Origin of the sequence: Dyadobacter psychrotolerans (assembly GCF_004349265.1) — a bacterium.
In the GTDB taxonomy this organism is placed as follows: Bacteria; Bacteroidota; Bacteroidia; order Cytophagales; family Spirosomataceae; genus Dyadobacter; species Dyadobacter psychrotolerans.
Genome location: NZ_SMFL01000005.1, coordinates 576,716 through 634,386 on the forward strand (window position 1 = coordinate 576,716; position 57,671 = coordinate 634,386).

At 43.7% G+C, this 57,671-nt stretch carries 44 protein-coding genes (1 of these 44 cut by a window edge); 18 read left to right on the forward strand and 26 right to left on the reverse strand.

Going from position 1 to position 57,671, the window contains the following annotated elements; genetic code table 11:
• Positions 1-52: 52 nt before the first annotated feature.
• Complete coding sequence (locus E0F88_RS16715) at positions 53-592, reverse strand: 2'-5' RNA ligase family protein (protein ID WP_131959407.1); 540 nt, start codon at positions 590-592, stop codon at positions 53-55.
• 404 nt (positions 593-996) lie between these two features.
• Here E0F88_RS16715 and E0F88_RS16720 point away from each other — a divergent pair, with 404 nt between their 5' ends.
• On the forward strand, positions 997-1,437 hold the full coding sequence (locus tag E0F88_RS16720) for a hypothetical protein (protein WP_131959408.1): 441 nt from the start codon (positions 997-999) through the stop codon (positions 1,435-1,437).
• Positions 1,438-1,819: 382 nt separating this feature from the next.
• Here E0F88_RS16720 and E0F88_RS16725 read toward each other — a convergent pair whose 3' ends face one another.
• Positions 1,820-2,578 carry a hypothetical protein gene (locus E0F88_RS16725; protein ID WP_131959409.1) on the reverse strand — a complete coding sequence of 253 codons (759 nt, stop codon included), beginning with the start codon at positions 2,576-2,578 and terminating at the stop codon, positions 1,820-1,822.
• A gap of 91 nt (positions 2,579-2,669) precedes the next feature.
• Positions 2,670-6,596: a caspase family protein gene (locus tag E0F88_RS16730; RefSeq protein ID WP_131959410.1), complete on the reverse strand. Its 3,927-nt coding sequence runs from the start codon at positions 6,594-6,596 to the stop codon at positions 2,670-2,672.
• A 410-nt stretch (positions 6,597-7,006) separates the two neighbouring features.
• On the opposite strand from E0F88_RS16730, the gene E0F88_RS16735 reads away from it, so the two are divergent.
• The 4 genes from E0F88_RS16735 to E0F88_RS16750 all read left to right on the forward strand — a co-directional run bounded on the left by E0F88_RS16735 (position 7,007) and on the right by E0F88_RS16750 (position 11,218).
• Positions 7,007-7,957 carry a hypothetical protein gene (locus E0F88_RS16735; protein ID WP_131959411.1) on the forward strand — a complete coding sequence of 317 codons (951 nt, stop codon included), beginning with the start codon at positions 7,007-7,009 and terminating at the stop codon, positions 7,955-7,957.
• Between the two features lie 11 nt (positions 7,958-7,968).
• A complete protein-coding gene (locus tag E0F88_RS16740) occupies positions 7,969-8,649 on the forward strand; it encodes a hypothetical protein (protein ID WP_131959412.1) in 681 nt (226 codons plus the stop codon).
• A gap of 597 nt (positions 8,650-9,246) precedes the next feature.
• The gene (dgoD, locus tag E0F88_RS16745) at positions 9,247-10,395 is read left to right on the forward strand and encodes a galactonate dehydratase (protein ID WP_131959413.1); all 1,149 of its coding nucleotides are present in this window, start codon (positions 9,247-9,249) and stop codon (positions 10,393-10,395) included.
• A gap of 196 nt (positions 10,396-10,591) precedes the next feature.
• Positions 10,592-11,218, forward strand: a complete 627-nt coding sequence (locus tag E0F88_RS16750) for a dioxygenase family protein (protein ID WP_131959414.1) — start codon at positions 10,592-10,594, stop codon at positions 11,216-11,218.
• A 30-nt stretch (positions 11,219-11,248) separates the two neighbouring features.
• On the opposite strand, the gene E0F88_RS16755 is transcribed toward E0F88_RS16750, so the two are convergent.
• Together E0F88_RS16755 and E0F88_RS16760 are read right to left on the reverse strand one after the other, a co-directional pair.
• Entirely contained in the window at positions 11,249-13,090 is a 1,842-nt protein-coding gene (locus E0F88_RS16755) for a glycoside hydrolase family 97 protein (protein WP_131959415.1), read from the reverse strand.
• A 101-nt stretch (positions 13,091-13,191) separates the two neighbouring features.
• Entirely contained in the window at positions 13,192-13,701 is a 510-nt protein-coding gene (locus E0F88_RS16760) for an ankyrin repeat domain-containing protein (protein WP_131959416.1), read from the reverse strand.
• Between the two features lie 161 nt (positions 13,702-13,862).
• Between E0F88_RS16760 and E0F88_RS16765 the strand changes: the two genes are divergently transcribed.
• Positions 13,863-16,124 carry an ATP-binding cassette domain-containing protein gene (locus tag E0F88_RS16765; RefSeq protein WP_131959417.1) on the forward strand — a complete coding sequence of 754 codons (2,262 nt, stop codon included), beginning with the start codon at positions 13,863-13,865 and terminating at the stop codon, positions 16,122-16,124.
• 81 nt (positions 16,125-16,205) lie between these two features.
• Here E0F88_RS16765 and E0F88_RS16770 read toward each other — a convergent pair whose 3' ends face one another.
• The 3 genes from E0F88_RS16770 to E0F88_RS16780 form a co-directional block, all read right to left on the reverse strand.
• Positions 16,206-17,948 (reverse strand): DUF885 family protein, encoded by a 1,743-nt coding sequence (locus tag E0F88_RS16770; protein WP_229213791.1) that lies wholly within the window; start codon positions 17,946-17,948, stop codon positions 16,206-16,208.
• 61 nt (positions 17,949-18,009) lie between these two features.
• Positions 18,010-19,434 (reverse strand): SusD/RagB family nutrient-binding outer membrane lipoprotein, encoded by a 1,425-nt coding sequence (locus tag E0F88_RS16775; protein WP_131959418.1) that lies wholly within the window; start codon positions 19,432-19,434, stop codon positions 18,010-18,012.
• 11 nt (positions 19,435-19,445) lie between these two features.
• Positions 19,446-22,628, reverse strand: a complete 3,183-nt coding sequence (locus tag E0F88_RS16780) for a SusC/RagA family TonB-linked outer membrane protein (protein WP_131959419.1) — start codon at positions 22,626-22,628, stop codon at positions 19,446-19,448.
• A 1,082-nt stretch (positions 22,629-23,710) separates the two neighbouring features.
• Here E0F88_RS16780 and E0F88_RS16785 point away from each other — a divergent pair.
• The 4 genes from E0F88_RS16785 (at position 23,711) to E0F88_RS16800 (ending at position 26,785) form a co-directional block, all read left to right on the forward strand.
• A complete protein-coding gene (locus E0F88_RS16785; protein ID WP_131959420.1) occupies positions 23,711-23,929 on the forward strand; it encodes a hypothetical protein in 219 nt (72 codons plus the stop codon).
• A gap of 201 nt (positions 23,930-24,130) precedes the next feature.
• Positions 24,131-25,219 (forward strand): hypothetical protein, encoded by a 1,089-nt coding sequence (locus E0F88_RS16790; RefSeq protein WP_131959421.1) that lies wholly within the window; start codon positions 24,131-24,133, stop codon positions 25,217-25,219.
• 86 nt (positions 25,220-25,305) lie between these two features.
• The gene (locus E0F88_RS16795; protein ID WP_131959422.1) at positions 25,306-26,214 is read left to right on the forward strand and encodes a cation diffusion facilitator family transporter; all 909 of its coding nucleotides are present in this window, start codon (positions 25,306-25,308) and stop codon (positions 26,212-26,214) included.
• 85 nt (positions 26,215-26,299) lie between these two features.
• Positions 26,300-26,785, forward strand: a complete 486-nt coding sequence (locus E0F88_RS16800; protein WP_131959423.1) for a cytidine deaminase — start codon at positions 26,300-26,302, stop codon at positions 26,783-26,785.
• Here E0F88_RS16800 and E0F88_RS16805 read toward each other — a convergent pair whose 3' ends face one another.
• Positions 26,786-28,696 carry a tetratricopeptide repeat-containing sensor histidine kinase gene (locus tag E0F88_RS16805; RefSeq protein WP_131959424.1) on the reverse strand — a complete coding sequence of 637 codons (1,911 nt, stop codon included), beginning with the start codon at positions 28,694-28,696 and terminating at the stop codon, positions 26,786-26,788.
• Between the two features lie 1,164 nt (positions 28,697-29,860).
• Between E0F88_RS16805 and E0F88_RS16810 the strand changes: the two genes are divergently transcribed.
• The 5 genes from E0F88_RS16810 (at position 29,861) to E0F88_RS16830 (ending at position 33,864) form a co-directional block, all read left to right on the forward strand.
• Positions 29,861-30,676 carry a methyltransferase, TIGR04325 family gene (locus E0F88_RS16810; RefSeq protein ID WP_229213792.1) on the forward strand — a complete coding sequence of 272 codons (816 nt, stop codon included), beginning with the start codon at positions 29,861-29,863 and terminating at the stop codon, positions 30,674-30,676.
• A complete protein-coding gene (locus E0F88_RS16815) occupies positions 30,673-31,695 on the forward strand; it encodes a glycosyl transferase (protein WP_131959425.1) in 1,023 nt (340 codons plus the stop codon). Before E0F88_RS16810 ends, E0F88_RS16815 begins: the two co-directional genes overlap by 4 nt.
• The gene (locus E0F88_RS16820) at positions 31,673-32,092 is read left to right on the forward strand and encodes a sugar 3,4-ketoisomerase (RefSeq protein ID WP_131959426.1); all 420 of its coding nucleotides are present in this window, start codon (positions 31,673-31,675) and stop codon (positions 32,090-32,092) included. Before E0F88_RS16815 ends, E0F88_RS16820 begins: the two co-directional genes overlap by 23 nt.
• 3 nt (positions 32,093-32,095) lie before the next feature.
• Positions 32,096-32,875 carry a glycosyltransferase family 2 protein gene (locus tag E0F88_RS16825; RefSeq protein ID WP_131959427.1) on the forward strand — a complete coding sequence of 260 codons (780 nt, stop codon included), beginning with the start codon at positions 32,096-32,098 and terminating at the stop codon, positions 32,873-32,875.
• A 74-nt stretch (positions 32,876-32,949) separates the two neighbouring features.
• A complete protein-coding gene (locus E0F88_RS16830) occupies positions 32,950-33,864 on the forward strand; it encodes a glycosyltransferase (protein ID WP_131959428.1) in 915 nt (304 codons plus the stop codon).
• A 413-nt stretch (positions 33,865-34,277) separates the two neighbouring features.
• On the opposite strand, the gene E0F88_RS16835 is transcribed toward E0F88_RS16830, so the two are convergent.
• From E0F88_RS16835 to E0F88_RS16870, 8 genes are all read right to left on the reverse strand, one after another.
• On the reverse strand, positions 34,278-34,652 hold the full coding sequence (locus tag E0F88_RS16835) for a GreA/GreB family elongation factor (RefSeq protein WP_131959429.1): 375 nt from the start codon (positions 34,650-34,652) through the stop codon (positions 34,278-34,280).
• Positions 34,653-34,914: 262 nt separating this feature from the next.
• Positions 34,915-35,295 carry a GreA/GreB family elongation factor gene (locus E0F88_RS16840; protein ID WP_131959430.1) on the reverse strand — a complete coding sequence of 127 codons (381 nt, stop codon included), beginning with the start codon at positions 35,293-35,295 and terminating at the stop codon, positions 34,915-34,917.
• Positions 35,296-35,319: 24 nt separating this feature from the next.
• Complete coding sequence (locus E0F88_RS16845) at positions 35,320-35,667, reverse strand: hypothetical protein (RefSeq protein WP_131959431.1); 348 nt, start codon at positions 35,665-35,667, stop codon at positions 35,320-35,322.
• Between the two features lie 62 nt (positions 35,668-35,729).
• Positions 35,730-36,701, reverse strand: coding sequence for a hypothetical protein (locus tag E0F88_RS16850; protein ID WP_131959432.1), 972 nt, complete (start codon positions 36,699-36,701; stop codon positions 35,730-35,732).
• A 423-nt stretch (positions 36,702-37,124) separates the two neighbouring features.
• Positions 37,125-37,547, reverse strand: a complete 423-nt coding sequence (locus E0F88_RS16855; RefSeq protein WP_131959433.1) for a hypothetical protein — start codon at positions 37,545-37,547, stop codon at positions 37,125-37,127.
• A gap of 184 nt (positions 37,548-37,731) precedes the next feature.
• On the reverse strand, positions 37,732-38,445 hold the full coding sequence (locus tag E0F88_RS16860) for an alpha/beta hydrolase family protein (protein ID WP_131959434.1): 714 nt from the start codon (positions 38,443-38,445) through the stop codon (positions 37,732-37,734).
• The gene (locus E0F88_RS16865) at positions 38,446-38,880 is read right to left on the reverse strand and encodes an alpha/beta hydrolase family protein (RefSeq protein ID WP_131959435.1); all 435 of its coding nucleotides are present in this window, start codon (positions 38,878-38,880) and stop codon (positions 38,446-38,448) included.
• Positions 38,881-39,206: 326 nt separating this feature from the next.
• On the reverse strand, positions 39,207-39,968 hold the full coding sequence (locus tag E0F88_RS16870) for an NmrA family NAD(P)-binding protein (RefSeq protein WP_131959436.1): 762 nt from the start codon (positions 39,966-39,968) through the stop codon (positions 39,207-39,209).
• 289 nt (positions 39,969-40,257) lie between these two features.
• Between E0F88_RS16870 and E0F88_RS16875 the strand changes: the two genes are divergently transcribed.
• Positions 40,258-41,091 (forward strand): alkaline phosphatase family protein, encoded by an 834-nt coding sequence (locus E0F88_RS16875; protein WP_220466309.1) that lies wholly within the window; start codon positions 40,258-40,260, stop codon positions 41,089-41,091.
• Between the two features lie 246 nt (positions 41,092-41,337).
• Positions 41,338-42,282 (forward strand): NAD(P)-dependent alcohol dehydrogenase, encoded by a 945-nt coding sequence (locus E0F88_RS16880; RefSeq protein WP_131959437.1) that lies wholly within the window; start codon positions 41,338-41,340, stop codon positions 42,280-42,282.
• A gap of 6 nt (positions 42,283-42,288) precedes the next feature.
• Here the strand turns inward: E0F88_RS16880 and E0F88_RS16885 are convergent, their stop codons facing one another.
• The 9 genes from E0F88_RS16885 to E0F88_RS16925 form a co-directional block, all read right to left on the reverse strand.
• The gene (locus E0F88_RS16885) at positions 42,289-44,211 is read right to left on the reverse strand and encodes a heparinase II/III family protein (protein WP_131959438.1); all 1,923 of its coding nucleotides are present in this window, start codon (positions 44,209-44,211) and stop codon (positions 42,289-42,291) included.
• Between the two features lie 53 nt (positions 44,212-44,264).
• Positions 44,265-45,473 carry an alginate lyase family protein gene (locus E0F88_RS16890; protein ID WP_131959439.1) on the reverse strand — a complete coding sequence of 403 codons (1,209 nt, stop codon included), beginning with the start codon at positions 45,471-45,473 and terminating at the stop codon, positions 44,265-44,267.
• An 8-nt stretch (positions 45,474-45,481) separates the two neighbouring features.
• The gene (locus E0F88_RS16895) at positions 45,482-46,768 is read right to left on the reverse strand and encodes a polysaccharide pyruvyl transferase family protein (RefSeq protein WP_131959440.1); all 1,287 of its coding nucleotides are present in this window, start codon (positions 46,766-46,768) and stop codon (positions 45,482-45,484) included.
• Between the two features lie 59 nt (positions 46,769-46,827).
• Positions 46,828-48,111, reverse strand: a complete 1,284-nt coding sequence (locus E0F88_RS16900) for a polysaccharide pyruvyl transferase family protein (RefSeq protein WP_131959441.1) — start codon at positions 48,109-48,111, stop codon at positions 46,828-46,830.
• An 86-nt stretch (positions 48,112-48,197) separates the two neighbouring features.
• The gene (locus E0F88_RS16905; RefSeq protein WP_131959442.1) at positions 48,198-50,099 is read right to left on the reverse strand and encodes a heparinase II/III family protein; all 1,902 of its coding nucleotides are present in this window, start codon (positions 50,097-50,099) and stop codon (positions 48,198-48,200) included.
• Positions 50,100-50,134: 35 nt separating this feature from the next.
• On the reverse strand, positions 50,135-51,811 hold the full coding sequence (locus tag E0F88_RS16910) for a RagB/SusD family nutrient uptake outer membrane protein (RefSeq protein WP_131959443.1): 1,677 nt from the start codon (positions 51,809-51,811) through the stop codon (positions 50,135-50,137).
• 14 nt (positions 51,812-51,825) lie between these two features.
• Positions 51,826-55,329, reverse strand: coding sequence for a SusC/RagA family TonB-linked outer membrane protein (locus tag E0F88_RS16915; RefSeq protein WP_131959444.1), 3,504 nt, complete (start codon positions 55,327-55,329; stop codon positions 51,826-51,828).
• Positions 55,330-55,645: 316 nt separating this feature from the next.
• Positions 55,646-56,239, reverse strand: a complete 594-nt coding sequence (locus tag E0F88_RS16920) for an RNA polymerase sigma factor (protein WP_131959445.1) — start codon at positions 56,237-56,239, stop codon at positions 55,646-55,648.
• Between the two features lie 86 nt (positions 56,240-56,325).
• Complete coding sequence (locus tag E0F88_RS16925) at positions 56,326-57,324, reverse strand: FecR family protein (RefSeq protein ID WP_131959446.1); 999 nt, start codon at positions 57,322-57,324, stop codon at positions 56,326-56,328.
• A gap of 220 nt (positions 57,325-57,544) precedes the next feature.
• On the opposite strand from E0F88_RS16925, the gene E0F88_RS16930 reads away from it, so the two are divergent.
• Positions 57,545-57,671, forward strand: the start of a protein-coding gene (locus tag E0F88_RS16930) for an SGNH/GDSL hydrolase family protein (RefSeq protein WP_165940093.1). Its footprint extends 1,238 nt past the window's final position; only the first 127 of its 1,365 coding nucleotides appear in the window; it begins with the start codon at positions 57,545-57,547; its stop codon lies beyond the right edge, outside the window.

Consider the following 57,671-nt stretch of genomic DNA (forward strand, 5'->3'; position numbering starts at 1 on the left):
GGCATATCAAATTTTACCCAACTAAGATGAACTGTGTCTGGCTTCTTAGCTTTTACGCATCTGTTTTGAAATCTATTGTGCTGATATATTCCCACGGACCATCCAGATATCGCCAAAGCTGAATTCCGTAAACAGTAAAATCAAAAGGCTCGAAACCGGATGTCAAGTCTGCCTGCAGCTTTTTAGCAACCTGAGATGCCACTTTATTTTGTATTGTAATATGAAAATTTCTTTTCTGACGGTCCTGATTTGTCAAAAGGTCATACCATTTTCGTTGAAGTTTTTGATGCAATAACGACAGCTCAGGTGACTTAATCTTAAAAGCAGTACCATAGCCGAGCGATACAATAGCCTGGGCAGTGGCGTCAAAGGGTTGGCAGTCTCCGGCAATCTCTTCCAAATCCTGAATAATAAAAGGTTTATCGGGCAGGGCATGAAATAGAGTAAGATGTGCATCGATGTAATTGCGCTCAGCAGGAAAATGCTTCTGACGCAGCTGGTTGAAATAGCTTTGCGTAGCGGGTGTAATTGAGAAGGTAGCAATTAATGGTTTATCTTTTGATTTTTCGGCTGACAAATGTATTTGATCCATTACAAGGTTGGTTAGATTTCAAATTAAATGGCAGCGCAGCGTACGCGAAAGGGGCTTTTTAGCCTTTTTTGATTTTACAGAAAATGACCAGTTTAGAGTCTGTAATTTAACCCAAAAACGATCATGCCAGGCAGTAAGTCTTCGTCGGCAATTCATTACGGTTAAATAAGTATGTGCGTTTAAATTTGATTGGAGTTCGCGTAGGTCCGAACTAAGAGAAAATTAACAGCCGGAAGTTCAGCCGATTCCGGGTCATTCACAATTGATGTCCCGCCAGGCTTTACGGCAAATGCTTATGCCGCTACGGGCGACGACCTTATCCGAAAGCAAAAAAGTGCGGGAATGCGCGGAGTAGATGAAAATAAAGATGCTCTGGTGAATAATATCATCCCCCCGCAAGCAATTTGGGGCGACACTGTACTGAGGCGGCTTTCTCTGCTGAACTTGCAACTGGGTCTGACAATGCAGTTCAGGTTCTTGGACTGCGGGCTGTTGAGGGGCAGCCTCTTGTTTTACCAGAAGGCCAATCTCTAATTATACGACCCAAAAATGCCGGCAAATCTCTGGACGGGAACATTGAGGAAGTTGTAATACCTTCCTGCTTTGATGAGGCTTCCCGGGTGGCAGGCGCGAGAGCCGGAGCTGAGCTGGCCAAACTCGGAAGTGCTGTCTTTGGATTAATTACCCACGCAATCAATGTGACGGGTACGATTAAACTCGTCATAACCGGATTGTCGTTTTTGCTGAAAGCACTCAAATCCGATCCCGGCAGAACCTTGAAAATACCAGCCCCAACTCATTTTATATCAAAAGCCTGGGTCGTTCAAAACAAGCACCTGGCGTGAATACCATGTCATTATCCCAGATACCAGTCTGATCGAAAGAACCTATGAAGGTGATGATATGTTCCTGCAAAAGCAAAAAAAAGCCTTGGCAGAAAAGTTGTTATTCCTGGTCTTAACCTTGGTATTTTCCACGGATAACCGAATGATATTGCGTAACCATTCACAGTGCAACTTTCATCTCCGATTACAATCATGTCAACACAAAAATTGTCGCCAGTAATCACCTGACATATTTTCGAAAGGAGCTGGCACAAAATGAATTGATGAGATTTTTGAAATCGGAAAACGTCTGAGATTCAGCTCATGATTTGGTTAACCGTTAGAAACAATTGATATGAAAACCAGCGGTCTTTACTGAGGAACATAAACAAGATCCCTCTCATCAAATCTCCACCTCCGCTATAAACTCCGTTACCTTCCCACCCAACTTCTCTACAACCGATTCGCGAATTGTTGCGTAGATTTGTTCGTTCAATGTGCCGGTTCGTGAGCAATAATCCAGGCTGGTTTTGTCTTTGGTAGTTTTGAAAAACAGGATTCTTTTAATCTCATTGGAAGAGGTGATCAGAAAGGTTCCGATCTGTAATGATACCGCTTCGTTTTCTACTTTGGCCAGGCCGATCTGGAATGCGCCTTTTGAAAGGGAATGCGTGTTTTTCTCAAAGACGGTTATTTTGCCGTTGCTGTCAGCCAGGCCTTTGATGGCATCCAATGTTTTGGTAATGACCTTGATGAATGTACCTCCGAAAGCCGTCAGCAGGATGTCGATAATCACGTTCTGTATGTCGAATACATGCTCCCTTGATTCGAAATGGGTGAATTCAGCTGCCTGGATATTCCAGCCAATATTGTTCAATACATTAACGAATTCTTTATACCATTCCAGACTCTGGTCGTCGCCGGGAAATAGTTTGTTAGCGGCAAGCTGCGCTAGTAAAACGGAATTGAGCACATCATCCCGCCGCTGCCCATCTATTTCGGATACAAAGGAGACAATGCTTTTGGCATTCATGAATGACTGCTCTATTCCTTCGGTAGTCGGTAAGTCTTTGGTTTCTAGGTCTCTGGATATAGGGAAGGTGTTGCTGAGATCGCTGATTTTTAGTTCTTTAAGATATTTTACAGGGTCAATGTTTTGCATGATATGTGTTGGTTATGATTTGTAAGTTTTAATATTTACTGAACCGCAGCATTTGCTTATGAAATGCTGCGGCTGCTTTAAACGATATACTTCAGGCATACACTCTGTTTTCAATATCGCTGATTGCCGCAATAAACTTAGCTGCAACGAGCTCGAAACCTTCATCCACAGGATGTATCTCGTCAAACCATTTATCCCGCTTCACCAGGTTGCGTGTATCAATGAGCGTTACGTTATTTTTGAATTTCCCAGCTAAAGCCTTCATCCTTTCCGCAAACTTATCCAGAATGTAAACGATCAGATTTTCCCGTTCAAGCTGAGGTTTAATTCCTTTGCTAATCATGTATTTACCGCTCCAACTTGACTTTTTCCTATTTTCAGGCAAGGTTGTGTCCACAGGTAGTACGTAGTCATAACAGTGTACCAGAATTTGCAGATCAGGGTATTTGGCGATTAACTCTTCAAACATTTCCGTATATAGCTCATCCAAAGTATTGAGCTGGTTGAAGAAATTCTGATTCAGGTAACGTTTTGAAGTCGTATCACCTGGATCCGGAGGGTCTCTCAAAAAGGTTTGAAATTCTTCACCCAATACATCGTTCCCACCTCCGCTTACCAGGAAGTACCGAGCACCTTCTGCGCCGATGACATTGAGGTATTCCTTTTTCCTGAGATAATTAGACAGCGTATCTCCTGCTTCGGCAAAGCTTTTGATTGCATACCTTTTGTATAGCTGATCGAGAGTATCCTGTAACAGTATCGGGTATTGAAACCACGAGTCACCTTCCGCTACTATACGCAGTCGGGTCGGATCTTTTTTCAGGTTATTGTAACGCTTGTTGCGCTGCGCCGTTTCGATCTTGTTGCCAAGAAATAGTTTTATATCAGCAAAAAGACCTCTTTCATCCTCCGGTACGAGAATTCCTTTCTTCAATTTCCATATCGTCGGCTGCCCGAATTGATCTGTTTCGATATCACAATACAGACCTGATGCGAAGAAGGCTGTTTCTTCCCATACCAATAGTTTTTTTAAAGTATTTGCAGGGATTTCGTTAAAAACCGGATTTATGAAAACAAGATTTAAGGTTTGGGTAATCCAACCTGAGAATTGAACTGACTTTTTCGTTACAAGCCCTTTCAGAAGGCCTCTTTCTTTGTTCGTTGTCAAAGGCGCTGGCAGCTCTTCAAGCGTAAGTGCTTCTGCTACAAAATCTGTTGTGCTGACGATGAATTTGATCGCTTCGAACGTTTTCTCCCAGTTATATTCCCGCTCCACATCTCCAAGCTCAAGATGAATTTGATCTGTTCCGTTAGGGCCCAAAAATACCGACTTCCCCGGCTCTAACAATTGCACTCTCTGCGGCAGGAATTCCAGAAAACAGTCAAATGATTTGCCTAAGTATGCAGCGCATACATACAATTTCTGATCAGCTGTATTTGTAATTGACAACTGTATTTTTCCCTGCCAGTTTCCCTGTATTTTTTCGTATTCCAATGTGGCCGTGCCGCTTGAAATATCGATCGTTTTGATTGTGCCGTCCGCCGTGATTTGGGTTAACTCTATTTTTATTGGTTTGGCAGGAAAACCCTCAGGTATTTTTTGATTTTGCAAATTTTTGATGAAGTGCCACCTTGAAATATGCTGGATCGATTCGATTATGGTTCTGACGTTTTGCTCGCCAACAAATGGAATTGGTTGTATTAAAGGGCGGAACGGATCGTGCGGCAGAGTAATGTAAGCTTCTCCGCTGTTCAGGTGAAAAGTGTAGTCCGCATTTTCGGCTTCACCACTGTCTTTTTCCGACTGTTTGGCACCTGCTTCTCCTCCGAAAGTAAAACCGCCGCTGGCTTTTTGCATTAAAGCTCCGATCAATTCATTTGCTTCTTCCGGTGTTGCGTCGCGGTTTTCAAGTTCGAGTTTTAATTCCTGCGTCAACAATCCTGCTACTTCCGCTTTGTAAATCGTGTTGTTGTCAAGACCTTCCGCGGAGATTTGTGTATAGTCTATAAAAACACCGTTTTTTTTGACTTTCACTTCGATAACAGTTTCTGGTTGCCTGGGATTGCTCAGTTTTATTTTTGAGTCAGTTTTCACTCCGTGAAGCGCGCCCACATTTAATTGCCAGCCGCTTTCATTATTAAAAGTCGCTTCGCAAATCGTTTTTTGCGGATCAATAGGTCGATTGAGAAAACCAATTCCCAACAACTTATCTGCAATAAAAGGTGCGTAGACGCGGGGCGTCTGTTCATAACTTGCCCGCATATACTGGCGTACGCGGCTTCTCAGATTGTTATAGGAAATATTGCTTCCGCAGTCAGTAAGCGTTTTAAGTAGAGTTTTGGTAAAAACGCCTGCCCCTGCAATCTCCAGAGCCGTCTGATCTGACTCACAAGCTGCCATCTGGATATGTGTTCCCTGAGGTAGAAATTCTTCTATTTTTTTTCCATTAATAGCACCCTCTTTAATTGTATCACTAAAAAGGAATTCACTCCATTTTCTTTTTGGGAAAAACTGAGAACCTCTTTCTTCATCTGTTACCCGCCTTTCATTTGTTTCATTACCTTCGCTACCTGCCATCATCAACGCTCCGTTTCTTGTATTATCTCCGGAATGACAGCAGTCGAAAATGGTGACTATATGGGCCTTTGTCTTTTGGGATAATTGATGAATCAGAAAGCGCATCTCTTTGTCTGTGAGAAGAAATTGCGAATGTTTTGTAGTACCGCCATCATAGCAAACCAGGCATTCAAGTCCACCATCTGTTTCGTCCCAAATTTCATCAGCTTCTTCCTGTGTACCGTGTCCCGAATAATAAAAGACAACCGTATCACCCTCTTTTGCCTTGTTAAGATGATCTTTAAAACCGTCTTCAACGCCCTTACGTGTTGCAGCCGAATCAGTTAACGTTTTGATGTTAAACTTAAAATCCGTTCCTGTCTGAAGGTAGTTCTTAACTGCATTGACATCATTGACACATCCTCTCAGCTTTCGTATTCGGTCATATTCATTAATTCCCACCAGCAAGGCATAAAGCTCTGGCTTTTTTACGGAAGCTTCTGCAGTCAATGATTTTTCCTCATAATCGTTAGGATTATAACCTTCGTTGTCAGTCGCTTCCTCTTCCTCCATATCCGTTATGTCTCTGTTTTGCGGATAAAGTGAATCGACCTCTTCTTCGTTTTCAATAACACTTTCTAAATTCCGTGTAGCAGGTGCAGTTGAAACATAATTTGGAGCTTTTACGCCATCGATGACCATTTTCCAGTCGAAAGCCGGACCAACATCCCACTTTCCGCTTGAACGGTAGTTGACATGAGATACAATCCCTTTAAAATTAACAAGCTCGTTGAAGGTTGAATATCGTCTGTCTTCCGGTAAAAAGTCCCTTGGAATACTATACTTCGCAGTAAGAAATCTGAGCAGGATGATCAGGCTGTTAAATTGCTCTGGGGTATAGGTAGGATAATACGACTGATCACGAAACGGATGGTCGATTTTGGTGAAAGCCTGTTTGGTAGATAAAGAACAATATGGATCCGGAGCGCTGATTTTGTCTGTGTTTGGGTCCTTGATACGGGAATAAATTGTTTCGAGATTTCCGTCCTTTGGCACAAGAAACCCGTAATTGGATAGCTCGATACCGATTGTAGCTTTATCCTGTGGATTACCCGTACCCTTTTTATTACCGACTCCTTCACCCAAATGTCCCGACCAGAATTTTGATGGAAACAATTGATAGATCGTTCCGTCGCGGGCAATAACAAAAGGGACAGAAACATGCCGGCTTTGGGTAGTGAGACTCTGCATGTCAGATCTTAGATTTCCGGCAGTGAAATGCAATACGATGCGTTGCTTGGGATGCTCCGTGCCGTAATAGTAATCGGTGGTTTTCGGAGTGTAAACCATTCCGTTTAATGATAAATTCTCGTTGGGAACCGGTAGAGAAAAAGCTCTTAATGCTGCGGCGTTGTCGGTACGAAAGCGTTCCTCTATCTGTGGAAGTGTGTCGAATCTCATTGTTATTTTGGTGAAAGAGATAGGATAAAACAAGTAAATAACAGACTCCAATTTATAGAAAAAAATCTTTAAAGATTCCGTAACTTATTTAACGGTAGCACTTTAAGATTTTCACCGCTGATCAGACTTGGTATATGACTTTAGCTTAGCTATCCAAGCAATCTCGTTGCGAAGCTGCCCTGCATCAAACGGTTCGTAAATTCCGAATCCTTAGTCGTGATTGCAGCAAATTCACTGAAACTCTACCTTACATCAAAACAATAGCGTAGAAGTATTGTCATTGCTGACCGTTAAGTAAATTAGTGCTGCCGGCCATATTTGATAAACCAAAAAGTTCTAAATTGAAGAATAATCAGCCACCATCTCGGTGCAGTTAGACATGGTTCTGCCACACTCCAATTCTTGTATAAATGAACACGCCTGTTGTTTTGTCATATTTTTCCCAAAGTCATGATCCGCATGATCCCTATCTGGAATTTTTGGAGGATGAATACAGGTGCATTGCAGATTGTTGGGAGAAATTTCAGCAAACCGGCTCAGAAAGGAATATCAACGTTGTTTTTCCTGCGAGAGGCAGTGCGGATGCTGGACGTATCGACGATGACATCCGTGCGTTTAAACACCGGGTCATTATCTTTCATTTTAGCGGCCATGCAGGCGCAGAGCAGTTAATTTTCAGTGACAAATCCGCCCGGGCGAAAGGGCTTGCAGGGCTTTTGGGAGAGGCTCCAAACCTGAAAATCGTGTTTCTAAACGGTTGTGCTACACATGATCAGGTAAACCTGCTTTTCAGCCAAAACGTAAAGGCTGTTATTGCTACCAAAGGTAGGGTTAATGACGGGCTGGCAAAGGAATTTTCGTCCAATTTTTATGCTGCGGTTTCTACGACGGATTATACCATTAAGGAGGCATTCAAACATGCAATTAATACACTCATCAAGGATGGACTGATTCCGGAAGATACTTCCACTAACCTGTCGCCATGGAGGGGACTGGTAACCGACTCAGCGGAGGAAAAAGACAGATGGGATTTGTACGTAAAAGAGGGTTTTTCGGCAGAACTGGAAAATAAAAACTGGTGGAAAATTGGTGTTATAAATCCATCAAAAAAGGAAGTACTGACTGGCGGAAATTTCTGGGATCGTATCCATGTTGTTTTGTTTTCTGCGCTTTTTCTGTTAGGAATCGCTATAATCGCTTTCGGTATTTTTTTTAAGGATGATTTTAAGATTGCCGTTATGGGATTGGCGTCAATTTGTATTTCAGCCTTTGGCATGATCAACCAGCGTAGATATGTCACCGCTGAATTTAACGAAGAACTTGTGGATGAGTCAATAATTAAAAAGTTAAGACTTTTTTGATACAACTTGATATGATTGCAAAACAGGAACCCGACAGTACCCGGGAAGATTTTATTGCTCAAATTACGGCTTTGAAAAAGCAAAGTGTCTTTGCTCTTTTGCTGGCACTCGTACTGATCATTACCACTGTATATCTCCTTATCCTGCTGGACCAGAGGAAGACGGAGCTGGCTGCTTCTGAAACAACTTTGATTGCAAAAAATGCGGAACTGAGCACAATGAGTGATAGTGTTCAGAAGATGAACAAGCAAATGGAAACGTGGAGACAGTTGCAGATGCAAACTGAAAAAAACGAAAGAGTCAGAACTGCTTCGCCGATCAGAACAGCTGATGGTTTTATTGTCGCAGCACATATTGATGCCAAAGTAGTACGGGCAAAAAGGTTTTTCGGTTACATTATTTATATCCAGGATCGCAGAAAAAGCGCGATATCAGATACGCTACGAAGCATCTTGACTCTCGAGGGCGCAATTACACCCGCTATTCAACATATAGGATCAGCTATGAAATTTAAAAATTCGGTAAAGTATTTTCATGATAGCGATAAAGGTGCTGCTGAGGATATTCTTTCGCTGCTTCTCAATTTAATAAAAGAAAGAAATTTATCATTAGCCGAAAAGAACCTGCCTGTGATTATCCGGGCAAAAGGAAAAGTACCTGTGGGGCAATTTGAAATTTGGATTGATAATTAGTTTTCGAAGTTGTACAGGATTCTATAAATATTTTAAGCCACATACCGCATCGGTCTATTCCCAGACTGCGTTATTAGTTTGTATCTATCTAGCCTCGCTGGTTAAGTGAAATAGGCCGCAACAAGTCTTTTCGGTTCGCTAAATGACTGTCAAAATCTTCAGCAAAATGTCTATCCTTCACTTTAATATTTCTTCTGCCATTTGGCATAATTTGGTGAGGTAGCGTAGATTATTCATCCGGTACAGTCAAAAACGAAAAGGAATTGGCGTGTCCCTTAAATCGTTTAATCTTTGGAAATCCGCATTTGGAGAAATTGGCGTTAGCTTAAAAAAATCAAAACAATTGGATGAAAATGAAATCAGGCGGATTAAGTGTTTAGGTACATACTCTCGAAGAGATTTATTAAAAAGTTTAAGTCTTAGTTAAAGTGTTATTTGCTAGACAGATAGGAGGAATTCCGAAATGTTTCGAAAAAAATATGGTGTGACGTATCGAAATTAGCCTGTCCTGGCGCATATAATATTGTTTATTGCCACTTTTGTGTAAAGCGAATAGATATCACAGCTTTGCCTATAACATTGCATAAAAATAGTAACATGAAAATAAAAAGTTTTGAGTTGTTTCAGGTTCCGCCGCGGTGGCTGTTTTTAAAAATTGAAACCGATGAAGGTATTGTTGGATGGGGTGAACCCGTCATTGAAGGAAAAGCTGCGACGGTAAGAGCAGCCGTTATTGAACTGATGGAATCGTTGATCGGCAAAGATCCGATGGATATTGAAGGACATTGGAATACGATGTACCGTGGCGGTTTTTACCGAGGCGGGCCGATTCTGATGAGCGCGATCGCCGGTATCGATCAGGCGCTTTGGGATATTAAGGGTAAATTTTATAATGCCCCCGTGTACCAGCTGCTTGGAGGAAAATGCCGTGATAAAATAAAAGTCTATTCATGGATTGGTGGCGACCGCCCGGCCGATGTGGCTAATACAGCGAAAAAATCACTGGAAAGTGGGTTCAAGGCCATTAAAATGAATGCGACCGATGAGATGCAGTATGTAGATTCCTACCAGAAGATCGATCTGGTGTTGCAGCGCGTTGCTTCCATACGTGAGGCGGTTGGTTATGCGCTGGATATCGGGGTCGATTTTCACGGGCGTCTGCACAAACCCATGGCGAAGGTACTGGCAAAAGAGTTAGAGCAGTTCAGGCCGATGTTTATCGAAGAACCTGTTTTGCCCGAAAACAATGAAGCCCTTCGGGAAATCGCCAATCATACCTGCATTCCGATTGCAACCGGGGAGCGTATGTTTAGCCGCTGGCAATTCAAGGATTTATTGACAAAAGGTTATGCAGATATCATCCAGCCGGACTTGTCACACGCTGGCGGCATAACTGAATGCAAAAAAATACTTTCCATGGCAGAAGCTTTTGATGTTGCTGCCGCGCCGCATTGTCCTTTGGGACCAATTGCCCTGGCGGCTTGTCTGCAGGTGGATGCGACCTGCCACAACGCCTTTATTCAGGAGCAAAGTCTTGGTATTCACTACAACCAGGGTAATGATTTAATGGATTATTTATCGGACAAATCTGTCTTTAGTTATCAGGACGGTTTTGTAAATATTCCTTCCGGGCCTGGTCTGGGTATTGAAATTGACGAAGAACAGGTGCGCAGAATGGCGCAGGTGGGTCACAACTGGAAGAACCCATTATGGAAACATGAAGACGGAAGTGCGGCCGAATGGTAGTTGTGCTGGCATGCGGTAAATGCTTAAAGTTTATCGCATGCTACTTACCACAAACAGCATTGACAGCAAAACGGGGTTGAAAAGTTATTGTTTGCCAGCTTTTGAAAACAAGCCAAATTGCATCTTGATAAGTCGTTGTTATATGCAGAAATAAAAGATCTGCGTTATCTGTTTCACAACTTAAACTTGTAAATCAATGAAAAATTTGATTTTTATCCTGACGATTATTTGCTGGAATACGACGGTTTTTGCACAAACAAAAAAGGTTGGCGGACCCTGTGAGGGTTGCGAAGCGATTTACGAAAACACAATTCCTTTTGAGAAACTGGAATCTGTTGTAAAGCTGCCCGGCGCAAGTTGGGACGGACAAAAACCACTCGGCATTAATGGTACTGTCTACCATGCAGATGGCAGCCCGGCTGCCGGCGTGGTGCTTTATCTTTATCATACCGACCAGAAGGGAATTTATCCAAAAAAAGGAAATGAAAAAGGGTGGGGCAAACGCCATGGATATTTAAGAGGATGGTTAAAAACCGACGGAAAAGGATTTTATAAATTTGTTACACTTCGCCCGGCTGCTTACCCCGACAGAAGTGAGCCCGCACATATTCATATTACAGTCAAAGAGCCTGGGATCAATGAATATTATATCGATGAGTTTGTTTTTTTAGATGACTCTTTGCTGACCACCGAAAAGCGGGTAAAACTGGAAAACCGCGGTGGCAGTGGCATTGTAAAGCTTATTGATGTAGGCAATATGTACAAAGGTGAACGGAATATTTACCTGGGTAAAAATATCCCGGATTACCCTGTTAAAAAATAAAACCGGAATACTGACCTGCTAAGGTTTCAATTATTGTTTTTCCAAAATGACTGCCTGCCCGCTTTTTGGAGCTAAACGGATTGGAAGCAGAAAATCCTTTTCAATCACCTGCTGAGATTTAATAATTTCCTGACCTTCGTCGCTGTAAACGGTCATTTTATATTTTTGACCTGACGATAAAAAATCAAGACGAATGTCGGCTTCCCAGCGGTCTTCCGCACAGGCGCTTCCGATGTACCAGTTATCGTTTTTTCTTCTCGCAACGGAAACAAACTTGCCGGGTTCTCCTTTTAAATACTGCGTCTGATTCCAGGTTGTGGGAACAAGTTTAAAAAACTCAGTTTCAATTTCGTTTTTGTAATCGTTTGGATTTCCATACCAAAGTATAGCCTGGATCGGGCTGAAATAAATCACGCTAAGCGCAAGCTGCTGGCCCTTGCTGACCTGTAATTTCGTTTTGAGCAAATTGTCGCTGAAATTACGGTTTGAATTCGGATAACAAAAAGTATAATCAGCAGCTCCGGCCAGGAAACGCGTGAAGGGCAGCATCATATTGTGGTAGGCATCAGGATTGTTTTCATTGCCGCGTATGCCTTCCTGCGTGAGCAAATTCGGGTAGGTTCTGCTTAGCCCGGTGGGTTTGTAGTTGTCATGAATGTTGAGCATCAAACCGTGCTGGTAGACTTTTTCAATGGCTGAAACAAGCCATTTTATCCCGCTTTGGGATAAACCATCTATAAAGCCAAATTTCAATCCGGCCACACCCCAGCTTTTATAAAGCGGAAGCACCTGATCTATCTGGGTTTGCAGCGCTACCCGGTTGACATAAAGGATTACTCCGATTCCTTTGCTTTTGCCATATTCTATTACCTTTTTCATGTCAATGGCTGCGATTACCTTCGTAGCGTCTGATTCTTTCTTGAATTCCGGACCATACCAGCCTGCATCAAACATGATGTATTGAAAATTGTGACTGGCCGCAAAATCAATACAGTCAAGGCCTGCCTGCGTGCTCAGGGAAGATCTGATCAGCTTACCGGGTTTGATCCAGTTTGTTGCGCCGGCAGGTTTTGCGTCAACCAAGCGGAGCGGCAGATCGCTGAACTGATGTAATCCGATGGCATCACGGGAAAAACTGATCGTTCGCCAGGGTGTTTGAAACGAAGGTGTTGTATGAACGCTGTCCTTTAAAAAGCCAATTTTCAAAGTATTTTGACCTTCCGCTTTTTTTAGTATTGCTTTCGTATAGCTACTATTGTCTGCTTCTCCGATCGAAATATAAATGCCTTCACCGACAAGTGTGCTGGGCAGGTCACTCGTTTTTGTCATTTCCGAAATGGCTGTCTCAGTGAACACCGACTCCTGATTGTATTGGTATACTTTGAATTGTCCTGGCAAATTAAATGAGGTGGCTTCGTCAACAATTGTTGCGGGAGTCGTCGATTTTTTTTGCACAAGAGCATACCGAAAAGCCACCGAGCCGTCAAAGATTCTGGCTATGATAGTATATTTAACATCTGTCGCGCGGCAATCCAAAGTGATTTCATTGTGATGGTTGATGATACTGTCGCGCTCGCCATATGGCCAGGCAAATCTTTCATCCACTTCTCGGGCACGTGTCTTCAGGATTTTGGTCTGTTTACTCAGCAGCTTTTGGCCCGGCACGAGTCCCATGGCAGACCAGTCGATAATAATCTTTCCGCTACTGAGAATCCGGTAGACCAGGTTTTTATTTTCATCTACTTTTATCTCAAAACTTGTTTTTTGATCGGGAGAATAAGCGGCAAAGGAATTATTTTGATAACAGTAAGCAGGCTTCGCGCACAAGGCAAAGAAAAGACCTAAACTCAGATAAAAAAAGATTTTACGCATGGCTAAATGTAGTCGGGTATTTATTTATTTATCTGAAGTGGCAAAGCTCCCTTGCAGAGAAGATGCCAACTTCGCTATTATTGATCAGATCACTTTTTTGGCTATTTTTCCATTTTACTCTGAATCAAGGCTACAATTTCCTTTCTGTTTTTTGATTTGGCTAGTTCCAGAGCCGATTTGTGGTCATTTGAAAGCAGCTTTAAATCAGCATTAGCATCTAGTAAAGTCTTAACCACTTCGACGTTATTTTGCCAGATCGCATCGTGTAATGCAGTGTAACCATTGTAAGGGCCCTGTTTGTTGATATCGATATGATATGCGATCAGCAGTTTGGCAGCTTCGTTTCGGCCTGCATAAGCTGCGGCATGAAGCGCCGTTGCTTTCATGCCCGGATCAACAGCGGTCACATCGGCGCCCGCATCCAGAAGCGATTTGACGATCTGGTCATACCCCTTGTAGGCAGCAATCACCAGGGGAGCATCCTGATTTGAATCCAGCTCGTTGACATCTGCGCCATTTTCAATCAGCTGCCCGACGAGCGTGGCGTTGTTTTTATTGATTGCGTTCATTAATGCTGTCATGTCAATCAGTTTTAAAAGTAAATGAACCATCGGTGGTCAGCTATTAAAAGACAAAAGCGGATAAAATCACTCTATCTATGGTGGATAATTTAATGGAATTGTAAGTTTTTGTCCGGTTTACTTTAATTTTATTGTCTTTCTTTATAAAGTTCGTAGTTCGATTGTAAACCGTAAAATAATATCCGGGCAGTATGTTTCAGGAATATATCCAAATCCGCGGTGCGCGAGAGAACAATCTTAAAAATGTTTCTTTGAGCATTCCCAAACGCAAAATAACAATTTTTACCGGCGTGTCCGGCTCTGGCAAATCCTCGATTGTTTTTGACACGATCGCCACGGAAGCCCAGCGTCAGCTCAATGAGAATTTCAGTATGTTTGTCCGCAACTTTCTGCCCAGATATACCCAGCCCAATGCTGACGCAATCGAAAATCTGAGTATGGCCATTGTTGTAGACCAGAAAAGACTCGGAGGGAATTCTCATTCTACAATGGGGACCATCACTGATATTTCACCCGTGCTGCGGTTGCTGTATTCGCGCATCGGTGAGCCGCATGTCGGAAACTCAAATGTTTTTTCCTTTAATGATCCTTTGGGAATGTGTCCTGATTGCAACGGACTTGGCCGCAAGATGGGCGTTGTTGCAGATTCGTTTCTGGATAAAAGTAAATCGCTCAATGAAGGGGCTGTTCAGGTTCCTGTTTTTGCCACCTGGGAAAAAAGTGCTTACGCCAGCTCGGGATTCTTTGACAATGACAAAAAGCTTTCCGATTATTCAGACGAGGAAATGGATCTTTTGCTTTACGGTAAAAACCTTAAATTCAAATTGCAGATTGGCGGCGGCGAGATGAACGCGACGTACCTGGGCATCATCGAAAAATTTGAAAGATCTTATATAAAAAGAGACCTTAAGACCTTATCGGAACGTACCCAAAAAATGGTGGCTCCATACATCGCTTTTGGCCCTTGCTCTTCCTGTAAAGGTACGCGCCTGAGCCAGCTGGCACTGAGTTGCAAAATCAAAAGCATGAACATTGCAGAAATGTCGGCCATGGAGATCTCAGAGCTTTTGGCTTTGATCAGCGAAATTAATGACCCCGTCTCAGAATCGATGGTTGGTACGCTATCAGAAAGATTGCAGCACTTAGTCGATATCGGCCTTGAATATCTGACTTTGGACAGGGAAACGACTACTTTGTCCGGAGGCGAGTCCCAGCGGGTTAAAATGGTAAAGCACCTGAGTAGCAGTCTGATCGATGTGATGTACATCTTCGATGAGCCCAGCGTGGGTTTGCACCCGCGGGATGTACACCGACTCAATGAGCTGCTTGGAAAACTTCGTGACAAAGGGAATACGGTCATTGTCGTAGAACACGATCCGGATGTGATCAAGGTAGCCGATCATATCGTGGATGTCGGTCCGTACGCAGGAAGCAGCGGTGGCCAAATTGTCTTTGAAGGGAAATATGAGGAGTTAACCCAGGCAGACACGCTCACGGGGCGATCTATCCGGAAAACCTTGCCGATTAAGGAAAATACGCGTGAGCCAGCTGGCAAGCTTGCCATAACTCATGCAAATGCAAATAATCTGCATGATGTCAGTGTGGACATCCCTACGGGTGTACTTACAGTAATTACCGGTGTTGCGGGTTCCGGGAAAAGCTCGCTGATCAATCAGGAATTTTTAAAGCAGCATCCAAAGGCCATTGTGATCGACCAGTCGGCAGTAGGAACTTCCACGCGCTCGAACCCGGCAACATACACCGGTGTGATGGACGATGTACGAAAGGTTTTTGCAAAAGCCAATGGCGTGAGCGCTTCCTTGTTTAGTTTTAATTCACAGGGCGCATGCGAGAACTGTCAGGGTACGGGCGTGATTTACACCGATCTGGCTTTTCTTGATGGCATTAAAACACCCTGCGAAATATGTGAGGGAAAACGTTTTAAGGAGCAGGTGCTGACCTATAAACTGGATGGAAAATCAATTTCGGATGTACTTTCATTAACGGTGCGCCAATCGCTGGATTATTTCAGTCAAAAGGAAATCCTGCACAAACTGCGGGCGATGAGCGATGTTGGCCTGGATTATCTTTCGCTGGGCCAGCCTTTGAGCACACTATCAGGCGGTGAATGCCAGCGGATCAAACTGGCCAGCGAGCTGCACAAAAAAGGCAGCATTTATGTACTTGATGAGCCCACGACGGGTCTTCATATGTCAGATATCAGTCATTTGTTGTCCATTATCAATCGTCTGGTGGATGCCGGCAACACCGTCATTGTCATCGAACATAATCTGGATGTGATCAGAAACGCTGACTGGATTATCGATATGGGGCCCGACGGGGGTACCAGGGGTGGAAAGGTAGTCTTTGAAGGTACGCCGCTGCAACTGCTCGGCGCAGAAGGATCGATCACGAGCCGTTATCTTAAAAAAACTTGTCTAAGCTCTGATTGAAATAAATGTTTAAAGTATAAAAGCAAAGCGCTGAAACCGTTTTAGTGATTTCAGCGCTATACTTCGAATATTTACAGTTGACTATTTCCAGAAAGGGGCCTTATCGTAAAAGCGCCAGCTGGTTTTGAAATCCTTGGTGAGCGGCTGATTGGTCAAGATGGCTCTTAACATTTCAACCGGCATTCCGTTTAGTTTTAAAATGGTATCGTTAAATTCCTTGATTGTCATTTTTTTGCTGTCAACAAGCTCCTTTTTCAAGCCTGAAAACTGAATGCCGCCCATCAGGTAAGCCAGCTGGTATAGCGGGCTTATTCTTACAGCAAAAGATCTTCTTACTTCCGCTTCGGCATTGGCGCGCTCAAAGACAACCCGGTCTACCAGAAAGTCGATACATTGTTGCGGTGTCCATTTTCCCAAATGATAATTCATTGAGAAAATCACGCGGGCACTGCGGTGCATTCTCCAGAAGAGCATACCCATTCGGTCCTCAGGTGACTGCGGGAAATTCATATCATAAAGCAAAAATTCCCAGAAAAGCGCATTTCCTTCCGTCCAGAACGGCGTACCAAAAGAGCGGTAGGTTCTAAAACGGTTGTTCTGCATTCTTTGGTAATGGTGGCCTGCAATTGATTCGTGATGCACGGTTGCACGCGAGAAATGCGGATTATTTCCTTTCATGCTCATCAGCCGGTCGTCTATTTCCATTGTGTTGGTAGGGTAGGAAATACTGATCGAAGTTCCGCCGGTAAAAAACGGGTTAACCAGCTGTCTTTCCGGAGACATCATTCTCAAACCCCAGACTTCTTCTGCTAAAGGATCAATGGTAACCAAATCGTGTTTCTTTAAAAAATCTAATGATTCATTAAACAATCTGCGGATCAGCATCGGTTTTTCTCCGGCTTCTACATAGGTTTCTTTTACTTTTTCCTGAGCTGCTTTCCAGTTGGTTCCAAATCCCATTTCCTTCGAGGCTTTGAGTGCTTCGCGGTCGCACCATTCAAACTCCTTATTTGCAATGTCAATAAGTTCTTCCGGCGTATAGTTGATATAATTGTATTTCAATAACTTAATCAGCTCATCACGACCTACCGGTTTTCCTACAATACCGGTTTTATCCATTTGCAGTTTTCCGTTTTCAAGTTTTGTCTGAAAGTCTTTTTCATAACCTGAAAGTTCTTTGGTTAATTTCTCGTACGGTAATGGTATCCACCAGGTATACAACGGATCATAACCATTGTAGAATTCAAACGAGCTGCGCATTGCTGTTTTAATGCCGGTGATGATATTCGTCGCGGTGTAGATATTAAGCACACCAAGATTATCTTCTTTTTTCAATTTTTCTCTTAAAGAAACCACCTGCTTGGTAATTCCCGTGTAGAGTAGTGCCAGTCTTTTAGAATCAGGGACCTTACCTCCATAGCGGCGAAACTTTTCTGCTGCGTAAAGCGAATCAGCGAAAGGAAACCAGCTGGCGACTTTGGCTGCTTCTTCACCTTCCGCTTTTGAAAGCCTTAAATTTTCATCTCTGTCACGTTTGAACATGATATAATCTGCCTTGCATTCCTGCGACAGCCCGTTGAAATTGATCTTTTCAAGTTTGGCTAAGTAATCCTGGTCCAGTTTGGCAAACCTGTTTCTTTTTTCAGGGGAATATTCAACCACATAAGCGATCTGCAAAGAGGCATAGTCGGCATTGTATTTGGTTATGATCGAAGGCATTTCCTGGCAGGGGACAAACTCTGCCGTACTTTGGGAAAATGACTTGCTTGCTGCCAGCAGGGCAATGACCAGCAGCCAGAGTGTTTTCATTTTTGTTCTTTTCATGATTGTTATTTAGATGTTTTCGTTTTTAAAAAGGGATAGGCTGGGGGAGATTTTAAAGAGTTTATTGCACATCCCAGAATAAACGGGTGGCGTAAAGATCGCCTCCTATCTCCTTGGCAGCAGCATCATAGCTGCCGCCGTTGACGGTTTGTTCGCTGATCGGATAAATAAAACGGACAGGTACTTTCGCTGCCATGGCAGCCGCTGGCGCTTTTAGAACCGGGAAGTCCAAACGTCTGTATTCAGTCCATGCTTCAAATCCCTGCTCAAAAAGCGCAATCCATTTCTGGGTTCCGATCTTTTGTTTCCAGCTTCCCGCTGCCGTTGTGTACTTCACTGCCGGCTGGGCAAGGTAAGCAGCTATACCGCTAACGCCATAGTATTGAAAAGAAGCCGTGATGGCTGCATTGTAATGACTTTCCGCATTGGTGACATTCGCGATACCCCGCTCAGCTGCTTCGGCCAGAAGAAATTCCACCGAGGCGTAATCCAGCATGATATTAGGCAGTGTCGGTACTAAAAAGCGGCTGCCCAGTGCCGAGAAGCTTTCATAGCGGCTGACCGCACCAGATTCTGCTCCCAGATACTGACCGTTGACCGGTGCGAAAAAAGCTGTCCGCCGCGGATCGGAAACTGCGTTCATAGTATTAACAAACACATCTGTTCCTACGTAGTATTTGAGGTTTTGTCTGACCAGAAAAGACCACCATGGATTTGAATTTGGAAATTCAGGCAAATAAGTAACCAGCGCATTGGCTGCATTACTGGTAAAAACACCGCTTGTTACCGCCGCACTTACAGCAGCCGCAGCCTCGGCAGGTGCTGCGTCGATGATGCGCATGCCGAGTTTTAATTTTAAGGAGTTGCCCATTTTAATCCACTTCGAGACATTGCCGGCGTAAATCAGATCGGCACTTCCAAAGCTTGTTCCGGCTGCATCCAGTCTGGCAGTGGCTGCGCTCAGACGGCTAATCAAATCCAGGTAGACCGTTTTTGCATCATCGTATTTTGGAAGCACATTGTTAAAATCAAGCGCCTGTGAATATGGGATGTTACCATAAGAATCAACAAGTATCGAATAGGTGTACACCGACATGATTTCGATGATAGCAAGCTGATTTTTTTTCTTGATTTCCTCAGCAGCAGTGAGCGGCGTAGTGGCCGAAATGACTTTTGCACTTTCACTGAAATCTTTGAGTACGTCGCGGTACAGGGCATCCCAGGAAAAGTTTTGAACATAGGTAACCCCTTCCAGATAGGTAACCGATGTGATCTGCTGCACGAAGAGCCTTCCCGAAGCAGGCCCGTTGGCCAGGTAGGTCGAGGAGTGCAGGTGATCCGATAAGTCGCGCTGGGCATTGGCGAAAAAAGTCTCCCCGCTGGCCACCGTAGCATTTTTTACATCGACGTTCAGCAGTGTCAGATCCTCACAGGAAGAGCACAGCAGCAACGAGGCAATCGATAGGGATTTTATTATAGTCTTCATTGTGAGTTGATTTAGAAGGTAAGTTTAAGATTGGCGCCAAAATTGCGGGTTGTAGGAAACACCCCGGTTTGGAACCCCTGAAGATTGCCGGATCCCAAACCTGCCTCAGGATCAGCATTTGGTAGGTTTTTGTGAATGATCCACAGATTCGAACCCACCAAAGAGAACTGCGCTGCAAACAGCCCCAAACGTTTTACGAACGCGGTGGGAACAGAATAGCTCAGCGACACTTCTCTTAATTTTACATAAGACGCATCATATAAATACATCGCACTCGGAGCTGTCGGTATTCCAAGAGCGTGATTGCGGTCAACCATTTCTGTGCGCACCGTGTTGACAGCCCCATCAGGGGTTACCCCGTTGAGTATAATGCCGCCGCCCTGCGCGATTGGGTTTCTCACCGGATTGCCCAAATCATTGATCCCGACTGTGTTCTCATACAAACCGTTTCTTGAACCCACCGCCATGTCTTCAGAGAAGATGTCTCCGCCTTGCTGCATGTCCACTAAAAATTTCAGGCTCAATCCTTTATAGGAAACCGTATTGGTGACTCCGCCGATCCAGTCCGGATTCATATTACCCAGAATGTTTTTCGATGAGGTCGTCTTTTTATATTTTCCCGTGGTTTGGTCTACAACAGGCTTGCCGTCGATGTATTCATAATCAGATCCAAACCAGGTTCCATAAGGCTGACCGATGGTTGCATTCAAAGACATGTCTGTGCTAAATGAGCCCAGCGACAGATTGGTTACGCCATCGTATAGTGAAAGAACCTTGCTTCTGTTGGCAGACCAGTTTACATTCACATCCCACTTTACAGCGGTTTTTGCCAATATCTTTCCGGTAAGCGTAATTTCAAGTCCCTTGTTTTGCAGTGCGCCCGCATTGACATATTTGTTGGTATATCCCGTCGCTGCGGTTACTGCCACGGGCATGATCTGATTGATCGTGTTGGTGCGGTAAACCGAAAGGTTCAGACCAAGCCGGCTCATTAAAAATGACGTTTCAATACCTGCTTCAAAGCTTTCGGTATTTTCAGGTTTTAATGTGGGATTGTTTTTTGTGCTGTTAACCGAGTAAAGCTGCGTGGTTCCGAAAGCAACCGGTTTGGTCAGTACGTCGACAAGACTGAGCGGCTGAGCACTATTACCAACTTCTGCATAGTTGATGCGGATTTTTCCAAAAGATAGAAAATCTGTTTTCCAATATTCAGAAAAAACAAAGCTACCCGCTATCGAAGGATAAAAGAAGGCATTCGAACCGCTTGGCAGTGTCGAAGACTGATCCACCCGTGATGTAATGTCGAGGTAAAATGCATGTTTGTATCCCAGTGAGACGGTAGCGAAATAACCATTAACACCGGTTTGTCTGAAAGATTCGACTGCCGGAGGCGGCGTGCCGACTGAGTTGGATATCGAATAAAGTTTACTGACGATCAGTCCGCCGTTGGTCGCGTTGTAGATCGATTGCAGTTTGTTGCGACGGATGTTGGTTCCGACCACACCGCTCATGTTGAGGTTTTTGGCTATGTCAAAATTGTAATTGGCCATCAGATCATAATTAATCTCCTGAAAGTTGTTGTTACGGACGGTATATCTTGCCGGAACACGGTTGAGTGTATTTTGTCTTTCCTCCATCAGATACGAGTAGCTGTCCGCAGAGATCCTGCCCAGAACATCGAGCCACTTGGTCACTTTGTAATTAAGAGAGGCATTGCCCACAAAACGGGTTCTGTCATCAGACTGCTGGTTTTCGTTAATCAGATAATAAGGATTATCGATGGTTCCACCGGGGAACTGCGTTAGGTTTTTTCCTGTCGTTTCATAGAGCGATCTCACTTTTCCCATGTCTACATTAGGCTGCCAGTATTGTCGCATGTTGACCATGAAATTGCTAAATGAGGAGCCTGAGCCTCTTTCACTTCTGCCCCTTGTTTTACTAATTGTGTAAGTGGCCAGCGCGCTGGCGGTCAGTTTCTCAGAAAGTTTAAATGAGCTGTTCAACGAAAAACTATGACGCTTTAAACTACTGGATGGTACTGTGCCGTTTTCCAGATAATTCGAGTAGGACAGACGGTAGGATGACTGTTTGTTGTTGCCAGCCAGTGCAATGTTGTTCGTGGAAGTGAATCCTTTTTTAAACAATGTGATCGGACCGTTGTCTGTCGGCACCCAGGGAGAGGCTTTTTTGTAATTTGGGGACTCGGGGTAAAAAGAGTCAAATTGATAAACCATCAGGTTGGGATCATATGCTGCACCAAAGCCGGCATACTGCATGTAAGGAGACACCAAATCGATCACCCCGTCGCCATTGACATCTTCCGAATTAAAAAAACTCTTTTTATCCGCTCCGTTCAAAGCGCCATAACCCGCGCCATAACTCTGCTGATATTTTGGGAACGTATTTTTATCAACAATACCAATCGTGACGCCCGAGCTGACCGAAAGGCCAAGTCCTACTTTTTTAGAGCCTTTTTTGGTGGTTACAATGATAGCGCCGTTTGCTGCTCTTGAACCGTAAAGCGCGGTAGCAGCAGCGCCTTTAAGAATATTAAGCGATTCAATGTCGTCCGGATTCAAATCCGAGGCCAAATTGCCATAGTCATAACTGTTGTTGGAAGTGGATGCATTGGAATTGTCCACCGGCACACCGTCAATCACATACAAAGCCTGATTGTCTCCGGTCAGGGATTTGTTACCGCGTATGACGATATTGGCAGAGCCGCCAATGCCTGTATTAGTCCTGATCTGCACACCGGAAACCTTGCCTGATAAAGCGCTGGTCACATTGCCTGTCGATGCTGTGGTTAGGTTGTCTCCATCGAGTTGCTGAGAGGAGTAGCCCAGTGAGCGTTTTTCGCGGGAAATTCCCAGCGCAGTAACAACAACCTCGCTTAATGTTGTAGAGCTGACCTGCATTTGAATTTCATACTGCGATCTTGAATCAAGCTGAATGCGCTGGGTCTCATAACCGATAAAGGAAGCGACGATTACACCATTTTCAGGAACCTGGATTTGAAAAATTCCCTGAATATCTGTCTGTGTTCCGGTGTTGGTTCCTTCCACCTTAATGGTTACGCCGGGAATGCCTGTCTCATTGCCTTTTTCAAGAACCTTTCCCGAAATTGTTTTGGTTTGGGCCAGTACATTTTGCATGAGCAGTAAGCTCAGTATTAATAGAAAATGTTTTTTCATTGCTTGGATTTGGGTTAAGGAAATTTAAAATAAAGCCACATCAATTGACTAGCTTATTCAATTGGTGTCAGTTAAAAATCAGGCACAGTTGATCTGATAGTTACATTGAATGAATGTAATTTGATATGCAATAAAAATTGAGAGTCAGCCACGAAAAGTAGCTGCCTATTTTAATTAGTAATGAAAAATAGTTTTTGGTTTATTTTTATAATTAACTGTATTTTAATTAATTGAATTTCTGTTAAGGTAAATAAAACGTGTCAGGTCTAAATTGTAGCATTTAGAGCTGAGTAATTGGACCGATAAATCGCAGACATTATTTGTATCTATACTCTATTAGCAAATAAAATATAAAATACATTAAATTAACGCTTAGCTATATACTTTATAGCATGCCTGATTAAAATCCTGCCTGTTTAGTTCAGAATTTTTGAATTAATAAAAATGAAAATGTGTCAGATCGAAATGCACGAAGCAAAAAAATAGCTGATGTTTCTTTGCTGTGCACGGCGCGTAATTAACAATACAATATTAAGCTAATACCAACTTGAATTGTTAACCAATTTTATCCTAAGATTGGGCTATATTAACTTCTATTGTATAATGTTTCGTCAAATTGCTTTTTTGTTTTTAATAAATATTATTAATGACTCGTTTTTTGCAATAATATTTGGAAAAAAATAGAAATTCAGTTATTTGTGATGGGCTGCCTGTCAGGGTAGGCGAAGAACCATCGAAGAGAAGCAGGAGAGATAAACTGAGTGGATCGACAAGTGTTTAGTAATTCCTGTTCCCACAAGAAATTATTGATACACTGATTTAAGTGGTTGATTAAATATACCCTCAGGTAGGTATTGTAATAGTACAGTTAACCAGTTAATCTTTGTTGTAAATTATTCAAAAGCTTTACAAACCCCTTCTCAAATCTCAATCTTATGAAAAACTATTTTGGAATCACCGCCAATAGAAATTTTATTGCATTTATTTTGTTATTAATTGTATCGATTTGGGTTCCTGCTAACGCTCAAGTAAGCATGAAGAAATAATAAGAACTCAAAAATGATAAAAAACTGCAAAATGATGTGCTCGCTATACCAGCAATTATTCAGAAAAAATTTAAGAAGTCTGCTATCGCGCCGGCAACACCAGTAGATCTGATTACACCCGGGGCGTTTAACAGACTCGTAAAACGGGACATGGAATTTGTATTGATAGGCGAGCAATCTCCGGTGTCAAGTGTAAGTCTTGATGTCAACGATGAAACAAGTCTTAAGTTGACGGGCAGGATACCCACAAAATGAGGTATCCAGACATTTGAATTTGGTGCAGGAAAGAAGGATAAGAAAATTCCTCTATTTGAAAAGGGGAAATACAATGGCAAATTTGAGTTTACATATAACTTTCACATCATACCAGCGATAAATATCTACGAATTCACCAAAGACGCACAAAAGGTTATTGCTCCGATTATTACAGTAAAAAATGTTGCATTAAATTAGAAAATGGTAGATACAGCGTTTGTATTGGCGACATTTCTTGAAATTATAGATTCGGAGGCTTATGGCGTTATTAAAACTTCTGTACTTCCTAAGTTAGAAGATGCTGACGAATTTGTTTCAAAAAATTATTGTGCTAGGGTGATATCTGATGATCTCAATAAGTCTTTTGATCAAAGAGCATACTCAGGAGATTCGTTCGACAAATTATATGTAAAATTAGCCAAGGTTTATTTTTCAAAACTTGATTCCGCTAGAACTGTTAGGGATGTTAATGAATTTATATTCAGTGGTTTAGGAAGGAGAGATGCGAGGCTGGATAAACTGCTAACCGACTTGAAAGACGTTTTGTCACGACTGGCGACAAGGGATACGCAACTGTCAAGTAAAGAGATTGAATTGGCTGCACCATACTGGGCAAAGAAAAATTTGCAGTGGCTCACTATTTCTCCGGGCATTGGAATTAACGCTTACAAGACTTATGGACGGGACGAAAAAAATCAGGTAATCGATCCAAAAAATACAACGTTTCTTACTCCGAAGGTTGCTGGATGGTATTCGTTTTACAGTGTACTTGAAAAAGCAAGTCGCTTGTATCGTATAGGGATTGAGGGCATTGTCGCGAATAACCTAAAAGATTTTAAGGAAATAAAATATTATGAAAGGGATACACTCCTGATTGAACCAAATGGCAATGCTGTGATCTCGGAGGAAACTACAAGTGGAATATTCCGTGATCAGGCCAGCAAAAAAGGTTACAAATTTATTGTCAACCTGCGTGGAGAGTTCTACTTGTTGCCCAAAAAGAATTTTATCCCAGGCCTGTCAGTAAAAACAGGTTTTGTTAGAAGCGGTATGCTTGAAACTGATAAAAGACGATTCGAAATACAGATCGGAACAATTATCAATATTTTCAATAAGGAAAAGAATAAGCCGGTTTTAACCTTACAGCCCTACTTCTCTATGGATAATTTACTTAAACAGCAGGAAAAAACCAGGCAAGGCCTTGTGAGAAATTTAAGAGGAAGTGAAAAGTTGTCTGCCGGTATGCTGCTTGGGCTACCAATTCAGGGTTTACTTTCTGTAAAGGACTAAAAGCTGTGAAGTATATTTCGTGATTGATTCCCCTCTGGCATAAGTTTAGAGAACTAATAAATTTTAGTTAATATCCTTTTTGCCTGATGGCCAAAAACAATAAATCAATTTACAGTGCATTAATTGCCAATGTACTTATAGCTGTCACCAAGTTTGCCGCCGGAGCTTATTCGAACAGCTCTTCGATGATATCCGAGGGAATTCACTCGCTGGTCGATACGGTTAATCAGCTCCTTCTACTTTACGGACTTAAACGAAGTAAAAAACCAGCAGACGCCCTGAGGCCTTTTGGATATGGCAAAGAGCTTTATTTTTGGTCATTTATCGTCTCCATCCTGATTTTTGGTCTCGGCGGGGGGATTTCGATCTTCCAGGGAATTTTGCATATTATTGAGCCCGAAGCGCTTGGAGACCCAACATGGAATTACGCCGTAATTGGTATGTCGATTTTGCTGGAAGGCTGGTCGCTGTTTGTTGCCATTAAAGAATTTGACAAAGTCCGAAATGGTCTGAGCTGGTGGAATGCGATAGTAAAAAGCAAAGACCCGTCAAGCTTTCTGGTTCTTTTCGAAGACGGTGCTGCAGTGCTGGGACTATTGATCGTATTTGTCTTTATGATCATCGGGCATCATTTTCAAATCGTTTACCTGGACGGAATAGCTTCTGTGATGATCGGCCTGCTGCTTGTGTTCGTATCTGCGATTCTGGCCAGAGAAAGCCGGAGTCTTCTAATGGGAGAGGGCATAGCGCCGGAGACACAGGAAAAAATAAGAGCTTTGGCAGAACAAGACCAGGCGGTCTTAAAAGTTTTGAGTATGATGTCAACCTATCAGTCGCCTACCGAAGTGCTACTGATGCTGATCGTTGTATTCAAGGCTGATATCGACACAGAAGACATTACAGATTCAATTGAACGCATCCGTAAGTCTGTCAAAGACGCCTTTCCTCTAATTCGTTTTGTGATCATTCAGCCACAGACCGTTGAAGGTAATTAACAAGCATTTGATCAGGTGGGCTTTTATTTCGCTAGAGCGCTTATATTAGCCAAAGTTTAGAAAGGTTAATCAATCATTTATTGGCATGAAACAGCAAGTTTCTTTTGATTTTCAGTTGCTAACCAGCGATAATGAGCTGGATTTAGCCCTGCAAAACTTATTGGCCGCGGCCAGATCCGCCGTTGCGTTGTCCTATGCGCCTTACTCTAAGTTTCATGTCGGGGCGGCAATACTGCTGCAAAATGGTGAAATTGTAAAAGGTGGTAACCAGGAAAACGCTTCTTTCCCTGCCGGTATCTGTGCTGAGCGCGTGGCCTTGTCCGCCGTATCGTCGCTTTTCCCTTCCGAAAAAATTCAGGCAATTGCCATAGCCTACACCAATGCGCAAAGCGATGAGATGGATGAGAACATACTTTCTCCCTGCGGGATTTGCCGGCAAAGTATTCTGGAAGTTGCAGACCGTCAGTCAGATGAGATACAGATTCTTCTAAGCAGTCCGGCCGGAAAAATAATTTTGATAGACAGCGCGCGCCACTTGCTTCCGCTGGCATTTTCGTCGAGTAATTTATAGTTACAGCTGTTTTTGCAGGGGTAAGCTCACATAAAAAGTGCTGCCCTGTCCAAGGACACTTTCGGCTCGGATACTGCCATTGTTGAGCTCAATCAGATCCCGGCATATGGTTAGTCCCAAGCCTGTTCCTGACTCGTTTTGGGTTCCTTTTGTGCTTTGGATGTGTAAAGAAAATAGCTGATTCAACTGCACCGGACTCAGACCAACCCCACTGTCTTTGATGGTTAGAATAACTTCTTTGTCTGAGTTGTATGATTCGATACGGATGCTGCCTTGCGGGGCGGTGAATTTAACCGCGTTGGATAAAAGGTTTCTGATTACGATACGGATCATTTCTGCGTCGGCCCAGCCGGAAGTTTTTTCCAAATGACTAGTTGTTACAATCAGGTTCTTTTTACTGACTTGGGTTTGCAGTTTTTCAATGCCATCGCTGACAAGACCAGCCAGATCAATATTTTCAGGATTGATCTGTACACCATTCATCTGCTTTTTAGACCAAATCAAAAGGTTATCCATCATCCCCATTGTGCTGCGCACCGTGCGGTTGATCGATGGCAACAGACCCGTTATTTCTTCCTGACTGATCAATTGATGTTCCGTCAGTTCAAGTATACCGACAAATTCGGCAAACGGGCTGCGCAGATCGTGAGCGATGACAGAGAAAATTTTGGTTTTGACGCTGTTTGCTTCTTCAAGCTCGGTGTTTTGCCGGGCGATTTTGTAATTCAGATCCTGCAATTTATCATTGAGTTTGCGTAGTCTCAATAAGGCAAAAATAATGACGAACAACCCCAGCAGAGCCACGCCAATAATCAGGCGCTGATAAAAAATGACTTTGTCGTCTGTATTTTTCTCTGCAATCAACCGTGTTGTTTTTGCTTCATTTTGATCGACTTCGTACTTGACATCATACAGGGCAATGATCTGGTTTTTGTTTTGATTGATGACGCTGTCTTTGATGAGCTGATATTTTTTTAAATTTCCCAGGGCGCTTTGAAAATTGCCTGCAATCGAATCTAAAAGGTGATTTTTGTAAAAAATCAACGAAAGATCCTCACGACTTCCCAGTTTTGTGAGGGAGCTTTCACAAAGCTGGTAGAACTTTCTGGCCTGCTGATAGTCTTTAAACTTAAAGGCTAAATCACCCATCAGCATATAAATAATCTGTGCTTCACGCGGGCTTACATTTTGACTTTGAATAATCCCAAGCGCCTGATTACCCATTGAAAGCGCCTGGTCAAACTGCTGTCTTGCCATTTGCAGCGATGCGGTTTGATACAATGAAGTTACAATCCACCTGTAGTCTTTTGATTTGTCTGCATGCTTTTTAATACGATCATAATAAAGCGATGCCTTACCATATTGTTTAAGATCCTCATAGCAGGCTCCGGTATTAGACCAGATGGTGTAACGTATCGGATTTTGCCTCTCACCCAGGATTGTTTCTGATCTTAAAAAGTAGGGCAGCGCCTTTTTGTAATCTTTTACGGAAGCATAAAAGCAGCCGATGTAATTGACGACCCCGGCAATATTTGCCGAATCTTTTAATGATGAGAAAATCGAAAGAGATGCATTCAGATATTTCAGTGAGGTTACATCTCCGTGAATCAGCATATAAAACAAAGCCATGTTCTTATAGGCAACGGCCTGGCCGCGTCTGTAAGACAGCTTCTCGGAAAGTAAAAGGGCCTGCTGGCTGTAAGTATTAAAGTCTTTTACGCTGTAAGAGTAGCTTTGGTAGGCCAAATCATTGAGCAAAATAACTTTATTGGTATCCTGATTTTTACTGGTTTGTAAAAGCGACCGAAGTGAATCCCGACGGCTAGACTGGCCGCAGACATGTAAGAAAGACGAACTGGAAAGCAACAGCACTGCCAGAAGCAGTCTTACCTTGTTTACAAAGGATTGCATAAGTTGAATTGTGCAGGCAACGTATTTTTAACAAAATTGGGTTTTTTGATGGGAATTACAAGCAGCTTTGCTGTTAATAGTTCACCTGATTTGCCCCTCTGCGCCGGAGTAGGAGGCCTGTTTGCCAAGGTGGTCCGCTGTCTTTAAGTAGATAAATAATTTTGAATGTGAAGAAAAAGCAGGTGCAGTTTTAAAAAAGAGATAAATGTGCCACAAGTATACTAATGGGCACAATAATTTCTACTGTAAAATGCCAGATTAAAAAAATTTTAATCTGGAAACCGGAATTTTTTTTACGCCGGAAAAATTGATCTAATGCTCCGGCAGACCAGCGATCTAAGTTTTAGAAGAGGTTTTTCTTTCCATTGAATTTTGCGGCATTGCCTGGCAACGGTTTTATGATTTACAAATTTTTTTAAATCATATTTAATTTTTAATATATTGTTTTTCAGGTACATATGAAAGTACTGATGTTATTTTCAAAATGTAGCGCTGCCTAAAAAAATGGTTAATCATTCGTTTTGGCGTGGCAAAACCAGCCGGTTTCAAACGGATAAATAGGGTTATTTGTCATGTAACCGTAATTAACATTTTCGTAAACAAAAGGACGAAATGGTCAACAGGTAACAAAGTTTATCCTTCTGAGTTGTAAGAAGGATTTTGCCATTTTTAGAGATCAAAATAAATCGTTTAATTTACTGAACAGTTATTCGATGTAAATCGTATTGCCCCTAACAATTTGAAATTATCGCTCATGTTTTCGCTGAGTTTTTTTACCCAATCCTCTGGCCCGGTGACGTTTGCCAGGCTAATCTGTGAGCGCTTACAGACTGGCAGAAACAATGTATTGTTATCTGCATTTTTTGAAAGCACTGCTGCAAACGCTTATAGATTGTCTGTGGCTAATGACAGTTAAGCAGTTTCTTCCATCACATTTTCCTGACCACAAATCGAATTTACCGGCTTGAGAAAAAATCTGTAAAGATGGCGTTCGTGCAACACGAATTTAACCGATTACATCATCTTGTGATTAAGCCTGTAAACTTCTGCGTTTTGTCAACCGGAAAGTAATTTCCAGTGTATCGTTTTAGATCGATGGCCGGCTGCGTTGTGTTCTCAGCAACCCTTTTTGGATTTTTTGTCTCAAATTTTACCAGATTTCTATTGGAAAAATTATACTATAAAAGTTTGCTTCGTAAGATAGGCGTTGCCCCGAAAAACAAAAATCCTTACGGCTGGTTTGGTGATTACCCGTCCTGGGAAGCTGCCAGCGCGGATACAGCCGGGTATCAACAGGCCAATATTTTAGAGAAAACAAAACAGTCACTGAGCCGGATCAAATCCGGACAAGCGGTCTATGAACGGGATTCTGTATTGTTTTCTCAGAAAGAATATCCTTATCCGCTGATCAGCTGTCTTCTTCACATAGCTTCTGCTCACGGAAATACGCTTCACGTAGTTGATTTTGGAGGATCACTGGGAAGCAGCTTTTATCAGATCAAAGATTTTTTGACGCATCTGGAAAAGATCAGCTGGCATGTGGTTGAGCAGCCAAATTATGTAAGCTGTGGCAAAGCGGAGTTTGAAGATGACATACTTAAATTTGACTATACCCTAAAAGACGGTATCAAGGCCTGCAGGCCCCATGTCGTTCTGCTCTCAAGCGTGGTGCAATATCTGCCCGAGCCGCACCGCTTTCTTTCCGAATTAGCTCGTCAGGGTGTGGAGTATATTATATTCGACCGGACCTCGTTTGCCGATTCCGGTAAGGACCGCCTTACGGTTCAGCATGTGAACCCTTCGATTTACCAGGCTTCATATCCGTGCTGGTTTTTCAATCAGGATGATTTTCTCAGACATTTCGATCAGTACAGCATTCTTGCTGAGTTTAGCTCCTATGTGCCCAGCGAGACCATACTTTGTATTGATGGAAAACCACAGGCTAAAGACAAAGGTTTTTTTCTCAAAATCAAACCATGATTAATTTTTGTACCCTTTTTAATTCGACTTATCTGACCCGCGGGCTGGCGATGTATGATTCGCTGGAAAAAAAATGTGCAGATTTTCATCTGTATATCATCGCTTTCGATCAGTGCTGTTACGATACGCTAAGCGATTTGCAGCTGAAAAGAGCCACGGTGATATCACTTGATGCGTTTGAAGATAAAGAGTTGTTGGCCGTCAAACCTACGCGCACACCGACTGAGTATTGCTGGACCTGCACGCCGGCAAGTCTGGATTATTGTATTAAAAGGTTCGATCTTGAAAGCTGCACTTATATTGACGCTGATCTTTTGTTTTTTTCTGATCCGGAGGTTTTAATTGAGGAAATGGCAGACAGCTCTGTGCTGATTACCGAGCATCGGTATACACCGCAGTACGACCAGACTGAGCTAAGCGGAAAATATTGCGTGCAATTTGTTTGTATCAAAAACGACAGCCGTGGTCAGAAGGTTTTACAATGGTGGAAGCAGGCTTGTCTGGATTGGTGTTATAACCGTGCGGAGGACAATAAGTTCGGGGATCAGAAGTATCTTGACGACTGGTGCACCCGTTTTGAAGGTGTGCATGAATTGCAGCATCTGGGTGGGGGAGTAGCTCCCTGGAATATGCAGCAGTACCGCTTTGAAAAACACTCAGGTCATCTGATAGGAACTCAGATCAGCACCGGCATAAACTTTGATGTTGTCTTTTTTCACTTTCATAATTTCCGCTGCTTTAAAACCAATGTGTTTATTCCCGCAGGCCCTTATCAGCTTAACGAAAACCTGTTGACACTGATCTACGGATCTTATATCAATAGCCTGCAAAAGATTAATTCGCTTTTAAGACAAAAAAGTCCCATTCAGATCGGGGTTTATCAGGAGGCGCTTACTGTAAAAAAGGTCTTTTATTCTCCTAAACGCGTTTTCCTTCTCTACATGAAGGGCAGTTTCAGAAATTACTATCATCAATCCTATTTCGCAAAACGTCAGTATGGCCTATCAAATCAGTCTTAAAACTTTCACCGACGCCAGAGGAAATCTCACGGTTATCGAGCGCGTTATACCGTTTGCCATCAAGCGCATATTCTACATTTATGGTGTCGATGATTCGGTGCGCGGAGGGCATCGTCATCACAAAACTGTGCAGGCAGCTGTATGCGTGCAGGGTAGCTGTATCATTTCCAATAATGATGGTACTAAAATGGAAACCTTTGCACTCGACTCGCCGGATAAGTGCCTGGTGCTAAACCCAAATGACTGGCATCAGATGTTTGAATTTAGTCCGGATGCAATACTGATGGTTTTTGCTTCCGAGCATTTCGATGCAGACGATTACATCTACGAGCCATACCCGGTTACAATGCAGACAATGGCAAACACCAGGGAGCTGCTAAGCGTTGAATATGCCTGAGCGATGAAACTAACCATTATCACTGTCAATCTCAACAACCGGGATGGTCTGAAAAAAACCATTACATCCGTGCTTGGGCAAAGCTTTCAGGATTTTGAATACATCATCGTAGACGGAGGCTCAACAGACGGAAGTGTTGAGGTGATTAAAGAACAGCAGACAGGTTGTTGCCGGTGGGTTAGTGAGGCGGACAAAGGAATATACCATGCGATGAATAAGGGAATTAAAATGGCAAACTCTGAATACCTGCTTTTTTTGAATAGCGGCGATTTTCTGCTTGATCAGCATACGCTAAGTCAGGCTGCCGGCCAGCTCGATGGGGTTGAAATTGTCTATGGAAATCTGAGAGTAGGGCATAAAGATACTTACAGGGATAGTTTGTATCCGGCGAAACTGACATTTTCTTATTTCATCTCCAAGTCCTTACCGCATCCGTCCACATTTATAAAAAGCACCCTTTTTCAAAGAGCAGGCATTTATGATCAGAATATGAAAATCTGCGCCGACTGGGCCTTTTTTGTGCGCTCTATCGGTCTTTTTAAAGCCAGCTACAAACATATCTGCCAGACTGTTTCGGTATTTAACACAGATGGCATCAGCAGTTCACCGAGCAGCCGCCAGCTTATGCAGCAGGAGAAAATGAATCTTTTAAAAGACGATTTTTCATTTTTTGAGACGGACTATGAGAGCTATCTGGATATGAAAGAAAACATCGATGCTTTAAGAAGGTCCAAGCCGTACAAAATCCTTAAGTTTCTGGGCCTGCCCAAGTATCAGGCCTGAGAGCCAAAGTTGATTATCAGACACAAACACGTAAACGATTCCTGTATAGATATTTAAACGTATACCAACTCATTATGTATCAGCCATTAATCAGCATTATTATACCCTGCTATAATAACAGAAATTTTATACTTGAAGCGATTGACTCAGCCTTAAACCAAACTTATCCTCATATTGAAGTCATTGTGGTAGACGATGGATCGACGGATCATTCTTATGAATTTGTCGCAGATAATATGAAAGACCAAGGTAACCTGCATCTGATCAGACAGGAAAATCAGGGGCCGGCAGGAGCGCGAAATACCGGATTTAATCTGGCTGGTGGAGATTTTCTGGTTTTTCTGGATGGTGATGATATTCTTCACCGGGAGTATGTTGAAAATTGCTACCGGGAGTATGTCAATAATCCTGAATTGAATATTGTTTACTGCGATGTAGAGCTCTTTGAAAACAAAACGGGCCCGTGGAAACTCAAACCTTTCTCACCTGAAACGATCCTTCTTTACAATTCTATACCGGTATTTGCCATGATACGCTCATGCGTTTTTCAGCAAATAGGAAGATACGATACTGAACTCCGATGTGCAGAAGACTGGGAGCTTTGGATCAGGATCCTGCAACAGTATGAAGGCGTTTATAAAATTCCGAAGGTGCTTTACTATTATCGTAAGAGAAACGAGAAAACGTCGATAACCGACTACGATAAAATTTATAATTTCCGTCATGACGCGCTTTTGTATATATACATTAAGCATCAGCAGGTTTACCGCGATAGCAATCTGGATATGACCAATTTGTTTTCCTGCGCGGTTTACAAGGAAAGATACTACAATGAATGGTACCGAAAACTCTTTTACCGGCTTTTCAAAAGAAGAAAATACGCTGAAATCTACAACAAAAAACAAGCGCTCACAGCGGATAACAATGCAGATTGGTATGCCCCTTTGAATGAGTTGAAAGCAGCTCTGGGGCTGACTGTAAGGGCATAAAAGAGCAGCATACAGTTAGTCTTTTAGGAAAGAAAATCTTTTGGTATGAGATTCTTTACCATTCAGCCGCAGAGGTCTGTAGTTAAAGTCCGTATGGCGAAAGTGGGAAAACAAATGTCTTAATGCGGGTAGTCTGAGGGTTAAATAGCAGATTTCAACAAGCTTTAAGTTAAATCCCAAATTTACAGCACCCAGAATTGATGCTAAGCAAAGCGGATTGTCAGCGCTGTTTTATTTAAAAAAGGATATAAAAAAGAATCATTGCGAACGACCAGATGATCAAAATCACAATCTCGGTCCGGGAGAGTTTTTCAGAGTTGGGAGCTTTTTGCATTTTATTTAAGGCTTATACGGAAAAAATGGGAGCACGGCCTGTTCATAGTTATGGGCCGTGCCCGGCTTGCGAACCCGTATCAGTTTACGTTTAAGATTTCAAACCGTTTCATTCCGGCCGGCATTTTCCATTCCACTTTTTCACCCTTGCACAAACCGATTAAAGCAGCGCCCATGGGGGTGAGTACGGAGATTTTTTTTTGAGTAATATCGGCCAACGCGGGCATTACGATGGAAAATTCCAATACTTTGTCTGTAATCAGCTCTCTGACCTGTACTGTGGAATTTAAACGGATACTTCCAGCTGGCAGCTCATCATTTTCTACCACGATGGCTCTGTTAAGCTCATAGGATAATGACATTTCATTGTTACTGGCTGAGAGGTTTTCTGCGAATTGTTTTAGCAAGCGAAAATCGTCTTCGCTGAGTATTACCTGATTTTTTTGACTGGTCATAATTATTAGAATTGATCGCCGCGTACTGTGAAATGTAGTGCAAGTTTATGGGTGCATAGGCTTTGATTTGATCCGGAAAATCTGCTGCATCGCAGCAAAACTGGCAAACGATTTAAATCAAGAATTAAAACTTTGGTATGATCAATACCAGGCTGTATCCCGAACTGGCATTAAGATAGCCCCAGGGTTCAGGTCAGAAAGGTCTTATTAGAGGAATAAAAATGTTTGTACTGTGTATTAACCATTGCTGTGATTGTGTTTTCTAATAACTGACGTCGATGATTTCGTAAAGCCGTTTTACACCTTTGGCTGTTAGTTCTATCTTCTCTGTTTTACAAAGGCCGATTAAGGCTGACCCAAGCGGATCCAGCACTGAAATTTTGTTTTCATTTGAACTAGCCTGCCCGGGAAGAACGATTTTCAATTCTGTCAACCGATTATCGGGCCAGGACCTTATTTTGATTGCGGCTCCTAGACGAACGCAGCTGCAAGGCAATATCGTCTCTTCCACGACGATCGCCTCATTCAATGCCCGCACAAGTGCGACTTGCCCTTCGAATTCCTGAGAAGAAAGCGGGCCGATGCATTGCTTTAAAGCAAAAAAATCTTCTTTCGTAAGTATGATAGGCGTAATCTCCTGCATGAAAGTCAAATATATGCCTACCAACTACCTGTAATTCTCAGACCAGAACCGTTCTGCAAAGATGCGTTCCTGACGCGATAGGCCCTGTTTGCCATTAATTACACGCCATAAAATGTTTATAATCCGTTGTGTCGTCGGTTTGGCTGACAGCGTATCCGCCGTTGGCTGCCGAAGTGAGTCAGCTGTGTTTCCCTGACCTTTGCCAAAAGCCATATTTTTCTGCATAAATCGCGTCAAGACAGATAAATCAACATTTCTGTGGAAATTGTCGTTTGTGCTAAGATTCTGTTTTTCAATTGTTTGAAAAACTGTATTCAACTCAGAAAGTGTGGGGTTTTCTAACTGAGGTACCATGATGTCTTTTGCGTTCATAACTAAAACTTAATTAATACAATGGGTACTTTACAGAAATATATATTTACAGGACTTACATATCAGGCAAACGCGCGGGCAGCGATGCGGTGGAAAACGCGTTCGTCTAACTTATAGCGGTCATTAAGTGTCAAACTGCTTCTTGCCGTAAAGAGCGCATGGTTTACCGCATTGTACATCAGCCAGTAGGAAGAGCTGCTGCCAAGCATTCGCTGTTCGAGTCTAAGCCGCTCCTGAGCCTGTTTGGCAAGCTGTACGGGAATAGGCAGGTCTTTAAGCAACTCATCGTCTGCCCGGTTAAGATTTTTTTGCTGAAAATGTTCGTATACCTGACTGGTTAGTGATGGCTTTGGCGTCAGAAGACCGGCCAAAAGATTGTGCAATTGCTCTTTGAAGAGCTCAGGGGTTAGCCGGCTATGGTGAATCTTTGGGATTTGTCCTGACTTTTTCCCTTCCGTTTTTGCCGGCTGAATTTTTTTTAAATTACCAGACTTTGCCATCGCGTGGCCATTAAGCCAACGGCGGTATACAGCCAAATTATCAAAAGAATCCGCCCATCCCATTAACCCATTCTCGCACAACGCCCTGTAAAGGCTGTTTGCCGGACGGGTGCTTTGATCCAATACGGCTGGGATAGTTTGCCCCTGAATTGTGAAGGGCGTTTTTCCATTATAACTATTGGTCAGCATTAAACTGTGCTGAAGTGTTTCTGTGCCAACCGACATCTGTCTGTCGAAAATAATGCTGATGCTAAACTCGCCCGTTGGGGTATGCTTGATCTGCAAAGTGTAATCACTTAACAGCTGATCGACAACCTGGCGTATCGCCTCGTTGGGTATAATGGCATAATCAGCACTTTGAATGCCGAAAATTGTTTTCCTTCCCCCCAGGGGCTGTCCAACAACAAGCTGTTGACGGTCAGTTGCCATAATCTCGTAATCGGGCAGAATGTCAGTCAGCCAAACCGGTCCTATCGGGTAGCAAATATCGTCCCAGGAATCTGACATGTAAGGCTGTGAAGTGATATAAGTCATAAATTATTTTTTTGCAGTTGTAAATTTACAACTGGAATTCGAAAATTCAAAATGAATTGAACTTCTTTGTGATATCTAAAGAATTTGCTGCATCTGCCAAAGGTGTAAAAAATCAATATTCGCCTGATCTGAAGTATTGGGAGAATGCCCCGCGGCGTGGCGCAACAGGCTTACAATTGAAGGAATTAACTAAACATACAATTTAGCTAACATACGAGAAGCAGAAATTGAGAAAAGTGCACTTGGAAAGTGACAATGCAAGAAATCAACCTCTGTTGCAGCGTAGTTCCAGAAGTTGTTTTGCAGCGGATTGGTTAAAAAAAATATGGAACCACTGATAGCCGAAGCCCATATTGTACTACCTATCACAATTAACAAAGCGTTAACGGTATAAAGTAAATACATGTGGTCACGTTTTTCAAGCTATTGGCCCGTTTTAAATTCATTTTCTATATAAACAAGAAATTCTTCCGCCGTACAGTTTTCAACCTTAATTAAATTTCGTTTGTGATCATAGAATTCTGTTTTGTAAAGTCCGACCCGATCACTTTTTTGAATAAGCAGATACTTTGAAGGATATTTTACAAAATATTCCTTTGTGCTGATGTGATCATAATTCAGCAGCAGGTGTGGAAGGTCTGCGGGCTTGTCAACTTTGGCATATGTAACAATAACAATTTCTTCAACCGGGTTGAGCAGGGCCACAAACCAGGGTGGGCCGTAGTTAATAATTAGTTTGGAAAGATTGGCCTTCTCAAAATCGGGCAAATCCGATACAGGTATTGATTTGGAATTATCCCATTTATCAAGAATGGCACTGTTCAGATCAGTAATGAGCTTGTTCATAACATTAGGGTAGTAATTTTTTGAAGTATTTGAATATTATAAATAATTATTCCAATCCTGCGTTACTTCCAAATCAAGAATTAATTATAAATCCGCAAATTAAAGAGCATACCGAATCCTGCCGGCTGTCCTTTTCGGGCAGATTTGTTTTGCGGTAAGCTAAACCAGTTTGTCCGATCATGCCCTACTTTGTCTGCTTGTAAATCCAATCTGAAATCACGCTCAGCGCCTTGGGAGAGAATGTTTGCTCAATTGTGGCATATTCGCTGGGAGAGCCGGTTTTACATTCCTGGAAAAGGTGATTTAATCCCGGTAATTCTAATGTTGTCACATGGTCATTTCCGCCTTTTTTCAAAGCGGCTGCTATCGCAGAAAGGTTTTCTTTTGCAGGTATTTGCAGATCTTTTCCGCCGTTTAAAGCCAGAACTGCGCAGTTGACTTTTTGCAGCACTTTGGCAGGATCATACTTTAAAATGTATTTAAACCAGGGCGATGAAATTACCTGAGTATTTGCGACTAAGAAATCCTGATGGCTCATTTGCGGCGGTTTAATTTTGGACATACGCACCGAATCTTTTTTATCTGCAAGGATGGCATTACCATATTTTAATAAATCTGCTTTTAAAGTCGAGGTATTCTGCGAATTTAAAATCAATTGATAAGCATGTTTTGTAATCGATTTAGATCTTTTGATATCAGATTCGGTCACGCCCATGGCCCGCTCGATTAGTTCCTGCTGGATTAATAATAAACTGTCTCCCCGAAAGCCAGGCGCTGCAAGCAAGACAATAAAGTTGATATCTTTACGGGTCGATGCGACCATCTGTGCGATCATACCTCCCTCGCTGTGGCCTACAAGACCAACTTTACTTTGATTGATTTCTTTTCTTGTTTTCAGTTAGGCAATAGCGCTTTCGACGTCTTTTGCAAAATCCACAGTTGTTGAAGCGCTAAAATTTCCTGTCGATTTGGCGATTCCACGGTCGTCGAAGCGCAAAACAGCAATTTCCTTTCTGGTTAAGATGTCTGATATAATCAAAAATGGTTTGTGATTTGCATACGCTGCATTGCGGTTTTGTCCACCGCTTCCGCTAATTAAAATAACTGCGGGGTACCTTCCTTTTTTTTTCGGCAGGGTAAGTGTTCCGGAAAGCGATATTTTTGCCGCCTGATTTTTAAAGGTGACATCTTCACTATAATAAGGATATGGTTCGACAGGATCCTGAGCTCTTTTGACCACCGGTTCATCCAGCCGGTTGACAATAATAATAACTGAAATAACCAGCGAAGCAACGCAAAGAAAGCCAATCAGCTCTTTTGAAATTTTGTTCATACAGTACCGTTCTTTACTGGTTTCCTTAAAATACCCAAAGCTCTGGTAAGTAAGAAAAATTGCAGGTACGGCTACTGTGTTTTTTAGATTTCTTTTAGCCCTGACCTTGACATTTTTACGAGTAGCATATTGAAAAGTAACAAAGATAAAAGCCGCCGGATTTCGATCAGGTGAGACCAGGCAAGACTTTAAGCTGGTTATTGATTAATTATGATCCCGAGTTTGATTTTCTTGCTTCACCAGGCTCTTTAAATACTCTTCTAATGATATTTTCCCCAGAACTGCAGGCGGCTCAACTTTAAAGTCAGCCTTAAGAGTCAGGCTGGTCATATTAGCCATAGACTGAGCTGCCTGATTGGAGAAGCCGATTTTTTTTCAAGGGTTTCTATCCAGTTTTCACGGGGCGTTTCTACCGCTTTTACATCTCTGTTTAATACTTTTTGAAAGCCCGCAGCTACCTCCTGAGCCGAGTACATCTGCGGGCCTTCGATGTTATAAATGCGGTTTCCATCAGCAGGCTGCATGAGTATTTTCGCTGCAAATCGTCCCATGTCGGCCGGCGCAACCATGGGCAGTTTAAAATCGACCGGATACAAAGTGTTGACAATACCCTCTTTCCTGGCAGATAATAGCGATGCCTCCCAGTTGCTCATGTAGTAGGCAGCTCGAATGATGCTGACAGGAAACGGTTTTTTCTCTAAAAGCTGCTCCATGTCGTACAGAACTCCCAGGTCTCCAAGCTGATTACCCGGCTGGGCGCCATAGGTGGACTGGGCTACAATACTGTCAAGTCCTGAATTATCAAGTGCTTCCAGGATCTTGTCAACAGTTTTACGCTCCTCGACAGCGGTGTCCGAGCCGGGCGCGGCTGGCGGATTAAGTAAAAAGAGCCTTTTTCCCCGGCGAAAAACCTGGTTAAGGGTTTTGACATCGTGCACGTCGGCAATGGCGACTGTTGCGCCTTTCTGCTTCCAGAACTCTGTTTTTTTTTCGTCGCGTGTTATGATTGTTACTTGTTGGCCTTCATTAAGCAGCGTTTCCGCTACGACTGATCCGACATGGCCACTGGCTCCAAGAATGATATACATGACATTTGAATTTTTTGACAGAAATTATTTAGCATAATAAATTAACGCGGGAAAAAATGATGCCATTTCTGATATTATATAGATCGTTCATCAGGCATACACATTTTTTGGTTCCAGCACATCTTCTTGTACTCAATCCGAATTATGTAAAGCTATGTTTCAGCAGCTTAAATTCATTCAAGCAGAACGCTGAGCACAATAAGGGTTTTGAAATGATTAAAATACGAGTTGTTGACAATGATAAACCTGAAGTGAGTTACTTTTAAACAGACTAATCAAATCTTATTAAATGAAAAACCTGCTGCTTCTGCTATTTGTTATGGCTCATACCTGTGCCTTCGGACAAAAGAAACCTAAACATGTTATCCTAATCGGCATCGATGGATTAGGTGCATATGCTTTTCCAAGGGCTGAGCTGTCTGCTTTCAATATGGACAGTCTGGCATGGGCTAAAACCGGAAACCCTGCTTTAAAGCTACATATTCCCACTTTCGAAAAACTCACAGAGTCTGGCGCCTACAGCCTGCAGGCACGCTCGGTGCTTCCTTCCTCAAGCGCGGTGAACTGGACTTCGATGACAATGGGCGCAGGACCTGAACTGCATGGCTACACCGAGTGGGGAAGCCAGACGCCAGAGCTGCCATCACGATTGACTGATGAGTTTGGTCTGTTTCCTTCAATCTTTGGCTTGATGCGCCAGCAAAAACCCAAATCGGAAATTGGGGTGATTTATGAGTGGGACGGCATCGGGTTTCTGCTTCCTAAAAAAGCATTAAGCACAGAAATTAATTGTCAGAGAGATAGCGCGACAGCGCAAACGGCAAGTAAATACATCATAGAAAAGCGGCCGGAACTGCTTTTTTTACACTTCTCAGATGTTGATCACGTCGGCCGCGAGTTTGGTAACGGAACCGCACAGTACTATCAACAGGTCGATAAAATGGACCGTTATCTGGCGCAAATCATGGGCGCGGTTTCGAAATCGGGAAAAGCGGATGACACCGTCGTCATTATCTCAGCTGACCATGGCGGAATTAACAAAGGCCATGGTGGCAAAACGATGCAGGAAATGAGAATTCCGTGGATTGCGGTGGGCAAAGCAGTAAAATACAAGGAGAAATAAAGGAAAGTATTGTCACTTACGACACTGCGGCGACGATCGGCTGGCTTTTGAATCTGCATATGCCTCAGGTCTGGACTGGCAGGCCAATCAAACAAATTTTTAAATAGAGCTTAACTGTTTATTTATCATGACTTTATGTTTAAAAACTACCTATTTTTTAATTTATGTTATCAGGTGAATTTTAATTGCGGTGCATGCTGGCAAACTGTTTGCTGTGGCAGATACATTTAACTAAAGCCAAACACAATGAAAGCTGCCGTTATTGAACATTATGGATCTCCGGATGAATTTAAGATAAAGCAACTGCCTACACCTCAGATTGAAAATGGCCAGATATTGGTCGAAAATAAAGCCTCGTCGGTCAATCCGATCGACACGATCGTGCGCCAGGGAAAAACCATGCTGGTTACCGGCTTGATTGGTGACCAACTGCTGGGAAGTGACTTCAGCGGGGTGGTAATCGAATCAAAAAGTAATTTGTTTAAACCGGGCGATGAGGTTTTTGGTCTTAATCCGGCAGTAAAAGGAGGCTCTTATGCGGAGCACATTGTTGCCGACGAAAGCAATGCGGCTTTGAAACCCGCCAATTTAAGCTTTACCCAGGCCGCGGTTTTACCATTGGTCAGTCTGACTGCCTGGCAGGGACTGGTAACGGAGGGGAAAATCAAACCCGGCGATTATGTGCTGATCACTGGCTGTACGGGTGGGGTTGGCCTGGCCGCAGTACAAATAGCAAAAACATTCGATGCAATTGTTACAGGTACTTGCAGCGCCAAAAATGCAGAATTTGCCCGCTCCATTGGCGTAGACCATGTGGTCATCTATGATCAGGATCAAATAGCGGGCAACACAAAGTTTGATCTGATTTTTGATGCCAGCGGGCATTTTACGATCGATGACATGAAAATAAACCTCACAGAGCAGGCTATGTTTGTCTCAACTAAGGGTGGCACCGACTCCTTGAAAGGCGCTATTGACGCGGTAATGGACTTAGCATTTGAAAAGCGAATGAAAATTGTCATGATGAAACCTAACCGGCAGGATCTCAATACGATCAGCCAGCTGGCCGAATCTGGAAAGCTTAAAGCATATATTGCTCAGACTTTTCCCCTTGAAGCACTTGCACAGGCCCATCAAATAATGCAGGACGGTGGATTTACGGGTAAAATTGCTGTTGAAATAGGGGCTTAATCGCGTTTATAACGGTTTGTAACTTACAGTAAGCTTTCCTGATATAATAGGTTTCACAGTGTATAGGCCAATCCGGCTATAAACGGCTCCACCTTCGGTAATTTCTTCTGAGCGGACCGACAATTGATTTCCAGGGCAGGAAAAAGTAACCAGCATTTTTTCTTTGCCCTGGCTTAAAACCATTGAGCTGTCTGATGTTTTTTTCCAATTAGCGCGGGTGATTACAGCACTTTCAAAGCGCTCAGCTTTGTTAAAGGCAAAATCATCGGTAACTAACACAATGCCCTTACCACTCCGGTCGTAGTGCATGCTCCGGTGTAGTTTTTGCAAGCCGCTTTCGGGGTAAGCAGAGCCGATATCCAAAACCAGATCGTCGTAGCCGGTTGTGAAATCTTTGCCGATCGTTACAGCCTTCGACTGGCTGCCGGCCTGCTGCTGTTTACCGGCTACCAATGGAACTGGATGACCAAAAGAGCCGATCGTTTTATATGTATAGCGAAATTTCTCAGTAAAGATATCTGCCGTATAGGGGATAGAGCCCGGATCGCCAGCCATGATTTCTTTTCCTGAAACAATCGTGTAGGAGCCCACGTCGTTGTGGTTATGATGCTCTTTGTTGTTGCCACCTTTAAATGCCACACCAATCTGGCAGATTGACCCGGGCGTCGGACGCGATATGAGCACCCCTGTCTTCTCAAAGAAATAGCGCAGTGCTGCTGGCGCAGAAGGTGCTGAGATTCTCTTAGGCTTCGCATCGGATGAGTTTGGAAAGACCATCATCACATCATTTCTGTTGTCATCTGTGTTACCTAAAACACTTACCGTATCATATTTTTCGAGTCCCAGACCGAAATTACGGTTCAGGTAACGCATGATGCTTGCATCGGGCTGAACACCTGGTTTACTATCAGAAATAGCGGGATAAACTCCGTTGATGATTTCCAGGCCCGGAATGAATCCGGCAATTTTTTTTACTTTTTCGATCGCAAAAAGATCGATTTTACCCTTGGTTGCCTGCCAGATGTTTTCCCGCAGTAAGATATAGTGCCCAAAACCATAATTGTAATAGCCAACGCCCTCCGAGCAGTAGCCGTCATCACCAAATCCCTCTAGCCCGTTTTTAGAATAATATTCTCCGATATAGGTAAAAACAGCCCGCTGTTTTTTGTCTTCCAGCACGGCCAGTGCAGCCCCAACCACACCGGAAAGACAAACATGGTTATAGTTATTGGTCATTTGTAAAAACCTGTTTTCTGCAGAATCGTTTTGTGTTCTGATCTTGTCAAGTACCGGATCAAAAACCCGTTTTTGCAACGCTTCGATAGCTTGCTTTTTAAGGGATGAATCAAGCTTGTCGCCCAAAAGGTATAGCGTTTGCGCGATCGTATGTGCATAAAGAGCAGAAGTCAGCTCAACGGAATATTCGATGCTATTGTAATTTTTAAACTTGAAATCGTTACGGGGAGATACCCATGATTTTTGCGCGAGTATGTCTTTGAGGCCTTCCTGGATCTGCCTGATGTAGCGCCCCTTGTTTTGCAGACACTCCGCCCAGGTCAGCTCAGATAATCCTTTTGCTCTGTCGCGCATCATTTGAAGGCCACGGCCGGAAGATGTTGCCGAGCCGTCAGAAAGTGAAAAATAATCTGCCTTGCTGAAAGCCGGAAAAGAGAAGCGCTCCATGTTTTTTAAAAACAAATCGTATTCGCCCGATTTCAGCAGCTTATCCCATACCTTTCTGTTCGTGCAGGGCTGGCCAAAACCTGAAGGCTGATCCTCTAAAAGCAGAACAATCTCGCTGATTCTTTGCTCATCAAGCGGTTTTAAAGCAGATGGCAGGCCCTGAGCTTGTAAAGATGAATCTGTGATCAGCAGCACTAATGTAAAAGTAAGCCACAAGCCAAGCCGGCAGATCATTGATCTTTTCATAAAAGTCAGCATTTTATTGTTTTATAATATTTTTAGAAAATCAGGTGAAAGCTTTACTTCAAGCCAGTACTATCTGAGCTTAAAAAAGCACTTATTGAACTGGCCGGGGCGGAAAGTTCGAGGTGTTTGCTGGTTTCTTTAAAAAGCGGATCATCATACTTTTTCGCTGCCCAGCGGAAAAGATCCAAAGCGCCTTCTGGTGTTTTTCCTTTTTCGATATTGGTCCAGCTCCACTGCTTTTTACCAAGAAGATAAGGACTCAAAAACGCAAAGCCAAGGTGCATACCGCGGCCATCAGATGTTTTATAATGCCACAGATCTTCCCCGAGATGATCCATACAGCGGGCAATTGTGACAAATGCCTGCAAGCCGTAAACAGAGTAGTGTAGCGATCGCTGTCGGCTTAGCTCGCGCGGCATACTTCCCACCGCTGTAATCTGCTGATCGATTTGTTTACGGGCAAGCGATACCAGTGACCGGGCTCTTTTTAAATTACCGCTGTATAAAGAAAACGCCATGATTTGTGCCGTATACCAGCTACCATGGTTGTTGTCTGCCAGGCCTTCTTTTTTGCCCATATCACTTTCCAAAAGCCAGGTGGTGTAATCACTAAACCACGCTTTAAGCTCCTTATCATCGTTTTGTGTCCAGCTCTTCGAAAGCGAAAGCAGCTTGATATGATCAACGGTTTTAATCAGCGCAACAGAAAAGATGATTCCGATTGGCATACCATCGTAGACTCCGGGAAGCGCCGATGCATTTTTTAAATTTGGATTCATTTTGGTTTTGGGATCCAAAAACCAGATGCGCAGAAGCTCGGATGCTTTCTGTGCATATTTTTCCTGCCCTGTAAAATAAAAGGCGAGGCATAGCTGATTCACCCGGCTTAGGGTGGTATTGTATCGGCTCAGATCATAACGGCTGCCATCGGCCTCTGGGTTGGTCACTCCGTCGCGCCTGACATATGGCATTCCGTCTGCCGTGTTCGGATTGGGAAAGGCAAGTTTGCCGATGGCGAAAAAATCATGCACATCTCCTGATGGAGGAACATCTCCGTCTGTTACGTTCTCAGCCGGCACCGAAAGCAGTTGATCTGCCTGTTTTAGAAGACTCTTGTAAGCAGGCTTTGCCGGCAGATCACCTGCCTTTATGATGGCAAGCTGCGCATAGTCATAATAAACAAGCTGTAAAGCCGGTGTTTGCATTCCGAAAGAAGGCGAGCACAAAATGACGAGCAGATACAGAATTGGGCTTTTTCTCATAAGCTGATTTAGCTTTTTGCGTAAAGTTTTTCTTTTAGCACCGCCATGGTCTGCTGTTGTCTTTTCTTTACAAACTGCTGCGCTTTGACAACCTGGGCTTTGGCAGATTTTGGGTTTTTGGCAATATCGAGTACCGCTGGCACAATACCGGCTACGTCTTTGGGCGTATCCATATCAAAAAGCCACTTTTGTAGGCCGATATCTTTCCACATGGCTGCTTTGCTGGTCTGCTCTTCAAAACGGCAAACTACGGCTGGTATACCCAAAGCAATACACATGATCGGCGAGTGCATTTCAAGACCAAATAGCCCCGCTGAGCGCGCATAGGTGCTGACCGCCTCGTCTGTGAGCCAGTAATGATCCCGCCAGACAACTCTTTTTTTTACGTCTTCCGGCAAAGGGTCATAAAGCATTTCCTTACCTATGTGAACCTGGGTTTCATTTTCGGGAACAATCAGAATTTTAAGATCCGTCTGGCGCACCACCGCAATGATAGCCTCTCTGATTGGCGCGTTATCATGCTCTTTCATCTTCATGTTATAGTCGTTTTTCTTTTCGTTGATCATCAGTTTTTTTGCCGGGATCTCCCACCAGGGTGAGAAGCGGAACTGCGGAATGACACACATGAATTTGCCGTCTGCCAAATCATGGGTTTTTAGAAAAGAAATCGCGGCCTGATCGTCTTTTACATCCACAGCAAAAGCGCCGTCGGGACAGAATTCCATGATCGGGCATTTGACGCCGATCTTTCTGGCAAATTCAAGAGAAACCGAGTCGCGGAAATAAGCGAACTGCGCTTTGGTGAGCAGTTCAATGTCTTCGGGATTAAACTTTTCGCGGTCTTCTTCAAAGCCATATACACCCGGGTAGGTAATTCCATAAATACCATATGGTTTTTCACTGGCTTTTATCCAGCGTTCCAGTTCCTTGCGTCCGGTGAGTGATGGAGCTGAGCCGTGAAGAAAAAAATCTGCTTCTTTGATGGCCGATTCTTTTTGCTGCTCCGTTTTCAGGATTATAAGCTTAGGAAACCTATGCATGATCATCTGCTCGACACCGTCACCCACATCGGAGGGCCATAAAAGAATGTCCGCCTGGGGGAAATAATCTTCCAGCAGTGTGAGCACGCCAGGCGTATGGGCAATGTCTCCAATATTGACTGTCTGCCAGGAAGATCTGAGAATGATTGTCTTTTTTGCTTTCAGTCCTGTTGCCAGAACAGGAACGGCCGACAGCATGGCTATAAGCAGTGGTGATTTTTTTAAAAATGCTCTTCTGGTGGGCAAATAAGTCATATTGTTTGAAAAGGAATGTTGAAAGGCATCTGACCAGTCGTGGATTTAAAGCCCGAATTTTAGGAATACAGGTTTTTCTTAACGATCTCCATGGTCTCGCGCTGTCGTTTGATGACAAAGTCTCTGGCTTTAAGCGCTTTCTTTTTGGCTGTTTTGGGATCTTTCGCAATAGCCAGCACGGCAGGCGTAATTGCAGATACATCCCCGGGTACGTCCATGTCAAAAAGCCAGTCGCCCAAGCCAATATCTTTCCACATCAGCCCCTTGCTGGTTTGTTCGGCAAAGCGGCCAACAGTTGCCGGGATTCCGTTTCCAACGCACATAATCGGCGAGTGCATCTCCAAACCAAAGAGCCCTGCCGAGCGGATATAAGTGCTAACAGCCTGATCGGTGAGCCAATATTTTTCACGTAGCACAACACGGGATTTTACATCTTCGGGTAATTTGTCATAGAGCATTTCTTTACCGATCTCCATCTGCGTTTCATCTTCGGGGCAAATTAAAACTTTCATCGAAGTCTGACGGATCACGGCCACGATGGCATCGCGAATAGGGCCATTGTCGTGTTCTTTCATTTTCTGATTGATCGCGTCCTTATCGTTTTCAATGGTTCTGTTCTTGCTGGGAATTTTCCACCAGGGCGTGTAGCGGTAACGGGGGATCACGCAAAGAAATCTGCCTTCCTGTAAGTCATGTTCTTTCAAAAACCGAATGGCAGATTCGTCATCTTTTACATCGACTGCAAAAGCGCCGTCGGGGCCAAATTCCATGATGGGGCATTTCACACCGATTTCTTTGGCCAGGTTAAGCGATACGGAATCACGAAAGAACGCAAACCGGGCATTATTGAGCAGCTCAACATCTTTGGGTGATGCTTTTTTGGCCTGTTCGGGTGTGCCGTACACGCCAGGGAAAGTGATCCCGTAAACCCCGTATGGCTTACCGGTTTTTGCCCATTCCTCCAATGTCGCCCGTGCTACCAGAGAGGGCCCCGAACCATGCAGCATAAAATCGGCCTCAGACATGGCTCTTTTTCTGTCTGCATCGGTTTTGATGATTTCTACTTTTGGAAAACGTTTGGCCAGCATCTGTTCGACGCCATTTCCCACATCGGAAGGCCATAGCCGGACCTGCGCCTGGGGAATGTATTTTTCTAAAAGTGCCAAAACACCCGGCGTGTGTCCTATATCACCAATATTTACAGTCTGCCACGAAGAGCGCAAAATGATAACAGGCGTTTTTTTATCGGTAAATCCCGAAAGCGGAATCGATAGCGAAATGGCCATGGCCGCAGAAGTTTTCAAAAATTCCCGCCGGCCCTGATGATTTGTTTTTTTTATCATAACTGTTTTTTGTTGCTCACTGGACAAAAGCGCAGTCAGCGGCTTTTATATTCAAAAAAATGATCGTCATCTTAGCTTGCAATGTTTTACAGCTGCTTGTAGCTGACTGTCACCGAGCCGGATTTGACTGGTTTGTTTAGCTGGATGCCCAGTCTTGTGTAGGCAAGTCCGTTCTCTTCGCTGATTTTTTCTTCCTTGATTGTAAATCCGCCTTCCGGCGCGGTAATGCTTGCCATTAACTTATTATTTTTGCCTTCCAGAATGATCTGCCCCTTCTCATTTTGCTTCCAGGCCGCTCTGGTAATAATGGCAGTCTCAAAAGGCCGGGCAGTATCAAATACAAACGCATCGGTTACGTCCAGGTTGGCATCGCCCAACCTTTTATAGTCAAACTTTCTGATCAGCGATCGTAGCCCGTCAACCTGGTAAGCAGACGTAATATCCATCTCAAAGTGGTCTTCGGCATCGGTAAAGTCAGCCCTGAGAATTTTTGCCTGGGCCTGGTTGCCACTCCTTTGTTTTTCTCCGGCGATCAGCGGCACGGGATGCCCGTAAGAGCTAAGTGTTTTGTAATCATACCGGTTAGGGCCAAAGGTTTTGGCTGTATAGGGTATCAGGCCCGGATCACCCATCAGCACCTGATCTCCGACAGCGATGGTGTACGATCCCAGATCGTTGTGGTTATGGTGCTCATTGTTTTTGCCTCCTTTAAAAACCGCTGCCAGTTTTGCTTTTGAATTAGCCGCCGGACGAACAGTCAAAATGCCGGCCGCGTCAAAATAGGATCTTATCCCGCCATAACGGTTACTGCTGCCTGCCGCAGGTCGGGCCATGGAAGCGCTGTTAGGGAATACATACAGGACATCGGCGACCAGATCAGACCTTGCTCCAAGCAGCGAGATGGAATCATACTGGCTCAGGCCCATGCCCAGATTATGGCTGACATAATATAGGATGTTTTTTGCCGGTTTGGGGTCGGCAGGGCAGTCGGCAATCGCAGGATAGGTACCATTGATCATTTCCATATTGGGCAAGAAGCCCGCAATGTTTTTAATTTTATCGTTAGAGAAAAAGTCAATTTTCCCGTTTGTGGCCTTCAATACATTTTCTCTCAGGCTGATAAAGCGTCCGAAACCGTAATTGTAATAGCCAATACCCTCGGTGCAGTAACCGTCGTTATGGAAACCGGCAATAAAATTCTGGCTGTAGCGCTCGGCAATGGCAACGAATTTGGCCCGTTCTGTTTTGTCTGAAAGCACAGTCAGCGCAGCGCCGGTAATGCCGGAAAGACAAACTGCATTCCAGTTGTTGGTCACCGTCAGCCAGCTGTGGTTTCGGTCTTTGCCCTCCAGTGTTGCCAAAACAGGATTAAATGCTCTTGCATGCAAGCTTTCCAGAATATCTTTCCTTGTTTGCGTGTTTAATTTGTCGCCCAGCAGATAGAAGGCCTGCGCCAGATTATGGGCATAACTTGCCGTGGAGAGCTCGACGAGTCCGGAGAAGGTTTTCTCAGAATAGTTACGGGGATTAACCCAGGTTTTTTGTTTGAGAAGCTCGCCGATGACCAGCTCTAATTTTGGGATGTATTTGCCTTTGTTTTCCAGACACTCAGCCCAGCATAGTACAATCAGCCAGCGTAGGCGTTCATTTAACATATCCTTACCAGACTGCGAGTCGCCTTTGGTAAAAATGCCCATGTAAAGTTCAGTGTCAAATACAGGAAAGGGCTTTGTAAGCATTCCCTCGGCCTGTTTTAAAACAGATGCATATTTGCCGCTGGCCCAAAGTTTATCCCAAACTTTTCTATCCGAGACCGGACTGCCAAAGCCCGCAGGTTTTTCATCGAGCAGTAAAGCGATCTGTCCGACGCGGCCGGGCTCCAGGGGGATTATCCCAGCCACCGGCTTTGTATAATCGGCAGGCTCCTGGGCCAGTAAGCCGGTGCTTAACAGCACAAAAACACCAAGCTTTATCCACGTTCTGATCATATAAAAATCGGTTAGCTGTATATTCAGAATAAAGATTACCAACCCAGGTTTTGGGTCATTTTAGGATTGGCATCAATCTCTGCGCTCGGAATGGCCCATAGCAAAAATTTAGGACTGAAAGCCACCAAATTCAAAGGCTGCACCCTGCCGCCTGCCCAAACCTTGGTCGTTGCATTGTAGCTTGGCGCGGTCTTCAAAGCAAGTTTAGGATAAAAATCCTCATAACGGTACTGCACCATGGTGCGCTTGTTGTCCACATAACGCATACGGATCGAATCAAACCAGCGTAGACCCTCTCCGACAAATTCAAGGCCTCTTTCATCATATATTTTTAATCTGAATTGTTCTTTGGTCAAACCTGTGGCCAGATTTTCCGGTGTTTTTCTAACCGTTCCGTTTGCTTTACGGGCACGTTCGCGCAATCTGTTGAAATTTTCATAGGCAAGCGCGGTCGGACCGTTAAGCTCATTTTCTGCTTCGGCTTTGATCAGATAAACTTCTGATAATCGGATGATGAAAAGATCGTTTTCATTGTTTCGTGCCTGATAACCGTTAGGATCCTTGTATTTGTCCACATAGGGATAGGATTCCACCGTCTCTGCGGCTTGTCTTACCTTTGGATAAGTGATATAGGCCCGGTTTGTGAGCGTGTTGGTCCAGCTGGTCAGGAAGGAAACTTCTGTTCTGTAATCATTGGTATATTCTCCGGTGCTGTAAAGATCATAAAACCAAGGCTGTATCCGCAGCGTACCGGCACCAACGCCGTCAGTAACATTGCCGCAAATTGCATTTCGCGTCGTCGGCTGCAGATAGTAGGGGAGCTCTGAGCCCCTTGAACTGGCGCTGGCTGCCAGCGCATCACGCGTGTGCTGAATACCAAAAATCACTTCTTTGTAAGCACTTTTTTCCTGGGCCACATCCCACAAATTGGCATAATTTTCAATAAGTGCATATTCATTTGATGCCGTCACACTATCGGCATAAATGCTCGCTGACTGGTAAGCAATCCTTGCCTGATCAGGCTTTCCGCCTAAATCATGGTAATTTCCATAAGTCAAATAAGCACTTGCCAAAAGCGCCTGGGCGGCACCCTTGGTCGCCCGGCCCGACTCTGTGGAAGGCTGTTTACTATATAACACACAGCGCTGAGCTGCTTTTTTGAAATCCTCAAAGATCAGCGCATAAACTTCTTCAACTGAATTGCGCGGACTGTAAAATTCAGAATCGCCCTTTGTTGGCTGGGTGCGGATGGGAACTCCGCCGTAAAACCTGACAAGGTTAAAGTACGAAAATGCCCTTAAAAAATACAGCTCGCCAATGGCCTTGTTTTTAACAGCCTGTGAGACAACCTGAGAAGTCTCCAAAAGCTCTAAAAGCGCATTGGCGTTATTGATCGTATTGTAATAGGTCGTCCAGGGGGTAGCATGATACACGTTGGATGCCGGCAGGGTACGTTCTGTAAAAGCCCGCTGGGTGCTGCCCGTGGTGGCAATGTTGTCACCTCCATACAAAAGCGGGTAGGTCAGATTGGATTTGTAGCCGCCAAAGGTGGTAAAGAACGAATAGACCCCATTAAGCTGAAAGGCAACATCTGCGTCGTTTTTTATAAAAGTCTCCGAGAGCGCATTGTCATAAATAGTTTCTTCCAGCGAGCAGGATGTCATCATCAGCAGCAGACTGGCTATGATTGTATATTTTTTGATCGTTATCATCTTTTATCGTATTATTAAAAACCTATATTAATTCCGGCCGAAAGCGTGCGATACTGGGGGATACTTCCGTTATCCACGCCAGGCATCATCGAATTGTCGGCTCTGCTGTTGATCTCCGGATCATACCCTTTGTATTTAGTCAAGGTGAGAAGGTTGCTGACCGAAACAAACAGTTTCAGATTGCGGATACGCCGGATGCTGGCAGGCGGAAAACCATAGGACAAGGTGATGTTTTTTAAGCGGACAAAAGTTGCGTCCTCGACAATGAAATCAGTGAACCGGGAGTTAAAAGGCGTAGCTGAGGTGGATGGGGCGGGGTAGTAGTTGCTTGTTCCCTCGCCCGTCCAGCGGTTATCGTAGGCCTGCTGGCTGACATTGCTTTGATTTCCACGGGCAAGTGCATCCAGATAAAAACGGTTGGCGTTAATCACATCCTGCCCGATGCTGCCCTGCACAAAAACAGACATGGTCAAACCTTTCCAGGTTAGATTGTTGGTGAGTCCAAATATAAAATCAGGATAAGGATTGCCGATGATTTCGCGATCCTCAGCGGTTATAGAGCCGTCACTGTTGATGTCCTGATACTTAAAGCTGCCCGGGGTAGGTGTCGAGGAGTCTTTCGGACCATTATCGATCTGCTCCTGATTTTGGTATATCCCGTTGATGCGGTATCCATAAAAAGAACCGATCGGACTGCCCACCTGCGCTATATGCAAACTCTGACCGCCTATGGCCAAAAAGGCTGTACCCACAAAAGATTCTACACTGCCCAGATTGACAATTTTATTTCGGTTGATCGAAAGATTTGCCGATACATCCCATTGCAGACTTCCGCTAAGAGGTTTTAAGCCCAGATCAAACTCATAACCTTTATTTTCAACTGAGCCCAAATTGGTGTTGTATCGGGTAAAACCGTTTGAAGGCGGAATCACCAGCGCAATCAGCAGATCAACTGAGTTTTTTTTGTAGTAATTAAATTCAAAATCAAGTTTGTTGTTAAAAAAGGACATGTCCAGTCCCACATTACCCTGCTTGGTTGTCTCCCAGTGCAGTTTATCATTGGCCATGTTTGACTGCACGTATCCGGTTTGTACCGACTGATCAACAACAGTATTGGTCGTTGCAAGCGTTGCCTTGGTAGCGCCGACTGCAATGGCCTGATTGCCCGATAAACCATAACTGGCTCTTAGTTTGAGTTCTGAGACAAAAGAAAACGCCTTTATAAAATTCTCGTTATGAAGGTTCCATCCCACAGCCACGGATGGAAAAAACGCCCATTTGTTTCCGGCGGCCAGTCGGGTAGAACCATCCGCGCGGCCGGTAAGTGTAAAAAGATATTTGTTGTCAAAGCTATAGTTGACCCTGCCAAGAAAAGAAGAAAGGGCCCATTCCTGGGTGCTCGTAACGGGTTTACTGATCGAGTTGGCGCCTGCAAAATTATAGTAGAGCTGGTTATCATTTGGAAAATTGAGTGCACTCAGCCCAAAACTTCTGCGGTTCCACTCCTGCCAGGTGTAACCTGCGACTGCGTTGAAGCGGTGTTTTTTATAAAAGGTACGGTTTAGATTGAGGGTATATTCGGTCAAATAGTTAAATGAGCCCAAATTGCCGCGGTAGGCATAGCCGCCTTCCAGATTTCCAAGGGTAGTTCCTCTGGGATGGTAAAAATCCCTTTGAGACGATGAGTTGTTTACACCGCCGTTTAATCTGAAACTCAGGCCCTTTAAAAGGGTATATTCGGCAAAAATGTTTGCCAAAACAGTCGTAACCCTGTTTTGGTCATCAGCCAGGTTTACCAGTGTGAGGGGGTTTCCCTGATAAGACTGATCCAGTTCGTCTTCTGCTGTAAAGGGCGTAACCATAGGACGCGAGCGCAGCGCTCCGTGTACGACCGAGGTTGAAACATCATCACGGTTTGAGGATTGCATCGCGGCCTTGTTTTTGCTCATCGAGCCGCTCATACTTAGTCCCATTTTGAAGTTTTTGCTAAACTCCCGGTCTAAATTGATACGGATCGAACCTCTGTCGAATTTGGAATTTTTTATGATCCCTTCCTGTCCCAGATAGCCAAGCTGTATGGCGTATTTCATTTTTTCCATACCACCCGAAAGACTCAGCTGGTGGTTTTGGGTAATGGCCGTCTGGTAGACCAGATCCTGCCAATCGGTATTTGTTTTTTCCAGCTCAGCGATCGCTGCTGACTTGTAGACAGAATCCTGTCCGCTTCTCAGATAGGCCTCATTGGAATATTTGATGTAGTCACTTGTATTCAGCACAGGAATCTTTTTGGGCAGCTTGCTGATATCATATCGGAAACTGTATTCGATGCGGTCTCTGCCGGACTTGCCGCGTTTGGTGGTAATTAAAACCACGCCGTTTGAACCTCTTGATCCGTAGATCGCTGTCGCAGAGGCGTCTTTAAGTATTTCGACCGATTCAATGTCGGCCGGATTCAAATTGGCCAGCGCATTGTCGCTTGGCAGCTCGGAGAGATAACCCGACTGACTGCCGCCGGACATTTTCACACTTCCGTTGTCTGAGTCGACCGGGTAGCCGTCAATGACAATCAAAGGCTGATTCGAACCGCTCACAGAAGTAGCCCCGCGGATATTGAAAGTAATGCCACCGCCGGGTGCGCCCGTATTTTGCGTGATCTGTACGCCGGAAACCTGTCCCTGTAGCATTTGTTCGACTGAGGAAATAGAGCGCTCATTGACCTTATCGGCGGTTATTTTTGAGACTGATCCGGTTAAATCACTCTTCCTGACCGTACCATAGCCGACCACCACTACCTCATCAAGCGCTTTGGAATCATTTAGTAATGTAACGGAAATATTTGTCTGGTTTGCGACTGTGATTTCCTGGGAGAGATAGCCTACATAGGAAAAGACGAGTTTCGCGCTTTTGTCGGCAACGTTTAAGGCGAATTTGCCATCTGCATTGGTCGTTGTACCGTTTGGTGTTCCGGCAACAACGATACTGACGCCGGGAAGTCCTTCTCCTTTTTCGTCCCGGACAAGTCCCGTCAGGGAAATATCTGCGTTTTTTGTTCTAGCGGTCTGGGTACCCGCAGCGTTTAACGGGCTTAAAGGAGGTGTGCTATTTTGTTGAAAACTTGCCTGGGTATTATCCAGCGGCAAATTTTGCTGGCCGCCGGCAGGCTCTGCGGACGAGCTTGATTTAGGGTAGATCAAAAAAGAATTTTTACCCGAACGCTCAAACAGAAGGTTATTGGGCAGCAGCAGACGTTTTAATTTCTCTTCAATTTTCTCTTTTCGCTCTACGTCTGCCAGATCAACTGCTTTGCCCGCCAATGCATTGTCATTGAATTCGAAAATCAGTTTATGCCGGGTGCTGAGTGTATTAAGGGCCTGGGAGAGCCCGATTTTTTTGACAGTGATGATCTGTTGGGTTTGCTGCGGAGCGCTAAGGGCAAACGTTTGGGCACAAATGACATGTTGGTGCTGCAAGCAGGTCAGCAAAATCAGGCAGGTTATCAAATGTAGTTTTTTACTCATTTCTTACCGCGTTAAGTTTAAGATGGGTTTAGGAATATTACTAATGTTTGCAAGTGCACATTTTAGCTTAAAAGGTATTTAGCGGATGATGGATCTGTACGGATTTATTCGTTTTCAGTGGCTGCTATAAAAAGCAGTGGATCCTTGAAAAAGCTTTGGTAAACCGGTCCTTAGAAATGGTTGGTATATTGTAATAACACCATTATAAATTTGGATTATTAAATTCAATAGCAAAGAGCGCGACGCAGGAACTTTGTAACCTTCAAAAAGATAAAATTTTTCATATAAAAATGATAAAATTTTAATTGATTGATTATCAGATTAATAGCGGGAAAATAGAAAGCACAGAAGTGAGAGCGATTTTTTCACTCAGCGAGTGGCGCAGCGTTTTAATTGCCCGGTATATCGTATTGCGAAGTATCTGATAATCCAGACCCGTCACCGTGGTAATCTGCTCATAGCTTAACTTTTGGAAAAAGCGAAGAAAAATAATTTCCTGCTGGCGGGCGGGCAGCAGTCTGACTGCATGCTGTAATTTTAAATGAACATCTTCTTTGTACTCGTCGGCGAAAAGACTTTCATGGCTGGCAAAAGAGAGCGCCTCCTCAGAGAAAACATCTGTTGACTGCCGGGCATGAAGCAGATCTTTCAGGATGATACGTCTGAGCGAAACCATCAGGTAGTATTTAACGGAGTCGGGAACAGACAGGTTTTGGCGCCGGTTCCAGATATTGATAAAAAGCTCCTGAACAGCGTCCTGAACCATATCGCGGTTGTAGGTAACCGAAAGTCCATACTTTAAGAGGTAATCGGCGTATCTTTCATAAAAAAAGGCAAGCGCCTGCTGATCTCCGTTCAGGAGTTTGTGCCAATGTTTGGTCTCGTCGGCATTAGTTGAACACAGTGGCATCAATAGACGTTTTAGGAAAGTTAACGGTTTGTATAATAATAAAAGGATAAATTATCTCTAATTTAATATCCCTGATTTATTTTGCCTTACCTGATGTGGTAGCCCGTTCCGATTTTGACTACCTGAAGCGGATACATCTTTTTAAGTTTGTCAAAAAGAATCTGTGAAGAATCGCTGGGAAATGAGCCGGTAAACCGCTGGTCCTGCAGGGCAGTATTATCGATAATAACTTCGATATCGTAGAGGTCCTTCATCATCTCAGAGAGCTCTTTTAAAGACTTACGGCGGAAAATAATCACTTTGTTTTTCCAGGAAGCATACTGGGCGACATCTACTTTTTGTTTGTAAAGCGGATTTTTTGCGCCTGACTGACTGACGCTTTCACCCGGTTTTAAAACAACTGTATTGGCTTTGTTGTAGGTATCAACCACTTTAACCGCTCCGTGGGCGAGCGCAACATTGACTGCCCCCCTTCGGTTTGCCACATTAAAGGCTGTTCCCAGCACCTGAATCGAAAGATCATTGGCATGCACGATAAAAGGGACTTTTTTGCCGTCTACCATTTTTTTGCTGACCTCAAAAAAGGCCTCGCCTTCAACCCAGATTTCCCGCTTTTGATCAAAGGAATTTTCGGCATAGGAAAGTCTGGAATTGGCATTCAGGGTAATCAATGAGCCGTCTGAAAGCGTTATTTTTTTGATCTGTCCAAAAGAAGTAGCGATTTGATGCAAATCGTTTTGTTTGATTATAACTGCGATCGTGCTCAGAACCAAAAGCAAGCTGGCGGCTGAAAGCCAGGATTTCCAATGCAGTGACCGTAGTAAGGAATGCTTTGCGACACGCGGGTGATTGACCCCGTTTTCAATATTTGCCCAAATAGCAGACCGCTCCTGATCGCTCCACTTTTCGGTAAACTCAAAGCTGCCCGCCAGTTCTATGGCTTGCGCGATGACCTGGTGCCGGTCTGGGTTTTGCTGGATCCAATGCTTCCAGAATGAATCATTCTGCTCATCGGGAGCCAGGATCCATTGCTGAAAAAAATTATCTGCCAAAAAATCTTCAACAGTAAAATGTCTATATTTCATCTTGAAAACGGACAAAAAGAAAGATGGATACGTAAACTATTCCCAAGATTAAAAAAGGAATGTTTTGTAACCTTCTAAGGATGAAAATATTTAAAATAAACGATATTTTTCTTAACTGTTTGATAATCAAAATTATATTTATCAAGTTTGATTTTTCTATTTCTTTAAAAGGATCGGCGTTATAGTTATGAGAAGACATTGCAGAATTTTTATCCTTGTTTTGACTTTACTGTCCCTGCACGGGCAGTCTTTTGCACAGAAACAAACTGGGGCCGTCTTTGCCAACGGCGATAAGGTTTGTTTTGTGGGAAACAGCATTACCAACAACGGACAATTTTACAATTTTG

Bases quoted from the DNA above. Each gene is read 5' to 3' on its own strand.
- E0F88_RS16715 (WP_131959407.1), bottom strand. From the start codon at position 592: ATGGATCAAATACATTTGTCAGCCGAAAAATCAAAAGATAAACCATTA.
- E0F88_RS16725 (WP_131959409.1), bottom strand. From the start codon at position 2,578: ATGCAAAACATTGACCCTGTAAAATATCTTAAAGAACTAAAAATCAGC.
- E0F88_RS16730 (WP_131959410.1), bottom strand. From the start codon at position 6,596: ATGAGATTCGACACACTTCCACAGATAGAGGAACGCTTTCGTACCGAC.
- E0F88_RS16735 (WP_131959411.1), top strand. From the start codon at position 7,007: ATGAACACGCCTGTTGTTTTGTCATATTTTTCCCAAAGTCATGATCCG.
- E0F88_RS16740 (WP_131959412.1), top strand. From the start codon at position 7,969: ATGATTGCAAAACAGGAACCCGACAGTACCCGGGAAGATTTTATTGCT.
- dgoD (WP_131959413.1), top strand. From the start codon at position 9,247: ATGAAAATAAAAAGTTTTGAGTTGTTTCAGGTTCCGCCGCGGTGGCTG.
- E0F88_RS16750 (WP_131959414.1), top strand. From the start codon at position 10,592: ATGAAAAATTTGATTTTTATCCTGACGATTATTTGCTGGAATACGACG.
- E0F88_RS16755 (WP_131959415.1), bottom strand. From the start codon at position 13,090: ATGCGTAAAATCTTTTTTTATCTGAGTTTAGGTCTTTTCTTTGCCTTG.
- E0F88_RS16760 (WP_131959416.1), bottom strand. From the start codon at position 13,701: ATGGTTCATTTACTTTTAAAACTGATTGACATGACAGCATTAATGAAC.
- E0F88_RS16765 (WP_131959417.1), top strand. From the start codon at position 13,863: ATGTTTCAGGAATATATCCAAATCCGCGGTGCGCGAGAGAACAATCTT.
- E0F88_RS16770 (WP_229213791.1), bottom strand. From the start codon at position 17,948: ATGAAAAGAACAAAAATGAAAACACTCTGGCTGCTGGTCATTGCCCTG.
- E0F88_RS16775 (WP_131959418.1), bottom strand. From the start codon at position 19,434: ATGAAGACTATAATAAAATCCCTATCGATTGCCTCGTTGCTGCTGTGC.
- E0F88_RS16780 (WP_131959419.1), bottom strand. From the start codon at position 22,628: ATGAAAAAACATTTTCTATTAATACTGAGCTTACTGCTCATGCAAAAT.
- E0F88_RS16790 (WP_131959421.1), top strand. From the start codon at position 24,131: ATGGTAGATACAGCGTTTGTATTGGCGACATTTCTTGAAATTATAGAT.
- E0F88_RS16795 (WP_131959422.1), top strand. From the start codon at position 25,306: ATGGCCAAAAACAATAAATCAATTTACAGTGCATTAATTGCCAATGTA.
- E0F88_RS16800 (WP_131959423.1), top strand. From the start codon at position 26,300: ATGAAACAGCAAGTTTCTTTTGATTTTCAGTTGCTAACCAGCGATAAT.
- E0F88_RS16805 (WP_131959424.1), bottom strand. From the start codon at position 28,696: ATGCAATCCTTTGTAAACAAGGTAAGACTGCTTCTGGCAGTGCTGTTG.
- E0F88_RS16815 (WP_131959425.1), top strand. From the start codon at position 30,673: ATGATTAATTTTTGTACCCTTTTTAATTCGACTTATCTGACCCGCGGG.
- E0F88_RS16820 (WP_131959426.1), top strand. From the start codon at position 31,673: ATGGCCTATCAAATCAGTCTTAAAACTTTCACCGACGCCAGAGGAAAT.
- E0F88_RS16825 (WP_131959427.1), top strand. From the start codon at position 32,096: ATGAAACTAACCATTATCACTGTCAATCTCAACAACCGGGATGGTCTG.
- E0F88_RS16830 (WP_131959428.1), top strand. From the start codon at position 32,950: ATGTATCAGCCATTAATCAGCATTATTATACCCTGCTATAATAACAGA.
- E0F88_RS16835 (WP_131959429.1), bottom strand. From the start codon at position 34,652: ATGACCAGTCAAAAAAATCAGGTAATACTCAGCGAAGACGATTTTCGC.
- E0F88_RS16840 (WP_131959430.1), bottom strand. From the start codon at position 35,295: ATGCAGGAGATTACGCCTATCATACTTACGAAAGAAGATTTTTTTGCT.
- E0F88_RS16845 (WP_131959431.1), bottom strand. From the start codon at position 35,667: ATGAACGCAAAAGACATCATGGTACCTCAGTTAGAAAACCCCACACTT.
- E0F88_RS16850 (WP_131959432.1), bottom strand. From the start codon at position 36,701: ATGACTTATATCACTTCACAGCCTTACATGTCAGATTCCTGGGACGAT.
- E0F88_RS16855 (WP_131959433.1), bottom strand. From the start codon at position 37,547: ATGAACAAGCTCATTACTGATCTGAACAGTGCCATTCTTGATAAATGG.
- E0F88_RS16865 (WP_131959435.1), bottom strand. From the start codon at position 38,880: ATGAACAAAATTTCAAAAGAGCTGATTGGCTTTCTTTGCGTTGCTTCG.
- E0F88_RS16870 (WP_131959436.1), bottom strand. From the start codon at position 39,968: ATGTATATCATTCTTGGAGCCAGTGGCCATGTCGGATCAGTCGTAGCG.
- E0F88_RS16875 (WP_220466309.1), top strand. From the start codon at position 40,258: ATGAAAAACCTGCTGCTTCTGCTATTTGTTATGGCTCATACCTGTGCC.
- E0F88_RS16880 (WP_131959437.1), top strand. From the start codon at position 41,338: ATGAAAGCTGCCGTTATTGAACATTATGGATCTCCGGATGAATTTAAG.
- E0F88_RS16885 (WP_131959438.1), bottom strand. From the start codon at position 44,211: ATGAAAAGATCAATGATCTGCCGGCTTGGCTTGTGGCTTACTTTTACA.
- E0F88_RS16890 (WP_131959439.1), bottom strand. From the start codon at position 45,473: ATGAGAAAAAGCCCAATTCTGTATCTGCTCGTCATTTTGTGCTCGCCT.
- E0F88_RS16895 (WP_131959440.1), bottom strand. From the start codon at position 46,768: ATGACTTATTTGCCCACCAGAAGAGCATTTTTAAAAAAATCACCACTG.
- E0F88_RS16900 (WP_131959441.1), bottom strand. From the start codon at position 48,111: ATGATAAAAAAAACAAATCATCAGGGCCGGCGGGAATTTTTGAAAACT.
- E0F88_RS16905 (WP_131959442.1), bottom strand. From the start codon at position 50,099: ATGATCAGAACGTGGATAAAGCTTGGTGTTTTTGTGCTGTTAAGCACC.
- E0F88_RS16910 (WP_131959443.1), bottom strand. From the start codon at position 51,811: ATGATAACGATCAAAAAATATACAATCATAGCCAGTCTGCTGCTGATG.
- E0F88_RS16915 (WP_131959444.1), bottom strand. From the start codon at position 55,329: ATGAGTAAAAAACTACATTTGATAACCTGCCTGATTTTGCTGACCTGC.
- E0F88_RS16920 (WP_131959445.1), bottom strand. From the start codon at position 56,239: ATGCCACTGTGTTCAACTAATGCCGACGAGACCAAACATTGGCACAAA.
- E0F88_RS16925 (WP_131959446.1), bottom strand. From the start codon at position 57,324: ATGAAATATAGACATTTTACTGTTGAAGATTTTTTGGCAGATAATTTT.